The organism is Ruegeria sp. BHSA191, from assembly GCF_059613325.1.
In genome coordinates, this window is the sequence record NZ_JBXWSH010000004.1 from 1 (window position 1) to 57,671 (window position 57,671).

50 protein-coding genes and 1 tRNA gene (1 of these 51 running past the window's edge) are annotated in these 57,671 nt (G+C 60.9%); 27 read left to right on the plus strand and 24 right to left on the minus strand.

Going from position 1 to position 57,671, the window contains the following annotated elements; genetic code table 11:
- Nucleotides 1-490 precede the first annotated feature (490 nt).
- Nucleotides 491-1,492, minus strand: a complete 1,002-nt coding sequence (locus AC2FNS_RS05345) for an AraC family transcriptional regulator (RefSeq protein ID WP_209599455.1) — start codon at nt 1,490-1,492, stop codon at nt 491-493.
- Nucleotides 1,493-1,692: 200 nt separating this feature from the next.
- On the opposite strand from AC2FNS_RS05345, the gene AC2FNS_RS05350 reads away from it, so the two are divergent.
- From AC2FNS_RS05350 to AC2FNS_RS05375, 6 genes are all read left to right on the plus strand, one after another.
- Entirely contained in the window at nt 1,693-3,252 is a 1,560-nt protein-coding gene (locus AC2FNS_RS05350) for an amidohydrolase family protein (RefSeq protein WP_224891407.1), read from the plus strand.
- 41 nt (nt 3,253-3,293) lie between these two features.
- A complete protein-coding gene (locus AC2FNS_RS05355; protein ID WP_496711565.1) occupies nt 3,294-4,922 on the plus strand; it encodes an amidohydrolase family protein in 1,629 nt (542 codons plus the stop codon).
- 36 nt (nt 4,923-4,958) lie between these two features.
- A complete protein-coding gene (locus AC2FNS_RS05360; RefSeq protein WP_496803790.1) occupies nt 4,959-5,705 on the plus strand; it encodes a DUF3299 domain-containing protein in 747 nt (248 codons plus the stop codon).
- Between the two features lie 12 nt (nt 5,706-5,717).
- Entirely contained in the window at nt 5,718-7,313 is a 1,596-nt protein-coding gene (locus AC2FNS_RS05365) for a HoxN/HupN/NixA family nickel/cobalt transporter (RefSeq protein ID WP_496711564.1), read from the plus strand.
- A 342-nt stretch (nt 7,314-7,655) separates the two neighbouring features.
- A complete protein-coding gene (locus AC2FNS_RS05370; RefSeq protein ID WP_496711563.1) occupies nt 7,656-8,669 on the plus strand; it encodes a carbohydrate porin in 1,014 nt (337 codons plus the stop codon).
- 113 nt (nt 8,670-8,782) lie between these two features.
- Nucleotides 8,783-9,085: an HdeD family acid-resistance protein gene (locus AC2FNS_RS05375; RefSeq protein ID WP_496803791.1), complete on the plus strand. Its 303-nt coding sequence runs from the start codon at nt 8,783-8,785 to the stop codon at nt 9,083-9,085.
- A gap of 402 nt (nt 9,086-9,487) precedes the next feature.
- On the opposite strand, the gene AC2FNS_RS05380 is transcribed toward AC2FNS_RS05375, so the two are convergent.
- Nucleotides 9,488-10,582, minus strand: a complete 1,095-nt coding sequence (locus AC2FNS_RS05380) for an alpha/beta hydrolase (RefSeq protein ID WP_496803792.1) — start codon at nt 10,580-10,582, stop codon at nt 9,488-9,490.
- Between the two features lie 216 nt (nt 10,583-10,798).
- Entirely contained in the window at nt 10,799-11,863 is a 1,065-nt protein-coding gene (locus tag AC2FNS_RS05385; RefSeq protein WP_496803793.1) for an alpha/beta hydrolase fold domain-containing protein, read from the minus strand.
- A 385-nt stretch (nt 11,864-12,248) separates the two neighbouring features.
- Here AC2FNS_RS05385 and AC2FNS_RS05390 point away from each other — a divergent pair, with 385 nt between their 5' ends.
- The 4 genes from AC2FNS_RS05390 to AC2FNS_RS05405 all read left to right on the plus strand — a co-directional run bounded on the left by AC2FNS_RS05390 (nt 12,249) and on the right by AC2FNS_RS05405 (nt 14,490).
- Nucleotides 12,249-12,764: a DUF805 domain-containing protein gene (locus AC2FNS_RS05390; protein ID WP_496713740.1), complete on the plus strand. Its 516-nt coding sequence runs from the start codon at nt 12,249-12,251 to the stop codon at nt 12,762-12,764.
- A 73-nt stretch (nt 12,765-12,837) separates the two neighbouring features.
- Nucleotides 12,838-13,608 carry a hypothetical protein gene (locus AC2FNS_RS05395; protein ID WP_496803794.1) on the plus strand — a complete coding sequence of 257 codons (771 nt, stop codon included), beginning with the start codon at nt 12,838-12,840 and terminating at the stop codon, nt 13,606-13,608.
- Between the two features lie 28 nt (nt 13,609-13,636).
- Complete coding sequence (locus AC2FNS_RS05400; RefSeq protein WP_496713744.1) at nt 13,637-14,158, plus strand: hypothetical protein; 522 nt, start codon at nt 13,637-13,639, stop codon at nt 14,156-14,158.
- A gap of 5 nt (nt 14,159-14,163) precedes the next feature.
- Entirely contained in the window at nt 14,164-14,490 is a 327-nt protein-coding gene (locus tag AC2FNS_RS05405; protein ID WP_496713746.1) for a hypothetical protein, read from the plus strand.
- 64 nt (nt 14,491-14,554) lie between these two features.
- Here AC2FNS_RS05405 and AC2FNS_RS05410 read toward each other — a convergent pair whose 3' ends face one another.
- The 3 genes from AC2FNS_RS05410 to AC2FNS_RS05420 form a co-directional block, all read right to left on the minus strand.
- Entirely contained in the window at nt 14,555-15,016 is a 462-nt protein-coding gene (locus tag AC2FNS_RS05410) for a hypothetical protein (protein WP_496713748.1), read from the minus strand.
- 202 nt (nt 15,017-15,218) lie between these two features.
- Nucleotides 15,219-15,851 carry a tyrosine-type recombinase/integrase gene (locus tag AC2FNS_RS05415; RefSeq protein WP_496797607.1) on the minus strand — a complete coding sequence of 211 codons (633 nt, stop codon included), beginning with the start codon at nt 15,849-15,851 and terminating at the stop codon, nt 15,219-15,221.
- A 104-nt stretch (nt 15,852-15,955) separates the two neighbouring features.
- On the minus strand, nt 15,956-17,119 hold the full coding sequence (locus tag AC2FNS_RS05420) for a tyrosine-type recombinase/integrase (RefSeq protein WP_496794718.1): 1,164 nt from the start codon (nt 17,117-17,119) through the stop codon (nt 15,956-15,958).
- Nucleotides 17,120-17,674: 555 nt separating this feature from the next.
- Here AC2FNS_RS05420 and AC2FNS_RS05425 point away from each other — a divergent pair.
- A complete protein-coding gene (locus AC2FNS_RS05425; protein WP_496713632.1) occupies nt 17,675-18,523 on the plus strand; it encodes a fumarylacetoacetate hydrolase family protein in 849 nt (282 codons plus the stop codon).
- A 135-nt stretch (nt 18,524-18,658) separates the two neighbouring features.
- Here the strand turns inward: AC2FNS_RS05425 and AC2FNS_RS05430 are convergent, their stop codons facing one another.
- The 8 genes from AC2FNS_RS05430 to AC2FNS_RS05465 all read right to left on the minus strand — a co-directional run bounded on the left by AC2FNS_RS05430 (nt 18,659) and on the right by AC2FNS_RS05465 (nt 27,934).
- Entirely contained in the window at nt 18,659-19,879 is a 1,221-nt protein-coding gene (locus AC2FNS_RS05430; protein WP_496713630.1) for an aminopeptidase P family protein, read from the minus strand.
- Nucleotides 19,880-20,042: 163 nt separating this feature from the next.
- Nucleotides 20,043-21,254: an ABC transporter permease gene (locus AC2FNS_RS05435; RefSeq protein ID WP_496713628.1), complete on the minus strand. Its 1,212-nt coding sequence runs from the start codon at nt 21,252-21,254 to the stop codon at nt 20,043-20,045.
- 5 nt (nt 21,255-21,259) lie between these two features.
- Complete coding sequence (locus AC2FNS_RS05440) at nt 21,260-22,534, minus strand: ABC transporter permease (RefSeq protein WP_496713626.1); 1,275 nt, start codon at nt 22,532-22,534, stop codon at nt 21,260-21,262.
- Nucleotides 22,535-22,610: 76 nt separating this feature from the next.
- A complete protein-coding gene (locus AC2FNS_RS05445) occupies nt 22,611-23,705 on the minus strand; it encodes an extracellular solute-binding protein (RefSeq protein WP_496687336.1) in 1,095 nt (364 codons plus the stop codon).
- A gap of 100 nt (nt 23,706-23,805) precedes the next feature.
- Nucleotides 23,806-24,906, minus strand: a complete 1,101-nt coding sequence (locus AC2FNS_RS05450; protein WP_496678447.1) for an ABC transporter ATP-binding protein — start codon at nt 24,904-24,906, stop codon at nt 23,806-23,808.
- Nucleotides 24,907-25,035: 129 nt separating this feature from the next.
- On the minus strand, nt 25,036-25,752 hold the full coding sequence (locus AC2FNS_RS05455; protein ID WP_496678446.1) for a maleate cis-trans isomerase family protein: 717 nt from the start codon (nt 25,750-25,752) through the stop codon (nt 25,036-25,038).
- Nucleotides 25,749-26,894, minus strand: a complete 1,146-nt coding sequence (locus AC2FNS_RS05460) for a M24 family metallopeptidase (RefSeq protein ID WP_496712691.1) — start codon at nt 26,892-26,894, stop codon at nt 25,749-25,751. Before AC2FNS_RS05460 ends, AC2FNS_RS05455 begins: the two co-directional genes overlap by 4 nt.
- Nucleotides 26,891-27,934 carry a pyridoxal-phosphate dependent enzyme gene (locus tag AC2FNS_RS05465; protein WP_496803795.1) on the minus strand — a complete coding sequence of 348 codons (1,044 nt, stop codon included), beginning with the start codon at nt 27,932-27,934 and terminating at the stop codon, nt 26,891-26,893. Before AC2FNS_RS05465 ends, AC2FNS_RS05460 begins: the two co-directional genes overlap by 4 nt.
- A 241-nt stretch (nt 27,935-28,175) precedes the next feature.
- Here AC2FNS_RS05465 and AC2FNS_RS05470 point away from each other — a divergent pair.
- Nucleotides 28,176-28,261 (plus strand) — tRNA-Leu (locus tag AC2FNS_RS05470).
- 25 nt (nt 28,262-28,286) lie between these two features.
- Here AC2FNS_RS05470 and AC2FNS_RS05475 read toward each other — a convergent pair.
- Nucleotides 28,287-28,784 carry a hypothetical protein gene (locus AC2FNS_RS05475; protein WP_496712690.1) on the minus strand — a complete coding sequence of 166 codons (498 nt, stop codon included), beginning with the start codon at nt 28,782-28,784 and terminating at the stop codon, nt 28,287-28,289.
- Nucleotides 28,777-29,490 carry a response regulator transcription factor gene (locus tag AC2FNS_RS05480; RefSeq protein WP_496712689.1) on the minus strand — a complete coding sequence of 238 codons (714 nt, stop codon included), beginning with the start codon at nt 29,488-29,490 and terminating at the stop codon, nt 28,777-28,779. Before AC2FNS_RS05480 ends, AC2FNS_RS05475 begins: the two co-directional genes overlap by 8 nt.
- A gap of 644 nt (nt 29,491-30,134) precedes the next feature.
- On the opposite strand from AC2FNS_RS05480, the gene AC2FNS_RS05485 reads away from it, so the two are divergent.
- From AC2FNS_RS05485 to AC2FNS_RS05505, 5 genes are all read left to right on the plus strand, one after another.
- Nucleotides 30,135-32,426 carry a hypothetical protein gene (locus tag AC2FNS_RS05485; protein WP_496712688.1) on the plus strand — a complete coding sequence of 764 codons (2,292 nt, stop codon included), beginning with the start codon at nt 30,135-30,137 and terminating at the stop codon, nt 32,424-32,426.
- A 132-nt stretch (nt 32,427-32,558) separates the two neighbouring features.
- Complete coding sequence (locus AC2FNS_RS05490) at nt 32,559-34,520, plus strand: type I secretion protein (RefSeq protein WP_496803796.1); 1,962 nt, start codon at nt 32,559-32,561, stop codon at nt 34,518-34,520.
- 482 nt (nt 34,521-35,002) lie between these two features.
- Nucleotides 35,003-36,847 (plus strand): type I secretion system permease/ATPase, encoded by a 1,845-nt coding sequence (locus tag AC2FNS_RS05495; protein ID WP_496712693.1) that lies wholly within the window; start codon nt 35,003-35,005, stop codon nt 36,845-36,847.
- 13 nt (nt 36,848-36,860) lie between these two features.
- Nucleotides 36,861-38,201, plus strand: coding sequence for an HlyD family type I secretion periplasmic adaptor subunit (locus tag AC2FNS_RS05500; protein WP_496687347.1), 1,341 nt, complete (start codon nt 36,861-36,863; stop codon nt 38,199-38,201).
- Between the two features lie 93 nt (nt 38,202-38,294).
- Nucleotides 38,295-38,471, plus strand: coding sequence for a hypothetical protein (locus AC2FNS_RS05505; RefSeq protein ID WP_496712686.1), 177 nt, complete (start codon nt 38,295-38,297; stop codon nt 38,469-38,471).
- A gap of 12 nt (nt 38,472-38,483) precedes the next feature.
- Here AC2FNS_RS05505 and AC2FNS_RS05510 read toward each other — a convergent pair whose 3' ends face one another.
- Complete coding sequence (locus AC2FNS_RS05510; protein ID WP_496712685.1) at nt 38,484-39,284, minus strand: alpha/beta fold hydrolase; 801 nt, start codon at nt 39,282-39,284, stop codon at nt 38,484-38,486.
- A gap of 47 nt (nt 39,285-39,331) precedes the next feature.
- On the opposite strand from AC2FNS_RS05510, the gene AC2FNS_RS05515 reads away from it, so the two are divergent.
- A complete protein-coding gene (locus AC2FNS_RS05515) occupies nt 39,332-39,706 on the plus strand; it encodes a hypothetical protein (RefSeq protein WP_496678406.1) in 375 nt (124 codons plus the stop codon).
- Between the two features lie 66 nt (nt 39,707-39,772).
- Here AC2FNS_RS05515 and glyA read toward each other — a convergent pair whose 3' ends face one another.
- Nucleotides 39,773-41,068: a serine hydroxymethyltransferase gene (glyA, locus tag AC2FNS_RS05520; protein ID WP_496803797.1), complete on the minus strand. Its 1,296-nt coding sequence runs from the start codon at nt 41,066-41,068 to the stop codon at nt 39,773-39,775.
- Nucleotides 41,069-41,237: 169 nt separating this feature from the next.
- On the opposite strand from glyA, the gene AC2FNS_RS05525 reads away from it, so the two are divergent.
- Nucleotides 41,238-41,999, plus strand: a complete 762-nt coding sequence (locus AC2FNS_RS05525) for an NAD kinase (RefSeq protein WP_496678402.1) — start codon at nt 41,238-41,240, stop codon at nt 41,997-41,999.
- A 255-nt stretch (nt 42,000-42,254) separates the two neighbouring features.
- On the opposite strand, the gene AC2FNS_RS05530 is transcribed toward AC2FNS_RS05525, so the two are convergent.
- From AC2FNS_RS05530 to AC2FNS_RS05545, 4 genes are all read right to left on the minus strand, one after another.
- Nucleotides 42,255-43,703 carry an amidase family protein gene (locus AC2FNS_RS05530; RefSeq protein ID WP_496678400.1) on the minus strand — a complete coding sequence of 483 codons (1,449 nt, stop codon included), beginning with the start codon at nt 43,701-43,703 and terminating at the stop codon, nt 42,255-42,257.
- A 90-nt stretch (nt 43,704-43,793) separates the two neighbouring features.
- Nucleotides 43,794-45,683, minus strand: a complete 1,890-nt coding sequence (prpE, locus tag AC2FNS_RS05535) for a propionate-CoA ligase PrpE (protein ID WP_496712683.1) — start codon at nt 45,681-45,683, stop codon at nt 43,794-43,796.
- A 228-nt stretch (nt 45,684-45,911) separates the two neighbouring features.
- Nucleotides 45,912-46,301 (minus strand): GFA family protein, encoded by a 390-nt coding sequence (locus AC2FNS_RS05540; RefSeq protein ID WP_496712682.1) that lies wholly within the window; start codon nt 46,299-46,301, stop codon nt 45,912-45,914.
- Between the two features lie 46 nt (nt 46,302-46,347).
- Complete coding sequence (locus AC2FNS_RS05545; RefSeq protein WP_496678395.1) at nt 46,348-48,621, minus strand: NADP-dependent malic enzyme; 2,274 nt, start codon at nt 48,619-48,621, stop codon at nt 46,348-46,350.
- A gap of 144 nt (nt 48,622-48,765) precedes the next feature.
- On the opposite strand from AC2FNS_RS05545, the gene AC2FNS_RS05550 reads away from it, so the two are divergent.
- From AC2FNS_RS05550 to upp, 6 genes are all read left to right on the plus strand, one after another.
- Entirely contained in the window at nt 48,766-49,851 is a 1,086-nt protein-coding gene (locus tag AC2FNS_RS05550) for a cupin domain-containing protein (protein ID WP_496712681.1), read from the plus strand.
- A gap of 106 nt (nt 49,852-49,957) precedes the next feature.
- Nucleotides 49,958-50,341, plus strand: coding sequence for a cytidine deaminase (locus AC2FNS_RS05555; RefSeq protein ID WP_496687359.1), 384 nt, complete (start codon nt 49,958-49,960; stop codon nt 50,339-50,341).
- Between the two features lie 11 nt (nt 50,342-50,352).
- A complete protein-coding gene (locus AC2FNS_RS05560; RefSeq protein ID WP_496712680.1) occupies nt 50,353-51,660 on the plus strand; it encodes a thymidine phosphorylase in 1,308 nt (435 codons plus the stop codon).
- The gene (locus tag AC2FNS_RS05565) at nt 51,657-52,868 is read left to right on the plus strand and encodes a phosphopentomutase (RefSeq protein ID WP_496712679.1); all 1,212 of its coding nucleotides are present in this window, start codon (nt 51,657-51,659) and stop codon (nt 52,866-52,868) included. Before AC2FNS_RS05560 ends, AC2FNS_RS05565 begins: the two co-directional genes overlap by 4 nt.
- Nucleotides 52,865-53,851 (plus strand): adenosine deaminase, encoded by a 987-nt coding sequence (locus tag AC2FNS_RS05570; RefSeq protein ID WP_496712678.1) that lies wholly within the window; start codon nt 52,865-52,867, stop codon nt 53,849-53,851. The genes AC2FNS_RS05565 and AC2FNS_RS05570 overlap by 4 nt, the downstream gene beginning before the upstream one ends.
- On the plus strand, nt 53,848-54,480 hold the full coding sequence (gene upp, locus AC2FNS_RS05575; RefSeq protein ID WP_490361960.1) for a uracil phosphoribosyltransferase: 633 nt from the start codon (nt 53,848-53,850) through the stop codon (nt 54,478-54,480). The genes AC2FNS_RS05570 and upp overlap by 4 nt, the downstream gene beginning before the upstream one ends.
- 4 nt (nt 54,481-54,484) lie before the next feature.
- On the opposite strand, the gene AC2FNS_RS05580 is transcribed toward upp, so the two are convergent.
- A complete protein-coding gene (locus AC2FNS_RS05580; protein ID WP_496797606.1) occupies nt 54,485-55,501 on the minus strand; it encodes a hypothetical protein in 1,017 nt (338 codons plus the stop codon).
- A gap of 131 nt (nt 55,502-55,632) precedes the next feature.
- On the opposite strand from AC2FNS_RS05580, the gene AC2FNS_RS05585 reads away from it, so the two are divergent.
- Complete coding sequence (locus AC2FNS_RS05585; protein ID WP_496712676.1) at nt 55,633-56,280, plus strand: sulfotransferase family 2 domain-containing protein; 648 nt, start codon at nt 55,633-55,635, stop codon at nt 56,278-56,280.
- 177 nt (nt 56,281-56,457) lie between these two features.
- The gene (locus AC2FNS_RS05590) at nt 56,458-57,234 is read left to right on the plus strand and encodes a Hint domain-containing protein (protein WP_496796382.1); all 777 of its coding nucleotides are present in this window, start codon (nt 56,458-56,460) and stop codon (nt 57,232-57,234) included.
- A 55-nt stretch (nt 57,235-57,289) separates the two neighbouring features.
- Here the strand turns inward: AC2FNS_RS05590 and AC2FNS_RS05595 are convergent, their stop codons facing one another.
- Nucleotides 57,290-57,671: the final stretch of a 3-hydroxyacyl-CoA dehydrogenase NAD-binding domain-containing protein gene (locus AC2FNS_RS05595; protein WP_496712674.1), read on the minus strand. 1,820 nt of this gene lie beyond the right edge of the window; only the last 382 of its 2,202 coding nucleotides appear in the window; the start codon falls outside the window, past its right edge; its stop codon occupies nt 57,290-57,292.

Here is a 57,671-nt window from a genome sequence, read left to right on the forward strand (position 1 = left end):
GCCAGCGGCTCAAGCAAATGCCGCAATCAAAGGCCGGACACAGGACTGTACTGACCAGCCGCGCAATCAGAGCATTTTGTCCTTGCAAAGCAGACGCCATCCACACAGGACTTAGCAGCCTGATGCAGATGCGGCGAACTTCGCGATCGAACTCGCATCCCGTCGCGGAGAACACCTCGACGCCGTCGCCCGGGAGCTCAACGAGCGGCCGAGAATAACCTTGAATTACTTCTCACTCGCGGAGAAGTTCGAGGAGCGTGTTGCGGCCATCGGTTGAACCGGCAGCGCAAACCGGACATTCACGACCATGCATTGCTAACTCCGAAATATACAACAAAACTGCCAGTTGCAGAGATTGCATCGATTTTGGCAACCCACCAATTAATGCCGTCGGCTAATTTATTAACGTCGCACTACAACTTCTCCAAACTGATCCAACGAGGACCTCATCTTCCAAGTTTTCTTTTGGCTCAAGGGAGCAGGGAACGAGTCACTGATTTCGCCGATATTCGTTCGGTGTGACACCAGTCCACCTTTTGAACGCTCTGGAAAAACTTGTTGCACCGGAGAAACCAAGCAACTCGGCGATCTCCTCGTTCGGTGCGGATCTATCGCTGTCAATGATTTCTAGGGCCCTCTCTCTACGCCCCTTGTCGCGGATCTCTTGGAACGAGGTGCCCAATTCAGACATCGTGCGCTGTAGGCTCTTTGGATGGACGCCGAGGTTACGCGCGAGTTCCTCGAGGCCGAAGGTTCGCTCACCAATCTTTTGGAAGCAGACCTTTTCGACCCATTTCAGGATCGCATCGCGCGGGGAAGTATCGCGGAACTCTCCACGCGAGGTGGGCGGGATTTTCCAGTTCAGGGCTAGTGGCCGTTGCAGCCACTCAGAGGGAAACCCGATCTGAACACTGTTGCACTTTCGTTTCAAGAAAGAAGACTTCGGAAGCAGATCCAGCGGAATACCTGCGTTTTCCTGCGCCGTAACTGTTATGCGAGACGGATTGAAATCGTCTTCGGTCACTAACCGCAGGAGGGTCAACCACAGGCTCGCAGTGGCGGCATCTGCCTGAACGACGGGTGCTGCCGGTAAGAAAGTCCTCTCAGCTCGGATCACGGTGACATTTGCATTGATTTGGAGGGAGTATCGAACGTTGTTGATCTGCCGGTCGAGTTCGAGAATAGCCAGCGGTAGGAACTCTGCGAGGGTGTGGGATATCGCATAGCTCTCCCGGACAAAGACGGGGCCCGCCTCGACGAATGTCTCAGCTGCGCGCGCCGAGAAATACGGGTCGTTGAGCACATCGGCCATTTTCTCGACGGCCTTGTAGAGTGCATTGCCGGTGATCATCGCAGCCGGGTCGGTGAGATCGACCTGGTCAAGCCCAGCCGCCTTGAGAACAGGGCCAGCCTTGCCGCCGCGCTTCTCGAACAGATCAAGGAAGGGGCGAAGCTGCAGAGCGCGGTTGAACGCGATTCGCTCAGAGACCATTTGTCTGTCGTCCGTTGTTAGTTCTACACGAGGATGTACATGCCGTTCACTACGAATACTCCCAGAACGCACTTTCAAGGACAAGTTTCTACACTACCTGTCGCGTGAGGGCATACAGTTTTGTTTTGATTAGCGTTTAGTATCCTTTTTGCGAAAGACCACGATTCCAGAAGGTGGTCGAAGGTAAAGGTACATCGCCTATGAAACCAGAAAGAACTTTGTCCGCAATCGGCACCTTGGCGGTTTTGGTCGCGACCGCAACGACAGCGTTTGCCAACGATATCGTGATCTTAAATGGGCGCGTGATCGACCCGGAGACGGGCCTCGATGCGATCCGCAACGTTGGCGTGGAGGACGGCCGTATCTCGGCGATCAGCGAGTTCTCGCTTGAAGGTGACACGGTGATCGATGCTAAGGGGCACGTCGTCTCGCCGGGGTTCATCGACCTGCACGCTCACGGGCAGAGTATTGGTGACTATCGGATGCAGGCGATGCAGGGGGTGACAACGGCGCTAGAGCTAGAATCTGGCGTTTTGCCCATCGCCGACTGGTATGACAGTCAGGCTGCCAAGAACCTGCCAATCAATTACGGTGCGGCGGCGGGCTGGACCTATGGCCGGATCGCCACCTTCGACAACACCGACCCGCTGGCAACCGTTGAGTTCTTCCAAGCGGCCCAGGCCGAAAACGACTGGAAGATGGACATCGCCGACCAAGATCAGTCCGAGCGGATTCTGTCGCTGGTCGAACAGGGACTCAAGGAGGGGGGCCTTGGTATTGGGGTAAACGCGGGCTACGCGCCGGGATACGGGCAAAAGGAGTATTTTGCGCTGGCCGAACTGGCCAACGAATACGGCGTGGCGACCTTCACCCATGTTCGTTACGCCAGCAACATCGAGCCGCAGAGTTCATTCGAGGCGCTCAAGGAATTGATCTCGAACGCCGCCATCACCGGCGCGCACATGCACATCTGCCATATCAACAGCACGTCGATGGCTGATATCGAGGCCACACTCGCCCTTGTCGAAGAGGCGATGGACAAGGGTATCAACATCACCGTGGAAGCCTATCCCTACGGCGCGGCGAGCACCGTCGTCGGCGCGGCCATGTTTACTGGGCCCGACTGGCGGGACCGGATGCAATCGACAGCCGAGAATTTTCAGCTCGGCCAGGATCGCATGACCGAAGACCAACTCGACGACTATCAGGAGAACAAGCCGGGCACTTTCATCACCTGGCACTTCCTCGATGAGAGCAAGGCAGAAGATTTGGCTAAGCTCGACCTGTCGGTGACTCATCCTGCGACGCTGATCGCCTCGGACGCAACTTTCTGGTCGTACTTCGACGACAAGGGGAACATTCAGACTTACACCGGCGATGAATGGCCACTTCCTGACAACGTGTTCGCCCATCCGCGATCTGCCGGAACCTTTTCGAAGGTCCTGCGCAGCTATGTACGCGAGCGTGGTGTGCTTTCGATGAGCGAGGCGATCCGCAAGATGTCGCTGATGCCAGCGCAGACGCTGGAAGACTTCGTGCCGCAGATGCGCCGCAAGGGACGTCTGCAGGTGGGCATGGATGCCGACATCGTGGTGTTCGACCCTGAGACGGTCTCTGACAGGGCCAACTACGAGAACGCGAACCAGCCTGCCGTGGGCGTGCAGACCGTGCTGGTAAACGGCGGATTCGTTGTCCAGGATGGCGCGCTTGTCCTCGACGCGCCGCATGGCCAGCCGATCCGCAGGACGCAGACACAGTAAACACCGGGCCTCCAACAAAATTTGAAAGGAGCACCTTGCTCATGAAGCCGCTCTCGACCCTCGCGATAACCACGCTCGCATCTGCGTTCTTCTGTGTCGGCATCGCTCAGGCGCAGGATTACGATCTCGTCATCTCGAACGGCCGGGTCATGGATCCGGAGACGCTATACGACAGCATCGCAAATGTCGGCATTTCGGACGGCCGTATCGTGGCGATCTCCAAGGAGGCGCTGAGCGGTGCCGAGGAAATCGATGCAACAGGTCACATCGTGGCGCCTGGATTCATTGACACCCATTTCCACTGGCAACAACCGATGGGCTATGCGCTTGGCCTGCGTGACGGACTGACTTCGAGCATGGACCTCGAGGAGGGCTGCGCAGGAACATTCATCGCGCGGTGGTATGAGGAACGCGAAGGCAAGAACCAGGCGAATTTCGGGTGCGCCTCCAGCCACGAACAAGCCCGCGCCATCGTGCTCGACGGTTTCGACGACGAGGAAACCCTTCTGCTGGGGCCGGCGGCGGCGCTTACCTCCCGCAAGGGATCGGGTTGGAGTTTGGACAAGGCGGATTACGACACTGGTAACAAGATTCTGCAGATCATCGACGAAGGCCTTCAGGCTGGCGCGCTCGGTATCGGATCGACATTGGGATACATGCGCGATGGTGTCACCACGCGTGAGTTGTTCGAGGTGCAGAAGATTGGCGCGCGATATGGTCGCCAGACTGCCGTTCATACGCGTTTCACACCCGATGGCGACGTGTTGGAAAACGTCGGTGCGCAAGAAGTCATTGCCAATGCATTGGCTCTGAACGCGCCCGCAATACTGCAGCACTTCAACAATCCCGGCTGGCGACTCACGCATGAACTCATCGCGCGGCTTCAGGAGAACGGACATAATATCTGGGGAGAGATCTACCCCTATTCCGCCGGATCGACCACGGTGAACGCAGTCTTCCTCAAACCCGAAAACTGGGTTGAAAGACAGGGGCATCGCTACGAAGACACGATGCAGGATCCGATTACAGGTGATTTCTATACGCAGGAAAAATACGATCAGGTCCTGAAGGATAATCCGACCCAAGAAATTCTGTTGTTCAAGACTCCGCCAGAGGACTCAGTCAAATGGTTGACTCTCAGGGGGACAACAATGGCCAGTGACGCAATGTTCGCCGAGCCTCTGATGGCACCTTGGAATACTCCCTTCGAGGAATTGGGCAACATGCACCCGCGGGGCGCGGGTGCGCGCGCTGCCACGCTCCGCCTCGGGCGCGAGAACGACATTCCGATGATGCAGCTTTTGTCGATCCTGAGCTACAACGCGGCGCATCATTTGGGCCGTACAGGCCTGAAGGCGATGCAGGAACGTGGCCGGATCCAGGAAGACATGATCGCCGATATCGTGGTGTTTGACCCCGAAACCGTTACCGACAACGCCACCTATGATCAGGGCTCGATTCCTTCGACCGGGTTCAAGGCCGTTATTGTCAATGGCCAGGTTACTGTGCGTGACGACGAACTGCTGGAAGTGTTTGCCGGCCAGCCGATCCGCTTCGAGCCCGAAGATAGGCCGAGGTTCGAGCCCGTGTCGGAAGAAGCGTGGAACCGGGAGTTCTCGACCGGCATGCCGGACGTAGCGCCTGGCATTCCTCCGCAGGGAGGGAATTGAGCTATGCCGACTTGGGCAGCCAAGTTATGGGCTCGCATGGCTGTCGGGCTCGTCGCGGTAATGCTTGCCGTCGCAAGTGCGCTGGCGGAGCCGACCCGGATCGGTTTCCCCGACTTGCCAGACCCCGCCGCGCAGAACTTTTACGATCCGTTTCGCGATATGGGTTTCGAGATGCTCGGGGAGTTGCGAACATTCGTCCGTCTCGAGCAGCGGCTTGCGAGCGGGGAGGTTCCGGAAGACGCGCGACCACGGCTTGAGGCGCGGCTCGAGGCGGCGCGCGGCACGCTGACGCTTGCCGGCCATGACATCGAAGAGTTGCTGGCCCAGAGATGGGTCGTGGCCGAAGCGCGGAAGCATGCACTCCTTGCAACCAATCCCAAGCTCCATCGGACCGCGGTCACCATTACCGGCTTCCTTATTCCCGCGGGCATCGACGAAGACGGTCTCACCGTCGGATACCTTGTGCCGGAGGTGGGCATGTGTAGCCATACGCCCCCGCCGCCACCCAACCAGCTGATCCGCGTGACGGTAGAAGCTGGGTCTCCCGCCCGGTCGCTCTACACGCCGGTGACGGCGACAGGATTGCTTGCGCCGCAGGAAAGCAACGAAACTGTCTTCGTCCTCGACGGCGAGGTGCTGATGGCGAGCATGTGGACCCTCGATGCGACCGAAGTCACGCTGGCGGTGAACACGCCCCGATCCACGTCCCCTGACACGCTGCAAGTCGAGAGAGCCTCCTACCGCGGCCCAGCCTTGAAGCCCCAGCAATCGACAAGTGATTAAGGTTGCGGTCCGGTGATCTGGCACCCTGGACCGATCAAGACCTGCAGTCTCGGCAATGGCGCGCCGGGCGCATCGCACAGCCGCGCGGGAAAGGACGCGCGCGTTCCAAAATCGCTCTTGATCAGCATTTTCTTCGTAACCGTGATCTTTTTGCTGGCTGCGGCTGGTCCGACCGAGGCGCAAGCTCCGTCGGCCACGGTCATCACATGGCACGATCTGGCTCCGGGCCTCGAGAGCCAGAAGATCGTGGAGACGGCAGACAACGCGCACCCGGGTCAATCATCCTCGAGCGAACCTAATGCGTATCCGCCGCAGGGCGATCAGTTCGATCCGCTGGCGTCTGACGGCTTCGCGTTCGAAGACTGGGACGAAGCGGCGTTCGAGGTCGCGTCGGACCGGCTGGACACAAGGGTCTCGATCGATGGCTATGTCCTTCCATTGCGCAGGGAGAACGGGCGCGTCATCGAGTTTCTTCTCGTGCCTTGGGTAGGCGCCTGCATACACACCCCAGCGCCTCCTCCCAACCAGATCATCCATGTCAATTATCCTGACGGTTTTGAAGCCGTCAGCATGTTCACGCCGGTGCGGCTTGCGGGGCGACTGACACATTGGCCGGCAAGTCACACCCTGTTCCTCGTCGACGGTTCGCGCAGCATTCCCACGTCGTACACCATGGAGCATGCAACAATCGGTGGGACACCCGGCGAGATCGTTGCCGCGAACTTGGCAGTTGAGGATCTTTCTTGGTTGACGCGCGCGCAGGCCAGAATCACCGACATCTTCACCATGGCGATGACGGACATCGAGCAGGGCCGGTCCGCTGGCGCAGTCGGCCTCGCGTTGCTGATTGCGTTCGCCTACGGCGCGCTTCACACGCTTGGACCGGGACACGGAAAGGCCGTCGTCGTCTCCTACTTTATCGGAACCGGCGGCGGCCTGAGGCGCGGCTTCGTCATGGGGGCCCGGATCGCCATCATGCACGTGCTCTCTGCGGTAGTTGTCGTCTTCCTGCTCGATTTCGCCGTGCGACAGGCAACAGGAGCGGCCCCATCGGACTACAGGTTGATCCGGCTCGGGAGTTACACGCTGATCATGGCAATCGGTGCGGTGATGCTCTGGCATGCCCTCGCGAACATGCGGGCAAACGAGGCGGGCGGCCACGCTCACGACGATCACGATGACGCCCACGCGCACGCCGGATGCACGGCCTGCGCCGCTGCCCAGGCCAAACCGCAAGGCGGCGGCTGGGTCGCGGCTGCGGTGGGCATAGTGCCGTGCACCGGTGCGCTCATCGTCATGCTTTTCGGTCTCGCGAACGATCTGGTGATCCCAGCGGTCATGATGGTGATCGCAATTTCGACAGGTATGGCGCTCGCCATGTCAGTCGTTGGCATTGCGGCGATCCTTGGTCGCAACTGGGCCGAGGCGCGTGTTGGGAGCACCCCGCAAGGACGTCTGCGATTTGAAGCCGTTGCACGGCTCGCAGGAGCCGTCTGTGTGCTGGCGATCGGGGGAACATTATTCGCCGTGACCTTCGCTCAACCGCCAGGACAGGATCGAGTGCAGCAAACATCTGTCGTCGGGACAAGCTACGCGAGGGCGCAATAGGTGGCCTGCGAGGCGGTTCACACGTCAAGAACTGGCAGTTGGAGTTGATGAACAATGTCACGGGCGCCAAAGGAACAGAGCAAGCAAGGAGCATTTGAGCCTCCTTGCATCTGTGTCGCCCCGCCCCACTGCCTTTGGTGCCTATGGGAGCGTTATGCGCTGGCGATCATCTGCGTGCTTCTGGCCACTTTGTCTCCAGTGCAAGTTCGCTCTGAAGGTCTCACCGGCGAGGCGTTCTCTTCTCCGAGAAGCGTTCCCGGAACGTTGACGGCCACGTCCGTGCGCCAGGACGGACGGGGGTTTTGGGAGTACCGGGACTGGAAGAATGGGCTCGAGGATCGGGTGGGCCTGACATTCGGTATCGACGAGATGGTTCAGTATCTCGGCACTAACTCGGACCTCTCGCCTTCTAACGCGGCAAGCAACGTGTTTCGGTTATTCGGCACTTGGACAGCGTCCGGACGCGGCACTCCCTACGCTGGCGCTTTGGTCTTCAAGATCGAGAATCGGAGCGCCTTCGGAAGCCATCTCTCGCCCCAGGCGCTCGGGCCATCCCTAGGATATGCGGGGCTTTTTTCGTCGACCTTTAGCGATGCGGGGTGGTTGTTGACCAACCTCTACTGGCGTCAAGTGTTTGCCGATGGTCGGGGCAGCTTCGTCATCGGTCAGGTTGATGTCACCGACTACATTGACATCAACAACCTCGCCAACCCATGGACTGCCTTCACAAACCTCGCCTTTGAGCAACTACCAACTGTTCCAGCGCCCTCTCAGGGATTGGGAGCCGCGCTGCAGTGGAGACTAAGCGACAGTTGGGCGATCCTCGCTGGCTTTGCAGATGCCAACGCAGACCCGGCAGACCCGGTCGGTAGCGCCAGAACTCTTTTCGACACCGGCGAGACCTTCAAACACTTCGGCATAGGTTGGGCGCCTGATTGGGACAATCGATACGACCAGTCAGTTCAGCTGACTTTCTGGCAGATTGATCAGAGAATGCAGGCTGGTGTGCCCGGCGGTTACGGCGTTTCTTTTCTGGCGAGCGGTCGCCAGGACGCGTGGAGGCCGTTCTTCCGTGCAGGCTATGCCAAAGATGGCGGAACGCTTCTCGACCGATCGATCAGCGTTGGAACCGGGTACGACGCCCGCGACGGCAAGGATCTTGCTGGAGTCGGGGTGAACTGGGGACGGGCACCTGGTAACTCACGAAACCAGTTCACAATGGAGGCATTCTACCGGTGGGACGTGACGGATTTCTTCCAGATCACACCAAGTGTGCAGCTTGTTACCAACCCTGCGAACGACCCCACGACCGAAAACATGGTGGTTCTCGGGTTGCGCGTGCGTGCCCACTTCTGATTCGCAAAACGAGACAGGGATGCCGCGCCCAAAACGGAGGGAGCCGGATATATGGCTGTACCGATGACACTTGATGCAGCCGCAGTTCGAGGCTGTTCTTACTACAGGGCATTTTGCTCGTTCTCGCCTGCGTTCTCGCTCTCATTTACCCTCTGACGACCAACGTCGCGCTTGCGGTATTTCTCGGGTGGAAGCTGCTCTTCAGCAGCTTCGTTCAAGCCGTTACACTGATAGGTAGAAGCAAGACTCCGGATTTCTGGCTGCAACTGATTTCGGCCGCGATGTCGGCGATCGTGGGCTTTGTCCTCCTGCGCAATCCTGCTTGCCGCGATTGTCGGAAACGCTATGTCAGGACAACGCCGGAAGCCTCCTCCAATCACAGGGCCATAACTGAAGTTCGGTCCAAATTCGGGTGATGTGAGCACAAGGACGAATGGCAGTTTCGTCCGCGATCTATTGGTTCGAGTAACAAATTTCGTCGCGCTCTGATCGAATGGCCGGTTTTCTTGCCGCGTTGCGACAACCAAAGCTCAGCAACCGCAGAATAATCCGCGCTGCGTGCGCACGCAGCAGGATTTGGACACTTCTCCTATGGGCTCGACCCGGTAATTTTAGTCTTTTGCTCAGGTGACTGGTTATAAGCGTATTGCCGACGTTCAGCGCAAAATTTTCGAAACCCCGATCATGAACGACTGCTTCGCACAGGTGCGGACGGCGGCCAAAAATGCGGCTATGACCGAGTTGCGGACCAAGCTGACATTCTTATAGCCAACATTAACGACCGTTCACGGCTCATGTTCTTGTTGGCTGAAATCAGTTTATTCAAAGGCTATGGAAATGGGGATGCTGCCGATGACTTCGTCGAGGCGCGTCGCCCTTTGACTTCGGTCGAACCGGCTGTTGTCATTCAGGCCCCTGCCAATCAGCTCAACGATCTCTGGGGAACCGGCGAATTTGGAGTGGCTTCCAGAGCTTGAATTGTCCACTTTTGTCAGGTCTATCGCGATTACACCAAGTTCGGCGAGTTCGTTTATATCGGACGCGCCAACGCGCGGAACCCCTCCGGCGATCCTTCGAGAAATGTTCAAAGCACTGTCATCTCCTGAGAGCAGGACAAAGAATCGGTCGAATTTTGCATCCACCTGCTCAAGTTGACTGCGGAACAAGTCCATATCTATGTCTGGCGAAGCCAGAATGATGGTTTGAAGCCTGCCTGAGGCATTGAACCGGCCCGACTGCACAGCGTCTTTCATCGCCTCCATGGTTAGAAATGCACCCATGGAATGTGCGAAGATGTCGTATCCTTCCGCATTGGTGCGGGCCATAATCGCGCTGATCTCGGGAAACCTTGGCCGTGCGATCAGGGCACTGTTCAAATCATAGACGTAGCGTGTGAGGCTTGCGGCCGATGCCCAGTCGAATAACACGGGAACACCCTGAAATCCGCTGTCCTCAACGAACTGTGCAAGCCTTAAGACCGCATCGCTGGTCGTATTGTTATATCCATGCACGAAAAACAGAATATCCCTTTGCCCCCGTGGGATTTCGTGTAGTTCGCGGTTGACTGACGCAATGAAGGCTTCGTCCGTTGCGTAGATCGTCGGTTCGACGACCGCAAATTCGGTTCTTGGATTAGGCGGCAACCTGCTCGGGCGTTCCAGTTCTCCAACAACGTGCGTTGGAGGGATTGAAACCACGACCGAAGCCAAACCAAGTTCTGGTGCGCGTTGGTCAGAATACAAAGCACCGACAGTTTCAGTTTGCTGCCGGGTCGTCATCAGAAATACTTTGTGTTTCACGGCATCATGAACGGAAGAAACCGGCACTTTTGGGTTGTCCACTCCAATAAGTTCCGGCGGTGGCGAACAGGAGGCCAATAAAATGGCCGCCATCAGGCTAAGCAGCCAGCGCATCGTCGCAGGGGTCCTTATTCTTCGCCGGATGGGCTTTTCTGTTGAGCTAATTGGCATGGTCACGCTTTTTCATCAGCACCTAAGTTAATTTCCACTAACAGAAAGATCATTCTGTTGCTCACACCCGCAATTCTCTCAAACCTGCCAAGCTTCTATTTCGATTTAACAACGAGGTATCCACTTCAGGCAATTACCAACCCGTACCACATTTTGATCCTATCCGCCGAGCAGATACACGTTTACCCAATCATGAAATTTCGCGATAGCCGCCTTTGCCTCCTTGGTCTCTGTAAGTAGAATTGGGAAAACGTGAGGCATACCTTCGTAGATATCCAATTTTGCGACCTGGCCGGCTTGATCGATAGCTTGGTAGAGCCGGATGAAATTGCTGAGGAAAATCTCCTTTGTTCCCCCCTGAATCAAGGTTGGAGGAAATCCCTTCGAGAAGTCGCCATATACTGGTGAGACATAGGGGTTCTTATGGTCTTTCGCATCTGCATAGGCCAGGGCAGAAGGTCCAAGCGCACCCTTGTAGGTAAAAAAGACCTCTGCATCTCTAAGTGAGACATAGGTGTCGCCCGTCTCAGAAATGTCGGCCCACGGCGACCACAGAACAAGTGCCGCTGGCATTTCCATTCCCAGATCGCGCATCTTTAGCGTGGCACCAGCCGCAAGCCCACCGCCAGCAGAATCACCGTAAAGCAAGATTTCACTGCCGGTGAATCCTTGCTCGGCTAAAGCCTTGAATACGGAAACCACATCGTCAGTTGTTTGCTGCCATTTGGAATGTGGCGCCAAGGTATAGTCAATTGCAATAACCCGCAGCCCGGTATCTGATGCTATCAACATCGGACTTTCGATAACAGCTTTGACCGAGTTCAATGTATATGCGCCGCCGTGCGTGTAGACCACAATCTTATCTTTGCGAGCAAGTTTACGAGGCAAAACTTCAATCACCGGAACTCCGGCGATCTCCGACTCTCTATAGGTTGCGCCAAATTTCCTTGCCTTTTCTTCGGCTGCAGGTTCCTTTGCCTCGTCATTAGCTGCCTGTACTTTCTCCCAAGCTTCAATATCATCCGGGGCCGGGAATTGAGCTTCACGACCTTTGCCTTTCTCTGAGATGAATGTCCCCCATTCGGGAGAGATAGTATCAGGAAGATAGGCCCAAGGCGGAGTAGCTGCATCCTGAGACGACCCTGCTGATGCCATCCAAACCATGGCAAAAGCTGAAACAATAGTTCCGGTTACCAGAGCATAAGATAATGGTCGTTTCGTCATGTTGACACCTCAACCTGCCTTGGCCTCAGATCCTGATACATATGGTAACAATGTGCAAAAGCATTGATGCATATCAAAGTGTCTATGAGACGGGTTCGAACGGTCCTGAGTTAGCGATGGATCGCGCTCGTTTTTTGCCCTTAGGACACCAAGCCGTTCTTCGAGAGTTGCAGCCTGTGACCCTGGACTTTTTACGATTGCTGCGGGAAGAACCGATGACCGCTTCGGGCTCGTTCGAGCCATTCGCGGCACCTAGCACCAAGGTCAGGTGAGCGGGACGGAGCAGCCTGTTGCAGTTACAGCATCTGAATAGGTTGACCAAAGCTTGCAAGTTGTCCCCTCGTGTCTGAAAGTACCTGTAGAAGTATTCAGGGAGAACGCAGACATGGGTTTCGTCGATGCAATAAAGACATGCCTTGCAAAATACTTCGTTTTTTCCGGGCGCGCGGCGCGGCCCGAGTACTGGTGGTTCGTTTTGTTCGTGGTTGTCGTCAGCGTTGTCTTGGCAGTTATCGACGCCTCCCTGTTTGGCACGGACCCCGAAACTGGAGAGAGCAGCCAAGTCCTCACCCCGATATACCAACTTGCCGTTGTCATACCCATGCTTGCCGCTGGATGGCGTCGACTGCATGACACCGGAAGACCAGGCTGGTACTTGCTTTTGCCTGCAGCACTAAGCATCGCAACCATGTTCATGCTGTTCAGTGGCATCGCTGTATTTTCAGTCCTCGAGCAAGGGACCGACGACCCTGAAGCGTTGAGAGGCCCAGCGGCACTACTTGGCGTCACCGGCGTGATGATTGTGGGAGTCCTTCAACTGATACTCTCGGTGCTGATGATCTGGTGGCTCAGCCGACCATCACAGGAAGGTACAAATGAATATGGTCCACCCGCAGCTTGAACTTATGACGTAGATCATTAGCGCTTTCGCGGCGAAATGACGAACCACGGCCAAACTGACTAGGGGGTTATCTATGAAGAGACATCTTGTTGCCGGCACGGTCTTCACAATCATGATGTCGTCACCGGCCATGGCTGACTGGAACTTCAGTGGACCGCCCAATGCCAACGCCTTCATTCAGACGGGCAACATGACGCTGGAGTTGCAATGCGATCGGGTCCGTTTTGCGCCAGCAGGTTTTGAGGACTCGCAAGACATCGTTTCCAAGCAGGGCCTGTCCTTTCGGTTCATGAAGGATGGTTCGACCGAGGTAGGTGCGTTTCAGGCCGGATCGGTGAATGCGGATATATCGCTCGTCGACAACTATCCTGTTGAGGTCCGTTTTTTCGATCAGGGCGACTATGATTTTGTTTTGGATCAGATCGCGCAGAACGCCGTTCTGAACCTTTCGATGGCTGACCAGGATGTCTCTTATGGTATCTTCACGTTCAAAGGATCTTCCGCGGCAGTCAGATCCCTACGCGCGGCCTGCGGCTCTAACAGGTCGACATCACAGAGCATGGAGGCGCCAGAAGGCATTGTGTATTGCGGTGGCGGTGCCGTGCAGAGGGTCATCGAATACGCCATCGTGGGTCAACCCGGCGAGCAGTGGGATGCCATCGTGACCGTCAATGGTGAGACAGTTCGGGCGATGACTTCATATAGCTTCTTCGGAAACTCCGAACCACCAGCAGGCTTCCAAGTGGCGCTCCTGGGTGAAGATCGGTCAGAGTTCCTCGTCTTCAGCGATGCGGGCCGGAACTGGATCGAGTTTGGCGATTACACCTACGATCAGTGCAACTGAGGCACACGGAAGGGCTGGAGACACGAACATGGGTAGCCAACTGCTTGGAAATGGCAATCGCGCCGGCGCTGGGGTTTTGGCGGTTGCTCTCTGTGCTCTTTCCGTGGCCTTCTATACGCCCGCGGCGCACGCACAGGATTTGTCCGGGCTGCCCAAACAGCTTCTTGAAAGAGTAGAGGCCGCGCAGCAGGCATGTTCGGATATGGAGAACGGGCAGTTCGCCCTTGAATTGGGAGCCATCCACCGCGTCGATCTCGATGGAGACATCGAGCGGGACTGGGTTCTGGACGAGGCGGGTTTTGCCTGTTCCACCGCTGTGTCGCTCTATTGCGGGACAGGCGGTTGCATGTCTCACTTTCTGATCGGCGATCGTATGTTTTCGCTTCTCAATCAGGGATGGGACATGGCGAACATTGGCCCATTCCGCGTGCTTTTGTCGGATTTGCATGGCTCGCAATGTGGTGGGATCAACCCAACGCCCTGCGTCGTGGCCAGTGTTTGGGATTCAGATGAAATGGTCTGGCGCAGCACGGGTGCAGAGTGGGAGTAGAATATATGGAAAGGCGCCTCGAAAAGATCATGCGTGCCATATGTGCCTGCGCTTTGGCGCTGACTGTGACGGGATGCGTGGAAACCGCTCCAGAGGTCGCGATCAGCGAACCCGACCCGGAACTGAACTTCGTTCGCGGTTACCGAAGTGTTGCGGACGAGTGCCAGCTTGTCGGCGAAACGGCGTTTACTGTCGATTTCCTCGACGATGCGGCCGATCTTGTGGCCTGTCCGACGGGAAGTGCAGCAATGGCAAGCCTAATGGCGGAAACGGGAGCGCCCGTAATCACCCAAACCAACAGCTTCTCGTTCTTCAGCATTCGCTACCGCTGAACCACATGCTTGCCCTGGACTTTGAATGGTCCTCTCTGTCGATGAGTTCAGGACAACTGCCGGACTACTCCGTAACATCCATCGAGAAGAAATACGTCGCGCACAACGCTTGACCGGCAATGCCTGCAGGCGGTTCCATGCCAGTAAACATCGCTACGCCAAGGTAGGTGGATCCGGAGCTGTCCTCACTCCAGGCTGCCATATACGTGACTGGTTGGTCGCCACAAAGCGTGTTTCCCTGCCTTAGTGGGCCTGCATCGCCTGATACACGAAACACCTGAGCAACAGGCACGTCGCCAGACGCACCCCAATTGCCTGAACTCTTGGGGTCATAAACTTCGAGATCAAGAAACCTGCCGGTCTCGAAGACCATCCGCTTGGTAGACATGATTACTGGCCCGGTAATCGCCAATGCCGTTTCGCTGGAAGGATTGAAAGCCTTAGAATCCTCAAAGAGCGGCTGGGATGATGCTGGACCCCCCAACATCCCCATAGCCATTGACAGCATCAGGATCGATCGACGCATTTGAATCTCCATTGTGCGAAGTGGTCTGACAACCTTAAACATCCTTTTGCTTCGTCGCCGAATGCGGCCGCGAGTTCCTGTTCACTGTCTCGAATGCTGCGCAAGCGATCAAGGTCTGAGAAGGGCTCGAAGCGGAAGACCAACGGGGGATTCCGAAAGTCTGCTCGGGAGCGGCGAGCGGACGGTCCCGCCCGCCAAAGCATTAAAGATCGATACGTTCGGCAATACTAAGCGCGTCTTCAAGCTCGACGCCAAGGTAACGCACCGTACTGACCACTTTGCTGTGACCGAGCAGAAGTTGAACGACACGTAGGTTTCCGGTCTTTCTGTATATCAAAGCCGCCGTGGTGCGCCTAAGTGAATGCGTGCCGTAGCTGGACGGATCGAGACCAATCGCTGACACCCATTCCCGGACAAGCCTAGCGTATTGCCGGGTCGAAAGATGCGGCAAAGCATGCATACGACTTGGAAACAGATACCGTTGTCCATGCATGTATTGAGAAGAGACCCATTGCGACACGACTTCACGTGTATTCTCCGTCACTTCAAATTGCATCGGTTTTGCAGTTTTGCTTTGAACAACGGATACCCGATCGCGAACAGAATTGCCGACGGCGAGATCGTTAACCCTCAGGCGGACGAGATCGCACCCGCGCAACTTGCTATCGATGGCAAGATTGAACAATGCCAGGTCTCTCAGCTTGTTTGCAAGTTCGAGCCGAGCGCGAATGGCCCAGACTTGCTTTGACTGCAATGGCCGCTTCTGTCCGACTAGTCTGCCTTTGTTCCAAGGCGGACGACGCGTTGTGACAACGGGAAGTAGAGATTTGGGCATCTTAGATCTCCGTCCATTGCCTTCCGTCCCAAACATCGACACTGTGCCGACAGCTGCAGTCTAATTGCCGCTCGCGTGTCTTCAGCACAGGAAATTCTCAGGTTTCAGGAACTGCCACCGCTGATCTTCTTACCCATCACATCCGCTGCCTGCCGCAACGGGTCATCTGCGAGGTGCGCGTAGCGTTGCGTGGTAGACGGGTTCGTGTGTCCAAGTAACCGACCGACTATAGGCAGACTCAGACCGCTGGAAACGAGATGCGACGCATGCGTATGCCGATTGTCGTGGATACGGTAGTCTTGAAGACCTGCTGATGTGGTGACCGAGCTCCAAAATTTCTTCAGATCTTTGTACGGTTGGTCCGGAGAGCGTCCCGGAAACAACCAACGACTTTCAGTAGATGCCCCTGCTTTCATTGCCGCAAGCAAATCACAGGTTGCTGACGAAAGCGGCAGGTGCTCTCGTCGCTTTTGCTTTGTGTGGTGCGACGGCTTTGTCCAGACCCCGCGGTCCAAATCGAAGTCTTCCCATTTTGCCTTCAGCACTTCGCCGATCCGTGCGCCTGTCAGGAGCTGCAGGCGAATAGCGTTCGCTGCAACCTGATTTGGATGCTCTGACAGAGCCACCAAAAGTCTTTGCAGCTCACCGTCTGACAACCAGCGGTCCCGCTTTTCCTCGGGGAACTTTTCTATGCCGCGCGCCGGATTGTCAGAACGCTGACCCCAGCGCACAGACAGTTCAAACATTTTCGACATGAGCGCCAGAGTGCGATTGGCTTGATAGGGCGTATCACGCATTTGATTGTGAAGCTTCTGAACATGCTGATGCGTCACTTCAATGACTTTAAGATCCCCAAGCTTGGGGAGAATGTATCTGTCCAGCATTGACCGATCATTCCGAACGCTACCGGGACGTTTCTTCGGTTCCGCATGTTCGGTCATGTATTGCGTGGCAAGTGAGTTCACCGTTGGTGAATGCCTTAGGCTTTGAGCATCGGCGACAGGATCTGCGCCACGTACCACGTCAGCAAGAAGCGCGCGTGCTATTTCGCGGGCGGCGCCCAAAGACAAGGTCGGCCCATATCGTCCAAGTGTCTTGCGTTTCGACCGACCGGTTTGTTTGTTGCGATATTGAACTAAGAAGCTTTTGACGCCGGTCGTTTTCACGCGAAGTCCAAAACCCGGCAGACCGTCGTCCCAATATATCGTGTCCCGGTTTGTTGCTGAAAGGCGATCGACAGTTGATTTTGTTAATCTGACGTTGGGCATATTGGTCTCGGACGGCTTGGGTAAGCACAAGGTAAGCAAAGTGCGGAGAGTTGGGAAGGGTCTTATAGAAACCTCTGCACGCAAAAACTTTTGTTATTTAAGAGAATATGCTGTCCAATCGAATTGGCTATAATGCTATCGAAAAAAGGGTGATAAGATTTGTAATCAGTAGGTCCGCGGTTCGAGTCCGTGTGGGGGCACCAGGATCTTTTCTCTGAGCCCCTGTACATATTGGCAACAACCTCCTGCTTTGTTGATGCCAAGCCATTTGGGAACATCTGCACTGCCTCCGAGCCGGCTTGCAGACCGGCAGTGATCTCCTCGACACTCAAGGTATTAAGCGCGGTCTTGCCCGTCGCGTTGACAATCGGCACGCTGCAAATTGCAGCATGCGTCACTACCCGGGTCTTGCCGGAGAATAGCTCAATCCGCTTTGGAAGATCCAATCCGGACGAATGGTTGACCACCATGTTCGAGGTGTGATCTTGGTTTCGTCGCATCCCATTCGGCAATATGGCGCAGGGGAGAAAAAAACGACGGTGGAGGGTCGGGCACATGAAACTTGTACGCTACGGAGATGCCGGGGCAGAAAAACCGGCGCTGTTGGACGGCGAAGGCAGATTGAGGGATCTTTCGGCACATGTTGCGGACATCTCGGGGGAAACTCTGGATGATGCCGGCCTGGCCCGGTTGCGCCGCCTGGACCCCGAGGCCCTTCCTTTGGTCGAGGGCAACCCGCGGATCGGGCCGTGCGTCGGGAATATCGGAAAATTCCTGTGCATTGGTCTGAACTACTCGGACCATGCCGCCGAGACCGGCGCGGCCATTCCCGAACATCCCATTCTGTTCCTCAAGGCAAATTCAGCCATCGTCGGTCCCTATGACGACGTGGTGATCCCGCGCGGGTCGACGCAAACCGATTGGGAAATCGAGCTGGGCGTGGTGATCGGCAAGACGGCCAAATACGTCGGCCGTGAAAACGCGCTGGACCACGTCGCCGGATATTGCATCGTCAATGACGTGTCCGAGCGCTATTTCCAGATGCAGTTGACCGGACAATGGACCAAAGGAAAATCCTGCGACACGTTCGGACCGACCGGCCCCTGGCTGGTGACGCGTGACGAAATCGCCGACCCGCAGACCTTGGGAATGGCGCTTGAAGTCAACGGCAAGCGCATGCAAACCGGAAACACGGCGACCATGATCTTTACAGTGGCCGAGATCATCGAGCATTTGAGCCAACTGTTCACTCTGCATCCGGGCGACGTGATCTCGACGGGTACGCCGCCGGGGGTCGGGATGGGAATGAAGCCTCAGCCGGTCTACCTGAGGGATGGAGACGTGATGGAACTGAGGATCGACGGTTTGGGGCATCAGCGTCAGAGGGTGCGCAGCGACGATTGATCCGGGCATGGATCAGCGCCGTGGCACGCGGGCGGCAGGCAGGGTACGCTTGCGCGCCGCAACCGGTCTGAACAAAGGCCCCTCTCGGACTGGCTTGGCCGGCGCGCGCTTCTCACGCGCCGGCGATCTTGGCTGTCACGCTGCGATGATGTTGTGTTCCGGTCCGTAAGGAAAGCCGGTGATATTCTCGGCCCCGTCCTCTTGCACCACCAGGATGTCATGCTCGCGATAGCCGCCCGCGCCGGGCTGACCTTCGGGAATCCACAGCATCGGCTCGATGGACACGACCATGCCCGGCTCGAGCACCGTGTCGATGTCCTCGCGCAGTTCAAGACCGGCCTCGCGGCCGTAATAGTGGCTGAGGATTCCGAAGGAATGCCCATATCCGAACGAGCGGTATTGCAGCAGGCCCTGATCGGCGAAGAACCGATTGATCTCGGCGGTGATGCTGGAACAGGTGGCGCCGGGTTTGATCAGGCTCAGCCCCAGTTCGTGGGCGGCGACATTGGCCTGCCAAAGGCGCAGGCTGTCTGCGTCGGGCTCGCCCAGGAACAGGGTGCGTTCCAGCGCTGTGTAATAACCCGAGATCATCGGGAAGGTGTTGAGTGACAGAATATCGCCTTTCTGCAACGCCCGTTTTGTGACCGGGTTGTGCGCGCCGTCGGTGTTCAGCCCTGACTGGAACCAGACCCAGGTGTCGCGGTACTCGGCGTCGGGATAGGCGCGGGCGATCTCGATCTCCATCGCGTCGCGGCCCGCCATGGCAATCTCGATCTCGGTGGCACCTTCACGGATCGCGGCATGGATGGCCGCGCCGCCCACGTCCGCCGTGCGTGCACCGCTCTTGATCAACTCGATCTCTTCGGCCGATTTGACCATCCGCGCGGCCATCGTGTCGGGGGCGATGTCCACAAGCTCGGGCTGGTTCAGCATGGACAGGGCCGTATCGCGTGCGGCCAGCGTCATGTGGTCGCTTTCGATGCCGATCCGGCGGGCATTCCCGATCAGGCTGGCTACGGCGCGCCAGTAGTTGTCGCGCTTCCAGTCGGTGTAGATCACGTTGTCCTCGACCGACCGGCGCCAGGGCTGGCCCGCGTCGATATTCGCCGACACGGTGGTGCAGCTGTCCTGCGTCACCACACAGCCATAGGGCCGGCCGAAGGCACAGTACAGAAAGCCCGAGTAATAGGCGATGTTCTGCATCGAGGTCAGCAAAACGACCGGGATGTCCCGCTGCGCCATGATGGCGCGCAGTTTGGTCAGCCGGCGGTCGTACTCGGCCCGGCTGAAGGGCAGGGGCGCCTTGTCGCCGTTGTGGCAGGTGAAGAATTCGGGGCGATTTGAAAGGTCTGTCATGTGCTCTCTCGTTTCTTTGCCGGACGTGCAAAGCCCGGCCACATGTCCCGGCGTACAGGACAGGCGGTCTCGGGGTCCGAGAGCCGATCACCCCTTTGGGTGCTGCGACGCCATCGCAGCAGAGGGTGAACAGAAAAATCGTTAGATCAGCAAATGCCGCCGGTCAAGCCGGTGTCAGCCCGCGCAGACGTTCTGACCGCCGCCGCAGCAGCTCGACCGTGGTCAGCAGCGCGATCGAGATGACGACGAGGATCGTGGCCACGGCCAGGATGGTGGGGCTGATCTGCTCGCGCAGGCCGGTGAACATCTGCCAGGGCAGGGTCTTCTGGCTGGCCGATCCGACGAACAGCACCACGACCACCTCATCGAACGAGGTGATGAAGGCGAACAGCCCGCCCGAGATCACACCGGGCAGGATCAGCGGCATCTGAATCTTGAAGAAGGTCCGCACCGGACCCGCGCCCATGTTCGCGGCGGCCCGCGTCAAAGACCGGTCAAAGCCCACCAGGGTGGCGGTCACGGTGATGATGACGAAGGGAATGCCCAGAACCGCGTGGGCCAGGATCACCTTGAGGTAGCCCACGAAGGTCTTGTTCATGCCCAGAGTGCCCTCGAGGAACCGCCCGATGTCGCTGTAGAAGAAGAACATGCCCGTGGCTGAGATGATCAGCGGCACGATCATCGGCGAAATCAGGATGGCCATGATCGCCCGCCGCCCGGGCACATGCGACTGGCTCAGACCGATGGCGGCCAGCGTGCCCAGCGAGACCGAGATGATCGTGGCGATGGGCGCGATGATCAGCGAGTTCTTGAAGCTGCGCTGCCATTCGTTGTTGGTAAAGAAGTCCTGATAATGCTTCAGCGAGTAGCCCTCGGGGTCCAGTCGCAGCATTTCCGGGGTGAAGGTAAAGAAGTCCTGCGCGTTGAACGACAATGGCAGTACCACCAGGATCGGGGTGATCAGGAATACGAAGATCGCGCCGCAGATCACTCGGAACAAGTAGTGATAGAACACCTGCTGCGCCGTCAGGTAAGGCAGCAGTTTGCGGCGATACCGGCCCTCGTACAGCCAGTATGTGAACCAGACAAAGAACCAGCCGCCCAGCAGACCCAGAATACCGCCCGCGATGCCCGCGAACAGAAAGCCAGCCAAGCCGAAGCCAAGGATGTTTATCCAATAGGCCAGCCGCTCGCTCTTCAGCAGCGCGATGTAGATCCAGGCAAGCCCGGCGATCAGAATGGCGCCGCCGATCATGCCGGTCGGCACCGAACCGTTGCCCGCGCCGACAAAGATACCGGCGAAGGCTCCGGCCAGGGCGACGCTGGGCAGGACCATCGACAGGGGTTTGCGCGAAATCGGAGTCAGAGCGGCCATGTCGGTTATCCCAGCTTCACGTTGTCGATGCCCACGATCTTGTCGTAGACCCAATAGAGGATCAGAACCACCGCCAGCAGGATCGTTCCCAGCGCCGCGGCCAGCCCCCAGTTCAGCGACGACGAGATGTGGTAGGCGATCCGGTTCGAGATGAAGACGCCCTTGGTGCCGCCGACGATTTCGGGCGTGATGTAATAGCCGATGGCCAGAATGAACACGAGGATCGAGCCCGCCCCGATGCCCGGAATGGACTGCGGGAAATAGATCCGCCAGAACGTGGTCCAGTTCGTCGCGCCCATGGATTTGGCCGCGCGAGTGTAGGATGGCGGGATCGTCTGCATCACCGAATACATCGGCAGGATCATGAACGGCAGCAGGATATGCGTCATCGCGATGATCGTGCCGATCTGGTTGTTGATGATGATCAATCGCGCGTCATCGGCCACAAGGCCCAGCCAGACCAGCGTGTCATTGATCACGCCCTGTTGTTGCAACATGACCTTCCAGGCGGAAGTTCGCACCAGAAGCGATGTCCAGAACGGCAGCAGAACCAGGATCATCAGCATGTTCGACACGCGCATCGGCAGCGTCGCCAGCAGGTAACTGACTGGATAGGCCAGCAGTATGCAGGCGCCGGTGATGACCAGCGACATGAACAATGTGCGGCCGAACAGTTTTACCAGAATGCGCTTGTCTTCGGGTTGAGGCTGCGCGCCTTCGGGGGTACGTCGCATGTCAATTGCGTTCAGGAAATACCCATTGGTGATCGGCACCGCGTGGGTCTTGATCACCTGCCAAGTCTTCACGTCACCCCAGCCATCATGGATGTCGATCAGCTTATCCTTGAACGGCCCGTCGGTTTCGGGGTCCAGCTTTTTGATTTGCCTGCCCGAACGACGGAACAGCGACGACATGCCGGTCTCTTCATAGTTCAACCGCGTGCCAAGACGGGTATGTTCCTTGTTGTCGATCGCGACGATCATGTCGCGGACAAAGGCTTCGTAAACGTTTTCGTCCGGCAGTTCACCGCTTTTTTCGTCCCAGCTTTGCAAGGCCTCGACGGTCAGCGGCAGCGTGTCCTTTACGATGTTGTTTTCCACCGACCGGAACAGCATCGAGCCGATCGGGACGATAAACGAGACCAGAACGAAGATCAGCAAGGGGGCAATCAACAACAGTGCGCGCAGTTTCTGTCGCCTCAGCGAGCGCGCCAGAGACTGTTTCAGTGGCGTTCCATCCGCCGCCAGCATTGGCCCTGCGGTTTGGCTTGCGTCAGTCATTCGTGCCCCTTGGGTTAGCTTGGGTCGGGTTGGGGCGGCAGGCCGCCCCAACCGTTTTTAGTTGTGTAAGCTGCGCTTACTGCGCCAGCCACGCCTGGAATTTGGCGTCGATGTCATCGCGGTAGTCGGCCCAGAACTCGTAGTTGTACAGGAAAGTGTTCTGGGCGTTGTTCGGATCGGTCGGCATGTGCGGCGCCATGTCGATGCCCAGTTCGGCGTGTTGACCGACCAACGGGGCCGACGATTTGCGTGCCGGGCCGTACGAGATGTACTTGGCCTGATCCGCCAGACGCTGCGTGTCGGTCGCGAAGTAGATAAAGTCCAACGCGCGCTGCTTACGCTCGTCGCTGAGGCCCGCGGGAATGATCCAGCCGTCCAGATCGAACACCTGCGCATCCCACAGCATGGCGACGGGCTGCTTCTGCTCTTCGATCAGGCTGAACAGACGGCCATTGTAAGTCGAGCCCATGACGACCTCGCCATCGGCCAGCAACTGCGGAGTGTCAGCCCCGGCTGACCACCACACGACGCTGTCCTTGATGGTGTCCAGCTTCTTGAGGGCACGGTCCTGACCTTCGTCGGTTGCCAGAACGTCATAAACTTCGTCCTTTGCCACGCCGTCGCACAGCAGCGCCCATTCCATGTTGTTGATCGGGCGCTTTTCCAGCGAGCGCTTGCCCGGGTAGGCCTCGAGGTCGAACACGTCGCAGATGTCGTCCGGCGGCGTGTCGCCGACCAGATCGGTGCGATAGCCGAAGGTGGTCGAATAGACGATCTGCGGGATGAAGCAATCACTGACCAGCAGATCGCCGAAATCCTCGGATGCTGTGGTGCCATCGGGTGCCGGGGCCAGTTGGGTGTCCGGGTCGATTTCCATCGCCAGACCTTCGTCACACAGGCGAATGGCGTCCGAGGCGACCACGTCGACCACATCCCATGTGATGTTGCCCGCCTCGTTCATGGCGCGCAGCTTGGCCACGGCCTCGGCCGAGCTTTCATCCCAGACGATGTTCACGCCCGGGTTCATTTCCATGTACGGCTCGGCATAGGCTTTTTGCTGCGATGCCTGGTAGGCGCCGCCCCAGGACACGAGGGCCATGTCCTGGGCCGAAGCCGCGCCGGCCGTGATGGCTGCGGCCGCAGCCGACAGCAGGAATTTTGTTGGTTTCATGTTCAGCTCCCAGTTTTCCCCGTTGTTGTCACTGGTCGACCGACGCACGGGTTTTCGTCGGCCGATCCTTCCAAGTTGACCGTCTGGCGCGGCAGGACGCTCACGCGTCCAGCGCGCGACAGTCTCGTGCCAGCCAGCCGATCTCGATCTCCTGGCCGGGTTGCAGGCGGACCGCATCCGGGGCGTTGCGGGTCTTGACGATGAACTCGTCATTGCCGGCCACCGACATGCGGAAACGGAATACGTCGCCCATATAGATGAACTCGCGAACCACCGCCTTGAGCGTATGCGCGTCCGGGCTCAGACGATCCTTGTTGAACTCGACCCGCTCGGGCCGGATCGACACCTTGGTGCGCTCGCCGGGCTGGCGGACGTTGATCGGCACCGCGTCGATTTCCGATCCGTCGTCCAGGGTCACGATGCAAGTGTCCCCGTTGATGGACTTCACCACACCTTCCAAGGTGTTGTTTTCGCCGATGAATTGCGCGACGAAACTGTTTTCCGGTTCCTCGTACAGTCGATCGGGCGGGGCCAGCTGCTGGATGCGGCCGTCATCGAAGACTGCGACACGATCCGACATCGTCAGCGCCTCGGTCTGGTCATGGGTCACATAGACCGTGGTGATGCCCAGCTCGTGTGCCAGGCGGGTAATCTCGAACTGCATGTGTTCGCGCAGTTGCTTATCCAACGCGCCCAGCGGCTCGTCCATCAGCACCAGTTCCGGCTCAAACACGAGCGCCCGCGCCAGGGCGATGCGCTGTTGTTGGCCCCCCGACAACTGCGCCGGCCGGCGATTGCCGAATGCGCCCATCTGTACCATGTCCAGCGCCCGCTGCACCTTCTGTTCGCGCTCGGATTTGCCGATCTTGCGCACTTCAAGCGGGAACGAGAGGTTCTCGGCCACGGTCATATGCGGAAACAGAGCGTAGTTTTGGAACACCATGCCGATCCCGCGCTTGTGCGGCGGAATGTTGTTGATCGGCTTGCCGCCCAGAAGAATTTCGCCATGGGTGGCGGTTTCGAACCCGGCCAGCATCATCAGGCAAGTCGTCTTGCCCGAGCCCGACGGGCCCAGCATGGTCAGAAATTCGCCTTTCGGCATGGCAAGATTGAGATCTTTCACGACGAGCGTTTCGCCGTCATATGATTTTTGCACGCGCCGAAATTCGACAAACGCGGCGTCGCTGGTTGTTTCGGTCACAAGACCCCCTGTCGCGTCAATTCCAGATCCGGTTGGCCCGGATTCCATTGATCCTGCACCAAATTAAAACGTAGCGTCCGGCGGCTTGCAACCAATTTAATCGTCCCAGCGCAGAAACGACCGTGAGTTTCACGGGAACCGATCATCGTTTAGCCGTGCCATATGCCATGCAAGCGCCGTGTTGCTGGACAGGACCGGCTTGCGGATGAGGGCCTGAACGTGAGGGATCGCATCCAGGGTTCGCAAGTTCGTGCAACTCAGAAATACCGCATCAACCGCGCTGTCTTGCCCAAGTGCAACCGCCGCCTCGACGATCGACGAACACGAAATCCGCGCCACTTTCGACTCTTCTGCCACGCAGAAAGTGCCGAATACATCGGTCGAAAGCCCGGCGGTCGAGAAGGCTGTCCGCAACGAGTCGCTGACTTCCTCGACATAGGGGGACAACAGGGCAAACCGCGAAACGCCCAAGTCGCAAGCGCGGGCGATCGTCGCGCGCAGTGGGTCGGTTACCGAACGGGTGACGCAGGATCCGCGGACAAGAGATTCGACCTCGGCCGATCCGATCACCGAACTGGCCGACGTGCAGCCATAGCCCACAACGCCGTATTCGCGGCCCTTCGGAAACAGGTCCGCGGCCGCCGGCAGGGCCTGCTTCATTCGGCTCAGCGTCTGGGGTGTCACCTCCAGCCCGCTGGGGATGCGCGCAACATGAAGCGGTGCGGAGCTTTCCGCGAACAGACGCCTGAAGTCGCCTTCGATGGTTTCGTCGGCCTGCAGAACGATCAAGCCCATCGGTCGGTTGGCGTGGTCTTCCACGTCGAGTGCGTAGGGCAATGTGGTCATATCCGGGGCACCTCGCGCCCGGCGCGCGGGCTAAGAAACCGGGCGCCGTTCTCGGTGATCACAATGTTTTCTTCGTGAACGAGAATCCCGCCCGGGACGGCGATACCCGGTTCGAGCGTCAGCACCATCCCTGACCGCAGAACCGTTGTGTCGGTGGGAATCAGCGATGGCCATTCGGTCAGGGACATGCCCAGCCCATGCCCCAGGCGCCCGGCCTGGGTGCCGGGTCCGCCATCGGTCAGAATGTCGTTCATCGCTTGGAACAGGTCTGCGGCCGTCGCTCCGGGCCGTGCCGCGCCAAAACCTGCTTCGATCGCGTCGACCAACCGCGCATGCGCCGTGCTGACGGCCGGTTCGGGCGGGCCGACCGACCAGTTGCGGTCGAAATCGCAAAAGTAGCCGTCCCATACCAGACCGGTGTCCAGCATCAGTATGTCCCCTGGCGCCAGGGGGCTCTCGGACGCGGGCGAGATCACGTCGCCATAGCCGCCATGGCCAGCCCCACCGGCAAGGTACGGCACCCAATCGGCCCCCTCCTCGAGGCACAGCATCTGGAAGGCGCGGAAAACCTGCGCCAGCGGCACACCTGCGGATGCAATTTCGGGCACCCGGTCGAAGGCGCGTCCGGCTATAGCGCAGGCGGTCTGGATCTTGGCGATTTCGGTGGCGGATTTAACCATCCGCAGGTCGCGCAGAATACCGTGATCGCCGGTGATCCGACGTTGGCCGATTTGGTCCTGCAACCGACGGAAATCGGACAGAGGCATGCGCAGATGGGTTTCGTGCCCGTCGGGGCAGCCGATCCGGCCCTTGTCGGCCACGACTTCGCGCAGCGTGTCGGCCAACAGCGATACGCCGTCGTCGGACAGGTCGGGTGCGCTCCAGGTGCGGATGTCTTTGATCCAGGTTCGCCCCATCAGCGCGGCCCCGATCGACGGGATCACGGCGACAGGGTCGCCCTGGGCCGGGATGACCAGAAACCATGGACGCGTGGGGCTTTCCCAGAACCGGGTAAGAAACCCCGAGAAATACCGGACTTCGGGCTCCGTGGTCAGAAGTAGAGCATCGACCTCGAGTTCTGCCATCCGACGTTGTGCGCGCTGGGTGCGGGCCTGGTATTCTGTTCGGTCGAACCCCCTCATGCGGGTCGCTCGGTCAGGATGCATAGTACGCGGTCATCGGTGCCTATTTCCAGGGCCGAGCGCATTGTGTCGTCCATGACCGCAGCAAGCCCCGCGCCGCCCGAAGCCGTGGTTGCAAGCCCGGCCCGCGCCATCGCTGGAAGCTGCGCGACGACGTCCTCGTCCGTCACAGTCAGGAACACATCAGCATCCCGCGCGAGACCGTTCAGTGCGATTAACGAAGGTTCCTTGCAGTCCAGCCGCCCCATGATGCTGTCCGGGCCGTCGGCAAACACGCATTGCCCGGCGGCGATACTTGCCTGAAGGGCAGGCGCGGCGTCAGGTTCCACCACGACGATCCTGGGGACATCACCCCAAACCTTGCGGAAATAGGCCGCCGCCGCGGCAGCCATGCCGCCGACCCCGGCCTGCAACAGGATCACCGTCGGCACCTCGGGGCATTGCCCGACCGTTTCGACCGCCATCTGCAGATAGCCCTCCATCAGCAGATGAGGCAGGTCGGTGTATCCCTCCCAGGAACTGTCCGACAGCAGGGTCCAGCCATTCCGCGACGCGGCAGCGCTGGCGGCGGACATGCTGGCGGCATAGTCATTCCCCGCCCGGACGACACTGGCCCCTTGATCACGCAGGCGCTCGGCAAAGCTTTCGGGTACCGTGTCCGCGATGAAGACGACGGCCCGGGCGCCGAAGACGCGCGCACCGGCCGCCATGCTGAGCCCGTGATTGCCGGCGCTGGCGGTGACATAGGTGCGCCCATTCAGGGTGGTGCCGTCGGGTTGCCCGGACACAGCATTCGCGTGACTTGCGATCACGTAGGCTGCGCCCAAGGCCTTGAACGACCCAAGATTCATCCGCGCACGCTCGTCCTTGATCCAAAGGCTGGCCACGGGCGCCAGCGCGCTGCCGTCCACCAGAGGAGTGCGGGACGCGACCGGACACCGGGCGATCAGATTCGACACCTTTTCAGGATCGGTCGATGGGTATGGGGCCGATGGTATCAGCTTGGATCCGCCCCTATGTTCGTTCTTGGCGACTTGCATCTCGGTTTTCCAGAATGTTCCGGATGACGAGATGCGACGCGGTTCGTTCTGTCAAGGCGACTTCAGCCTTCATATGCGGGAATCCTCGATCTGGCTGGGTTCGGGTGGGGGCCAAGGTTGATGCACCCACTACGCCGAGAACCCGCCGACGGTGCCCCTTCCCTCACGGGCTTTGCAATCCCGCAAGTTAGCTGTAAGTGTTCCGCAGTTCGGCCCCGGTGCTTCGCTCCGCTGGCCGGTTGCGGGCGTGATGGAATGGTAGACATATCGGACTTAAAATCCGAAGGCCTTGGCGCCGTGTGGGTTCGAGTCCCACCGCCCGCACCACCAACCGGTTTCACTGTCCTTTGCCCTAGACAGGAAACCCTAGCCTGGAAATCAGGCTCCAGATGTCCCTGTTGGCGGCAGACAGTTGGGCCAGAACATCTTCGATGTCGGCCAACGCCTGATCGTCGACGGTGTCTTCCCGACCCAGCTTGATGTCGGTCTTGCGGTCGGCGATGCGCATCAGAATTGTTTTGGGGTTCCCGCTTTCCTGATCGAAAGAATAGATGCAGTGGTTGAACCGGTTGCGTATCGCCGACAACCGACCGAGGCGTCGGGTATGCAAAAGGACGGGGTCGCGCACGTCGGCCGGACGGCCGTCCATCTTGGCCAGACGTTCGACCAGGTCGATGCGCGCGCGGGTCGTGTTCAGAGTCAGAAAGATGATGACAGCCACATCCTTCGAAGTGCCCGACAACCCCGCGATCAGGTGTATCAGCAGGCTTTCGGTGTTCGTCCACATGTAGTTCAACCGTCCGACCAGCAGGATCAGGCGATCGAATTTTTCTTCGAACCTGTCAGTCACGGCTGGCCTTTCCGTTCGCTTGTGGCGCGGCCTCGAAATAGAAATGCGCGGCGGCGGTCCGGTTGCTGACTCCGATCTTGCCCGAAACGTTGTGGACATGCAGTTTCACCGTGTGTTCGGTGATGCCGAGTTGCGCCGCGATTGCCTTGTTGCTCTTGCCTTGCGAGACGAGATCCAAGACCTGCAATTCCCGAGGAGTCAGGGTGGAAAGCAGGTCACCGGGCGCATGTCCGGTCGAGCGCGCCGAGACCTGAGGCTTCTGCTTGTCGTCGGGATCGGAGCGGGCGGCAGGTTGTGTCATGCAGGTCGCGACAAAGCCGGGAAGGTACAGTTCCTCGTGCATCAGCAGCCTCAGGATTGCCCGCCAGGCATCTGGAGCGATGTTCATGGGAAGATAGCCGATCGGGCCATGTGTGTCGCGTAGCCAGTTGTTGAACAGGGTCAGAGCCATCTCCTCTTTGCGGTAGGCGAAAGCCAGGCACCCGGACCGCGCTGCTTCGGCATAGGCTTCGGGGCGGGTCAGCAGGTCATCAAGAAGGATCTGGTCGACCACAAGGATCTTGCCGGACCCAGAGGTCACCTTTTCTGCTTCCGACAGGTAAGCGTCCAGGGTTTCGAAGCGATGGGCCGCGACGCCGAATTCGTTCTGGACGTTTCTGAGCGTTTGGTTGGAAAAAAATATTTCTTTTCCAAGAAAGACAATCATGAAGTCTTCATTTTCAGAAATTGTGTCTGAAATCAGATTCCCGGAAGGCATTCGAAATTACCTCCTCAAACCAAGTGACCAGGCGGTTTCACAATATTTTGCGATCGGGCGCGTACGTAATTCGATTAGTCAAATTCAATGAATATCTTATACCAGAAGGTAGTGGTTTTTTCAACATTTTATGCCTGTTCAATTTAGGGTTTATAGAACTTTTGCATAGGATATTTGGTAGGGCTTGTGGCGTAAGTCGCGGGAAATAATGGGATAATTATTTACGCCTCGGTTCGGTCCTTCGTTCGTCTCGGGACCACGAGAAAACCGGGTCTGTCTTGAAAAACATCATGAAAACAGAAGCTTGATCGAAACTGTGCTTTCGGCCAGCTAGTCAGGCGCGCTCTTGTATGTAGGCTATTCGACGCCTCAATTACCGAGGCTCTGATACAGACGTGACTGCGCTGCGCAGTATTTCGCGCATCAAGGCAGTCCCGGATTCGGCTTGGCCGAGAAAGGGGGGCACGACATCCAAACACCACAGACGCGTATCCGCGCAGATTTGGCGGGACTACGCGAATTTTTGACTCAATCGCGCCGAATGCCGTTTTGTAGATGAATTGCGGTCTGGCGCTCCGAAAAAGGATATTGAAATGCGACGCAATGTTAACAATACTAACGTCACGACCGTCGACGAAATCAATGTTGAAAATCTGGACGCTCCGATCAACGCGGAAATTCCCATCGAGGAAGCTTTCATCGAGGCCGACCTGACCGCGCAGCAACAGCAGCAGGGTCAGGATGTCTCGAATGCCGCGAACAATGCGGACAATCAGGACCAGTCGCAGACCTCTGACAATGACAATTCGCAGGGTCAGGACCAGGGTCAGGGCCAGGATCAGGGCCAGGATCAGGCCCAGCAGCAACAGAACACCAACGGTGGTGACGACAGCAACTCGAACTCCAACAACAATGCGATCAACATCGACTTCGGCGGTGGCGAATGGATCCCGCGCGATGATGACCAGGTTGATCTGGATGTCGGGGACTCGGCCTCGATCGGTGATGTGATCACCGGCGGCCGCGATGTGAACTATGATCCAGGCGACGATCTGAACCTGGACATCTCGCTGAACGGTCCGGGCAATGACATGTCGTCGATCAACAACCAGCTTGCCAACCTCAGCGACGACGACACGCTGGATTCGGTTTCGCTGTCCAATGACGGCGAGTTCTATCAGAACGGCAGCGCGACCGGCGGCAACGCCCATGCCGAAGAGGGCATCGGCTCGTCTGTGGCCGGTGGCGATTCCGGCGCAGGCGGCACCAACAACGGTGGCTCGGCGGATGGCGATACCAGCGGCAGCCACGCGTTTTCGATGGGTGGTCATACCGGCAGTGCCGACAGTGATGCGGCTGGCGGAACAGGTGGCGCAACCGGTGATGCAAGCAACGGCAGCATGGGTCTTGGAATGTCCGGTGCGCATGCCGACGGTGACAGTGCCGGTGGCGATGGCGGTGCTGCCGAGAGTGCATCCAGCTCGGACAACGCAGGCACATCCAGCACCGATGGCGACTCGACCGGCGGTGACGGTGGAAGCGCCGATTCGACCTCGCACGCGGCAGGCATGGGCATGTCGGGCGCGAGCGCGTCGGGCGATGCCGATGGCGGTGACAGCGATTCGGATTCGACAGGAACCGGCGATGGCAATGCCGACAACTCGACCGATGCTTCCGGCGCCGATGGCGGTGACGGCGATGCCGCCGCCGACGGTTCGGCGTCGAACAGCAGTGATGCTGACACCGAAGCCAACGACGCGACCGCCGGCAGCAATGCCGCAGAAGGCGCGGCTGACAGCAGTTCCGACAGCTCGGCCGACGGCGATGGCGGTGACGGCACCGGTGGCGACGGCGACGGTGGAGATGGCACCGGCGGCGACGGCGACGGTGGAGATGGCACCGGTGGCGATGGTGAAGGTGGTTTCTCGGCCTTGGTCGAAGCCGCGATCATGGCGCTGCAGGAAGAGATCCTGGGTGTTGATGCCGAAGCTGGCGAAGGTGGCGACGGAACCGGCGGTGACGGCACCGGTGGTGACGGCGACGGCGGTGACGGAACCGGCGGCGCGGGCTCGGGTGGTCCGGGTACCGGCGGCAGTTCCGCGGCGGATGCCGACTCCCAAGGTGTTGGCGATCAGAGTGCCAGCGGGCCGGATATCGACCAGAGCCCGGGCGACGTGAATGGCGCGGCCAGCAACTCGCAAAACGCCAATGCCAATGGTGGTGCCGGTGGTACGAACGACGCTGACGGGTCCTCGACCGGAACCGGTACCGGGACTTCGGCTGCGGATGGCGACGGCGGAGCCGGTGGCACGACGACGCCCACGGCAAGCTCGTCCGGCAGCGGCGCAGGATCGGCGGATGCTGCGAACACCGCAGGAGCAGGCGGGGCGTCGGACGTCTTCGGCGACTCGGATGTGAACGGCGCGGCCGACAGCTTGGCCGAAGCCATCGCGGGTTACGGTGGCGCAGCCGACTCGGACAACGACGCCGACTCCGTCGGATCCGGCAGCGCCGATGGCGCAGCCGGCTCGGGCGCGGGCGGGGCCGGTGGCGCATCGGCCGCCAATGGCGGCACCAGCGGCTATGCCATGGGCCAGTCCACGGCGGGCGACACCATGGGCGGCACCGTCAACGGTGGCAGCGCAGCCGGCGCCTATTCGGGTGATGGCGGCGCGGCCGGCAACGGCGGCACCTGGGGTTCCAACAACGGCGGCGATGGCATCGTCACCGGTGAATCCTACGCATCGGCGGCTGCGGTGGTCGATACCTCGGCTTTCAACCAGTCGATCGTCATGGGTGCCAACGTGCTTGGCAACTCGGTCGACACGACGATGGTCGGCGGCTCGATGACCTCGAGCTACGCCAGCGACGACACCGAGGCATAAAGCCAACTTTGCCGAGGGCCGCTTTACCGGCCCTTGGGTTTTGACGACATTGCCGGGGCCGTTCAGGCGGCCCCGGCCCAGCACAGCCGAAACCGGAAATTTCCGCCGGTGAACGCGACAGGGAACATTCAGATGTCACTAGACAGCATTACTGAAACAATTGCCCATTTCATCGGAACCTTTGAACTGACCATTGAACAGGCCCGCCTGCGCGACCAATACGACGAATTTACCGCGCTGCGGCGGAAGGTGGACCTTGATGAACTGGAAGACCCGACGCGGATCCAGATCAAGGCCGAACTCGAACTGGCGCCCAGGGATTACGATGCGCTGCCGTTCCGCTTTCCCGCTCCTCCGGCCGACCCGCAGCTGCCGCCGGCGCCGGATGGCCCCTCGATCAAGACCGAGATCACCATCGGTACCCCGCCCGCGCCCGGTCGCATTCTGCCGGACTCGGAACTGGCGGGCAGTGGCCCGGAATACATCGTGCTGCGGCCCGAGCTGACAAGCGAAGTGATTGGCGCGGCGGTGACCTACACGTTCCAGACCATCGTCCTGAGCGACAACGACACCGTTGGTGTCGGTGATTTTCGCGATGTGGGGCTGATGACTGCTCAGGCCGAGGCCGCGCTCGACACCGCGCTGTCGCTGCATGCGATGGCCGCGCCGTCTTTTGCGATTTCCGACTATGCATCTGCGGAATATGTCCAGGACCTAGCCGCCCAGATGCAAGCGCCGCCCGGCACACATGTCGAAGGCGCCACGGTTCATCAGTTCCACGGAGACGACGCGCAGGGCGTCATCGTAAATGGGCAACACGTGGCCGAGGCACCCGTCTGGAGCGATCTTTTGCCGGCCTATCACCAGCCCGACGAGACGTCAGATGAATTGCCGCTCTCTGTGGCCGTTCCCGCCGAGTGGGACCAGTCGAAAGATCCCGAGTTCGACGACGGCCACACTGTCGTCGCCGGTGGAAACCTGGCCATCAACGAGGTCGCATTGACCGTGGGATGGGTGGATGCGCCCTTCATCGCAGTCGGAGGTCAGGCGGTCAGCCTGACGGCAATCAGCCAGGTCGCGCTTGTGTCCGACATGGATGTCGGCACGCCGGGCGGGGGCTCGGGCACGATGGTTGTCCAGTCGTCACAGATCGACACGCAGTCCAACCCGGCGCCCTGGCTGGCCGGAACCACCTCGGCCGCGGGCACCGGTAGCCAGCCGGCACAGATGACGGTCGACTGGATCCACGGCGACCTGGTGGTTGCGAACTTCTTTAAACAGGTCATCGACGCCACCGACATCGACCACATCCAGGCCGACATTTCAGCGTCTTCGACAATGTACGCCCTGGGAGCCAACCAGATGGTCAACGTGACCGATGTGGTGCAACTGGGCAGCTTCTATGACCTGATCATGATCGGTGGCGACATGGTCTCGGTCGACATGCTGTTCCAGACGCTGGCGCTGGTGGATGACGACATCGTCTCGGGCGGGCTGGCGGAAGGCGCGTCCGCAGGCGCGGACGGCAACCTGTTGATGAACCAGGCCTCGGTCACGGGGCAGGGGCAGGATACCCAGCAGGCGCTGGACGCGGGCCTGGCCAATGCGCTGGCCATGGAAAAGATGGACATGACAGCGCTCGAGGACGCACTGCTGAACGATCCGATGTTCGCCGGCATGGAACAGATGCGCGTGCTGAAGATCGACGGCGACCTGATGCAATTGAATATCGTCCAGCAGGTCACGATGCTGGCCGATCAAGACGATGTTTTCCTGTCCGGGCCGCATGCGGCCAGCACCGAAGTCATTGCCGGGTCGAATGCCATGTTGAACGCGGCCAATATCAACAAGCTGGGCGTCGACTCGACCGTCATGGCCGCTGGCGGCGCCTATTCCGATCTGTTGCTGCATCAGGCCAGCCTGATCGACACGCCCGACGACCAGATCAGCCCGGCCCTGGCCAACGAGGCGATCGCCATTCTGATGGATGACGCGATGACGGCGGCAGCGGGCGCTGGCGCCGTGACCGGGCCGGACCTGACGCCGACGGAGGTACTGAATTCTCATGATGGCCTGCAGACCATGCTGGCCTGATTTGCCTTTTTTGTAGCGAGTGACCGGAAGTTCAGTTCATGTCGATTGTATTTTCATCGTGCCGTCCCCGATATGCCAGCCCGCTCGACAGGTCAGGAGGTGGTCGGCCCCTGACCCTCAAACCGGCTGACAGAGTGCCCGACAAAAGCCGCAAGGAACCCGCTCCGATGTCCTGTCTGAGATTGGGAAAAGAAATGCGTGTCACAGGCGACCTGGCACCTGGGAGCGGCGGCGTCTCCGACGGTGTTGCGGCCGCGAAAAAAAAGCCCCGAGCGGCCAGCAAGTCCGGTGGGGAAACCACCCGGAAAACCGATCAGGCGACCCGGACCGATGCCGGCAGGGTTGCGCAAGACAAACACCGCGCCGGTTCTTCCCCTCGGCGCAACCTGTCGTCTCCTGCGGCTGTAACCGCCGGAGATGACGCTGGGGTGGCCGATGCCGACGGCCCCGATCCGCACCGTGTCCAGGCACCGACTGCGCGAATGACCCCCTCGACCCAGTCTGGTGAAACGGAGCGCATGGGCACCACGATCGAAGGCGAAGCCAACAAGCCGCTGCTGCGCACCGGAACCGGCGGCGGCGACGGCAAAGGCAAAGGGCCACCCCAGACCTTCCACAAACGGACACCGCCGCAGGATTTTCAGCGCACGTTGCAGACGTCGATGCGCGCCATCTGGCGCAACCTTGCCTTCGTGTTGGTCCTGACCTGCGCGACAAACATCCTGATCCTGGCGATCCCGATCTATCTGTTCCAGATCAGCGACCGGGTCCTGACCAGCCGGTCGCTGGACACGTTGATCATGCTGACGGCGATCGTTGCCGGCGCGGTCATCTTCCAATCGGCCTTCGACGCCGTGCGCCGGTTCATGCTGATGCGCACGGGGGTCGAGGTCGCGGCCCGTCTGGGGGCACCGATTCTGAGTGCGGCGGCTCATGCTTCGCTGCACGGGACCGGGCGCGAATACCAGACCCTTGGTGATCTTCAGCAGTTGCGGGGCTTTCTGGTATCGGGAACCTTGATCTCGTTTCTGGACGTGCCGTTCGCGCCGCTGTTCATTCTGATGATCTTTCTTGTCCACCCCGAACTGGGAATGATCGTGGTGGTCACGGCGCTGATCCTGATGACGATCGCGCTGATTAACCAGAGAATGACGGCAAAACCCTTCGCCGAAGCCAATAAGGCGCAGTCCATGGCGAACCAGCACCTGGACTCGATGGCCCGGAACAGCCAGATCATCAACGCCTTGGCCATGATCCCCGAAGCGGTGCGCATCTGGGGCCGCGACACGGCGTCGTCGCTGACATGGCAGGTGCGCGCGCAGGATCGCAACGTGATCTTTGCCGCCATTTCGCGCACCGTACGCCTGTTGACCCAGATCGGGATACTGGGCTGGGGTGCCTTTCTGGCGCTGCAGGGCGAAATCACCGGGGGCATGGTCATCGCCGCATCGATCATCGCGGGGCGGGCATTTGCCCCGATCGAAGGCTCAATCGAAGGCTGGAACACCTTCCTGTTGACCCGAGGCGCCTATGGCCGGATCCGAAACCTTTTGGCCAATTCGGCACTGCAGTTCGAAAAACTGCGCCTGCCGCGCCCCGAGGGCCGCCTGGATGTGGAAAGGCTTTTGTATGTGCCCGGCGGAACCAAGCGGGTGGTACTGAACGGGATCAACTTTTCGCTCAACCCCGGCGAGACGCTGGCGATCATAGGCAATTCGGGCGCGGGCAAGACGACGCTGGGCAAGACGCTGGTGGGGTCGATTCTTCCGACCTCGGGCAGCGTGCGCCTGGACCTGATGGACATCCGAAACTGGGATCCGCGCCAGTTCGGCGAAAGCATCGGGTACCTGCCTCAGGACGTTCAGCTGTTTCCGGGAACGATCAAGGACAATATCGGCCGCATGCGTGCGGATGCCACCGATGAACAGATCCACGACGCCGCGGTTCTGGCCGATGTGCACAACATGATCGCAACGCTGCCTCAGGGCTATGAGACTGTGGTCGCGGCCGATGGCTCGCCGCTGTCGGGCGGGCAGAAACAACGCATCGCCCTGGCGCGTGCGTTCTTCGGCAACCCCAGGCTGGTGGTTCTGGACGAGCCGAACTCGAACCTAGACGTGGCGGGCGACAAGGCGCTGGCGCGGGCCATCGAACAGGCCCGGTCCAACAAGATCACCGTTGTCGTGATCACGCAAAAACCTGCGCTGTTGAACGTGGTGGACAAGATCATGCTGCTGACCGACGGACGCGTGGCGCTGTTCGGGCAGCGCGAACAGGTGTTGCAGCAATTGGCCGGGTCGCGAAAGCAGCCCGAGTTGAAAGGCTGACAAGGGGGCAACGATGAACGAAATCGCGAAGATCGATGATCCGACACTTTGGTATGCCGAGGTTCCCAGATCCATCAGCCGACTGATCGTATTGGGAATGATCCTTCTGGTCACCTGTTTCGGCGGGTTTGGCGTCTGGGCGTTCAGCGCGCCACTGGCGGCGGCGGTCATCGCCCAGGGCAGTTTTGTGGCGACCGGGCGTAACAAGATCGTTCAGCACCTGGAAGGAGGAATTATCGAGGACATACTTGTGTCCGAAGGTCAGACAGTGAAGGCCGGTCAGGTGTTGATGACCCTTGACCAGACCTCGGCCGAGGCAAATCAGCGCGAGCTCTATGTGCGCAAGATGCGCCTGCAAGCGATGGTCGACCGTCTGCTGGCCGAATATGGAGAGCGCGAGAAGCTGGTATTCTCGCACGAGCTGATCGAAGCGTCGGACGATGTCGAGGTGATGACGATCCTCGACAACCAGCGCCTCAGCTTCGAGGTGTCGCGCAAGACCTTACTGAACGACATCGCACTGCTTGAACGCAACATCGAGGCGCTGAAGATCCGGGTCAGCGGGTTCCGTGCGCAACTTGAAAGCATGGAACGCCGCCGCGACATCCTGCAGGAAGAATACGAGACCAAGAAGTCGCTGTATGAAAAGGGCCTGGTCCGAAAAGGTGAACTGAACACGATCCGGCGCGTTCAAGCCGAGGCGGATGGCCAGTTGGCCCGGCTGCAGTCCGAGGCGTCGGAAATCGACCAGATGCTGCTGAAATACACCGAACAGATCGCCCGGACCCGGTCGGCCTATCGCGAGGCTGCCCTGGACGAGCTCAGCGTTGTCGAGGCCGACCTTGAAAGCGTGCGCGAAAAATCCCGGCAGGCCAGCAGCGTCCTTGCGCGCGCGGTTGTACGGGCGCCGGTGGACGGTACGGTCGTGCGTCTGCACTATCACACGCCGGGCGGCGTGATCGAAACCGGTGAGCCGATCGCCGAAATCCTGCCCGCGGATGCGCCCCTGATCATCGAGGCCCAGATTCCCCGCACCGACATCGACAGCGTTACGACGGGCCAAACCGCGACCGTGCGGCTTGTCGCGTTGAACCAGCGCACCACGCCCGTTCTGACCGGCGAGGTCTTCTATGTTTCGGCGGATGCGGTTCTGGAAGAGGCCGGCGGCATTCCCAAGGAAGTCTATCTGGCGCGGGTCTCGTTGCCGCCCGAGGAGTTGGATCGGATCCGTGGGTTTGTCCCGACACCGGGCATGCCGGCCGAGATCATGATCCAGACCGAGGAACGCACCTTTGCCTCCTACATTGCCAAGCCGGTGGTCGACAGCATGTCACGCGCCTTCCGCGAACAATGATGGGCCGCGCTTTTGGGATCTTGTTCCAGATCACGGTTTCCGTTTTCTGAATGTGTCATGATCGGCCTGATCGTTCACAAAGGGTGGTGACACATGTTGCGGCTTGCGTTCCTGCTGTATTCGCTGATTGCCACCGCGCTGGCGGGGTCGGCGGTCATTGCGGTTCTGGTGGCCGGTTTCGTCTCGGTTCAGACGATTCTTGCCGGTGCCGCCATCGGCGCGGTGGCGGCTGCGCCCGCGTCGTGGCCCGTGGCCAGGAAGCTGTATTGACCTACGCGGTTGTCAGGCGTTGAGAAACGTCCTGACGGCGGCTTCGAACTCTCTGGGTTTCTCGGCGTGCAACCAGTGTCCCGCACCGGGTATCTTGGCGAAACGGGTGTTGGGGAACAGCGACCTGATCGTGTTGCGGTGTTCCGGCCGGACATAGTCCGACTCGGCGCCCGACAGGAACAGCGCCGGGCCATCCCAAACTGCGTCAATATCCGGAAAGCCCATGATTCTGGGCATTTCTTTTGCCAGCACGTCCAAGTTCAGCCGCCAGCGTTTCCCGGCTACGTCTAGTGACTGCGTGAAAAAACTTTGCAGGGCCTTTTCGACGCCCTGTTCGGCCAACAGCCGTTCGGCATCGGCCCGCCGATGAACCTGCGCCATGTCCACGGCGCGCATCGCTTCGATATAGGGCATCTGGCTGTGGCCGTAGGTCACCGGCGCGATGTCGGCCACCACCAGCTTGTTGACCCGTGCGCCATGGGTCAGGGCCAAGGTCATGGCCGCCTTGCCCCCCATCGAGTGCCCCAGCACGTCTGCCCGCCCGCCCAGGTTGTCGATGACCTCGGCCAGATCGTCGGCCAGGGCCTGATAGTCGTGCCGGTCATCCCATTTGCTGTAGGCGTGGTTGCGCATGTCCACGGCCACGACCTGCCGTTCGTCGGCCAGTCTTCGGGCAATAACCCCCCAGTTCCGGGCCGATCCGTACAGGCCGTGGGCAATCAGCAGGGGCGGGAGCGATGTCGGGTCGCCATGTATGATCGTGTTCAACATGGCGTACTGATACCGCCAGCCAAACCCGACAGCCAGCCCCATTGTCGCGCCGCATCGGCAAGGCTAGATTGTCGGCTCAGGAGGCGCGGATGTCGCAGGAAACCGAAATTCAAACCCTGATCGCCCAGACCATCGCCCTGCTGCGGAAAAAGCTGGGCACCCGGGGCAAGACGCTGGCCGAGTCGGTGCGGCGCGCAAAACGGCGACTGCCGCGTCGCGTCTACAAACAGGCGATGGAACTGGCCCGCGCCGAACCGATGGCCGCGCACCCCCGGTTGCGCCTGATCCTGGACACGCCTCGGCTGGAAAAAGCCGCGCACGAAGTCCAGGCACATCTGCGCTCGATCAGCCTGGCCGATCGCCGCTGGGGCTGGTTTCTGGACACCCTTGGGGCGTTGTCGTTCAACCTTTTGGCACTTGCCGTTCTGGTGCTGGTCTTTCTGCTGTGGCGCGGCCTGATCTAACGCGGACATCGCCAAGAAAAATGGCGCCCAGCGGGGCGCCATTTCAGGTCAGGGTCGCTGACGAACTCAGAGGTTGGGATAGATCGGGAACCGGGCGCACAGCTCGGCCACCTGGGCCTTGACTTTGGCCTCGACCGCATCGTTGCCATCCTCGCCGTTGGCGGCTAGCCCGTCGACAACTTCGATGATCCAGTCGGCGATCTGACGAAACTCCGGCTCGCCAAAACCGCGTGTTGTGCCGGCAGGTGAACCCAGTCGGATCCCGCTGGTCACGGTCGGTTTTTCGGGGTCGAACGGCACGCCGTTCTTGTTGCAGGTGATGTGCGCGCGGCCCAATGCCTTTTCGGTCGCGTTGCCCTTGACGCCCTTGGGGCGCAGGTCGACCAGCACCACATGGGTGTCGGTGCCGTGGGTCACCGTGTCCAGACCGCCCTTGATCAGCTGATCCGACAGCGCCTGCGCGTTGGTGATCACCTGCTTGATGTAGTCTTTGAATTCCGGACGCAGCGCTTCGCCAAAGGCGACGGCCTTGGCCGCGATCACATGCATCAACGGGCCGCCCTGAATGCCGGGGAAGATGGCCGAATTCACCTTCTTGGCGATCGTTTCGTCATTGGTCAGGATCATGCCGCCGCGGGGGCCGCGCAGGGTTTTGTGCGTGGTGGTCGTGGCCACATGCGCGTGCGGGAAGGGCGACGGGTGTTCGCCTGCTGCCACCAAGCCCGCGAAATGCGCCATATCCACATGCAGGTAGGCGCCGACCATGTCGGCAATCTGACGCATGCGGGCAAAGTCGATCTGGCGCGGAATGGCGGAGCCGCCGGCGATGATCAGCTTGGGCTGGTGTTCTTTCGCAAGCGCCTCGACTTGGTCATAGTCCAGCATGTTGTCCTGCTTGCGCACGCCGTATTGCACCGCGTTGAACCACTTGCCCGACTGGTTGGGCTTGGCACCATGGGTCAGGTGGCCGCCGGCATCCAGGCTCATGCCCAGGATGGTGTCGCCAGGTTGCAGCAGCGCCTGGAAGACGCCCTGATTGGCCTGCGACCCCGAATTCGGTTGAACATTGGCGAATTCGCAGCCGAACAATTGCTTGGCCCGGTCGATGGCCAGGTTCTCGGCGATGTCGACGAACTGGCAGCCGCCATAGTAGCGACGGCCGGGATAGCCTTCGGCATATTTGTTGGTCATCACCGAGCCCTGCGCCTCCATCACGGCTGCCGAGACGATGTTTTCCGAGGCGATCAGTTCGATCTCGTCGCGCTGACGGCCCAATTCAGACCGGATCGCGCCGTACAGTTCGGGGTCGCGCTCGACGAGAGGCTGGGTGAAGAAACCGTTATCACGAAGGTTAGCGTTCATGGGCGCTCCGCATGGCTGAGGTTGGTTTGGCGGATTTCCTATAGGAAACCGCGCAAATGAAAAAGACTTTAAAGCGACGAATTGGCCTTCTGCGGCGTCAAGTCTGGCCTAAGGGGGAAAGGTATGTTTGTTTCGGAACCAAATGCGCAGCACCGGAAACCAACAGAACATGACAAAGAGAATCGCTTTTCTCGCCAGCGACGCGGATGTCGCACAAACTGCGCGCAGCACGCTGGTGGACCGTTACGGCAACGCCGCGCCACGGGACGCGGATGTCATCGTGGCGCTGGGCGGGGACGGGTTCATGCTGCGCACGCTGCACAATACGCAGCATCTGGACGTGCCGGTCTATGGCATGAACCGCGGAACCATCGGTTTCTTGATGAATGAATATGACGACGCCAATCTGCTGGACCGTCTTGCCGCCGCCGAGGAAGAGGTGATCAATCCTCTGGCCATGCGCGCGATGGACCAGTCCGGCAAGCTGCACGAGGCCCTTGCGATCAACGAAGTATCACTGCTGCGGGCCGGACCGCAGGCCGCACGCCTGCGGATCAGCGTCGATGGGCGTCTGCGCCTGGCCGAACTGGTGTGCGATGGAGCGCTGCTGTCTACGCCCGCCGGGTCCACCGCCTACAACTATTCGGCGCATGGGCCGATCCTGCCGATCGGTTCGGACGTTCTGGCCCTGACAGCGATCGCAGCCTTCCGGCCGCGCCGGTGGCGGGGGGCGCTGCTGCCGAAAACGGCGCATGTCCGGTTCGACGTGCTCGAGGCCGACAAGCGCCCGGTCATGGCCGATGCCGATTCGATCTCGTTCCCGGATATCGACTGGGTCGAGATCCGCTCCGAGCCCAAGGTGCGGCATCGCATTCTGTTCGATCCGGGCCACGGGCTGGAGGAACGCCTGATTTCCGAGCAATTCACCTGAAGGCATGGGAAAACAGAGATTTGGCCCGCTTGTGTGATGCAGTTCACAGGACGCGGAAGATCAATGTGATACTCTCAATTTGCCCGGAGAACGCGCCAAGGTGGAAGTGAGTGGCCGCCTGAAAATGGTGTTTTCGAATGAATGCGCAGATTATGCGCTGGCGAGAGTGGGTGGTGCTACGCTCGTCATCAAAAATCCGGGCTTATTTAAGTAGGCGGGCCCCGGGCACAATACCCCGGGGTCTATTTTTTGGTGTCAGCCGGCCTGTTCGGCCGGGTCCATGCGGCCCCATAGCGTTTCGCACATCCGGCCCACGCGTGCCTCGATCGCGGCGGCGGCGTCAACGGCCAGATCCTCGCGCCAGCGGCGGGCTGCGATTTGAACATTGATGGGTTGCGGGCCGCTCGGCAATTCGGCCAGCCGTGCCGGCACGCTGGCGGCCGGAAGGCCCAGAAAGTTCATCGCATAGGAATAGACCGCGCAGCCCAGCACTTCGTGCACGCCTTCCGAGCCTTCCGTATCACGGTCGGGTCTGAAAAAGGGTTGCGGTAGGAAGGGCGACAGCACCAGCGGATAGTCCTCCATGAACAGCGCCCATTCCCGCGCATGGTGGCTGCGCTGCGCCAGTGCCCGGATCAGGTCCGGGCCCGTGATCGGGGGAAATTCCTGGAAGTAGGTGGCAAAGATGCGTTGGATGGTCTCGGATCCGGCCGCCTCGACATCGGCTTTCATCAGGGTCAGAACCTCGCCCATCAAGGCGCGATACCCGAGCCGTCCGCATTCGAAAACGTTCGGAGGGTCGATCTCATCAACGGTGTACCCAGCATCAACCAGTGCATCGCGGGCCGTGTTCAGCGCCTTGTCGACCTCGGGGTGGAGATCGTAACCAAAAGTGTTCTTGGTGAAAGCCACCCTCGGCTGCTGGTCAGGCTCGGCTATGCGCCATGGCAGCGGAACGTGAAACGGATCGCGCGGATCCGAAGCGATCAGGCTGGGCATTGCCAGGTGCAGGTCAGCTGTGCTGCGGGTGATCAGTCCTTGCACCGACATCAGTTGCGCCAGCAGACCGCGTTCGGCGGTTTGGCTTGGGTTCCATGCTGGGACGCGGCCAAGGCCCGGCTTGACCGTCACCGCGCCAACGGCCGAGGCCGGGAACCGCAGGCTGCCGCCGATATCGTTGCCATGCGCCAGGGCACCCATGCCGGTCATCACAGCCACGCCTGCCCCGCCCGAGGAGCCGCCGGCCGAGATATGTCGGCCCCAGGGGTTGTGCGTGCGCCCATACAGCGGGTTGTCGGTATCGGCGCGGAATGAAAACTCGGGCGTGTTGGTCCGGCCGATCACCACCGCCCCGGCCTTCAGCAGGTTCGACACGACGGGCGCATCGTCGGGGGCAATCACATCTTTCAGAGCGGCCACACCATTGGTCGTGGCATGGCCTTTTTGGTCGATATTGACTTTGATCGTGACGGGAACGCCGTGCAGAGGGCCGATCGGTTCGCCGCGCGCCCGCGCGGCGTCCAGCGTCCGGGCGCGCTCCTGCGCCTCGGCGCTAAGGTCTTCGACGACGGCATTCAACGCCGGGTTCAGCGCGTGCATCCGGTCGATCGCACTTTGTACAGCCTCAGTTGCGCTCAGGTCCCCGGAACGGGTGCGGTCTGCCAGTTCGGTGGCGCTCAGGCGCCAGATGTCGTCATTTGCCATATGCCCTCCGTCAAGGGCACAGTAGGCGGTCTGCCAAAGGTTGCAAGCCCGCAGGGCAGGGCGGGCGGCCCAAGGCCGCCCGATGCCCGGTTACTGGGCGTAACCGATTGATTTCAGGGCTTCGGTGATTTCGTCCAGAATGGCCGGGTCGTCGATTGTGGCAGGCATTTTGTAGTCCTTGCCATCGGCGATCGCCACCATCGTTCCGCGTAGGATCTTGCCCGAGCGGGTCTTGGGCAGGCGGTCCACCACAACGGCTTTCTTGAAGGCGGCGACGGGGCCGATTTTGTCGCGCACCATCTGCACGACCTCATTCGCGATCTCGGCATTGTCACGCTTGCATCCGGCGTTCAGGCACAGGAAGCCGACCGGGGCCTGCCCCTTCAAATCATCCGATACGCCGATGACCGCGCATTCAGCCACGTCGGGATGGGCGGCCAGAACCTCCTCCATCGCGCCGGTGGACAGGCGGTGGCCTGCCACGTTGATCACGTCATCGGTGCGTGCCATGATATAAAGGTACCCGTCCTCGTCGATCATCCCGGCATCGCCGGTTTCGTAGTAACCCGGGAAGTGCTCAAGATAGGATTTCCTGAACCGCTCCTCGGCATTCCACAGGGTTGGCAGCGTCCCCGGGGGCAGCGGCAGCTTGACCGCGATCGCGCCCAGCTCGCCCGGTTTCATCGGGTGGCCGCCTTCGTCCAGGATCTGCACGTCATAGCCGGGCATCGGCTTGGCGGGCGAGCCCAGCTTGATCGGCAGTTCCTCGATCCCCAGCGGGTTGCCGGCGATGGTCCAGCCGGTTTCGGTCTGCCACCAATGGTCGACGACCGGAACCTTCAAGGCGTCCTGCGCCCAGGTGATCGTATCGGGGTCGGCGCGTTCACCGGCCAGGAACAGGGCCTTGAGGCAGGACAGGTCGTATTTCGCCAGCATTTCGCCCTTGGGGTCCTCGCGCTTGACCGCGCGGATCGCCGTTGGGGCGGTGAAAAAGCTTTTGACCTTGTGCTCGGAAATCACCCGCCAGAAGGTGCCCGCGTCGGGGGTGCCGACGGGCTTGCCCTCGAACACGATGGTGGTGTTGCCGTGGATCAGAGGGCCATAGCAGATGTAGGAATGCCCCACGACCCAGCCCACGTCCGAGGCCGCCCAGAACACATCGCCGGGATCGACGTTGTAGATGTTCTTCATCGTCCAGTTCAGCGCCACAAGGTGCCCGGCCGTGGGTCGTACGACGCCCTTGGGCGCGCCGGTGGTGCCCGAGGTGTATAGGATGTAGGCCGGATCATTGCCTTCAACCGGGACACATTCGGCCGGCTCAACGCCGTACTGGAAGCCGTGCCAGTTGAAGTCGCGCCCCTCGACCAGCTTGGCCACTTCCTGTTCGCGCTGGAAGATCACACAGAACTCGGGCTTGTGGCTGGCCATCTCAATGGCGCCGTCCAGCAGCGGCTTGTATTGCACCACGCGACCGGGTTCCAGCCCGCACGACGCCGCGATGATCGCCTTGGGTTTGGCGTCGTCGATCCGCACCGCCAGTTCGTTGCTGGCAAACCCGCCAAAGACCACCGAATGCACCGCTCCCAGCCGCGCACACGCCAGCATCGCCTCGAGCGCCTCGGGGATCATCGGCATGTAGATGATGACGCGGTCGCCCTTTTCGACACCCTTGGCGCGCAGCGCGCCGGCGAGGGTCGCCACGCGATTGCGCAGCTCCATGTAGGAGATCTCGCGCTTGGTGTGGGTGATCGGGCTGTCATAGATGATGGCGGTCTGCTCGCCCCGACCGTTTTCCACGTGGCGGTCCACGGCGTTCCAGCAGGTATTCACCTTGGCATCGCAGAACCATTCATACAGCGGCGCGTTGTCGTCAAACAGGGCCTTGCTGGGTTTCTCGATCCAGTCGATGCCTTCGGCCGCCTGCATCCAGAAGGCTTCGGGATCTTTTTTCCAGCTCTCGTATACGTCCTGATACGCCATTTGTCCTCCTCCAGACAGTCTTGGGGAATGTGTTAGGCGCCTGTGTCCAGCCGAGCAAGCGGCGCGCATGACGGCGCGTCAGTTTATCGCGAAATCTTTGCAGAAGCGTGCCAAAAGGTCTGCAAATTTTTGCAAATATACGGAATTTTAACCCCTTGAGTGGGGCTTTTTTCTGTTGTTGCAAATCAGCAAACCCCTGGGTGCAAACGCGAGTCCGTCAGATTCGGATCAGGTCGCCTTTCCGGCATATCGGGGCAGGCTGTCCTCGATGTTCAGCCAGTGCAGATGCTCGGCGTGAAAAACGTGAAAGCGGGGTGCGGCATCTTCGGGGTTTTCCAAGGTGGCGGTATAGAGGTGAATGTTCGCCCGGTCTCGGGCATTGCGATATGCCATCGGTGTGCCGCAGGTGCCGCAGAACAGGCGTTCGACATCCTTAGACGAGTTGTACACGCACGGCGCATCCCCCGACCACGTCACCGAACCGTGGGGCAACCCGATGAACGCCGTAACCGGGGCAGCGCAGTTACGGCGACAATCCGCGCAATGACAGTAGCAGCCCCACGCGATCTCGGCATCGCTGGCCCATCGCACGGCGCCACAGTGGCAGTGACCTTTCATGATGACCTCCCTCGGCGGGGCGGCCAGACCGGTCGGGCCGCCGTGTTCAACCGTAATGCGCGACGGGTGTTCCGGCAATTGCCGCCATGTTCAGCAGCCCGCGTGCGGTGATCGAGGGTGTTACGATATGCGCCTTGTTGCCCATGCCCATCAGGATGGGGCCGACCTCGATGCCGTCGGCCTTCATCTTCAGAATATTGCGCACACCGCTGGCCGCGTCCGCATGGGCAAAGATCAGAACGTTGGCAGCCCCCTCCAGGCGCGAGTTGGGGAAAATACGCTCGCGCAACTCGGGGTCCAGGGCCACGTCCAAGTTCATTTCGCCTTCATAGATGAAATCCCGGGGCTTGCTGTCCAATATCGCGATCGCTTCGCGCAGGCGTTTTCCCGAGCCCTCGGCCTGATTGCCGAATTGCGATTGCGAGCAGAACGCGATCTTGGGTTCAACCCCAAAGCGCCGCGCATGCCGCGCCGCGCCGATCGAGATCTCGGCCAATTCCGCCGGGGAAGGCAGTTGATGCACATGGGTATCGGCGATGAATAGAGGCCCGTCTTCGAGGATCATCAGCGACAGCGCGCCATGCGGGCGCAGATCGCCATCGCCCAGAACCTGTCCGACATAGTTCAGGTGCCAGCGATACTCGCCGAAGGTGCCGCAGATCAGGCTGTCTGCCTCGCCGCGATGCACCATGATGGCGCCGATGGCGGTGGTGTTGGTGCGCATGATGGCCTTGGCCAGGTCGGGCGTTACGCCGCGGCGCTGCATGATCTGGTGATAAGAGTTCCAGTAGTCATAGTACCGCGGGTCGTTTTCCGGGTTCACGATCTGACAATCCTGACCGGGGCGTATGGACAGCCCCAGCTTTTCGCAGCGGGCCTCGATCACCTCGGGGCGACCGATCAGAATGGGCGTTTCGGTGGTTTCCTCCAGAATGGCCTGGGCGGCGCGCAGCACGCGCTCGTCCTCGCCCTCGGCAAAGACGATGCGGCGCGAGGCGGCCTTGGCGGCCTCGAACACCGGCCGCATCAGCAGGGCCGATTTGAACACGGTCTGGTTCAGGCGCTCCTTGTAGGCTTCGAGGTCTGCGATCGGGCGCCTGGCCACGCCGCTTTCCATCGCGGCGCGGGCCACAGCCGAGGACACCACGCCCACCAGCCGCGGATCGAATGGCTTGGGGATCAAGTAGTCGGGGCCAAAGGTCAACTGCTCGCCCTTGTAGGCGGCTGCGGCCTCGGCGCTGGTGGTGGCGCGTGCCATTTCGGCGATGCCTTCTACGCAGGCGATCTGCATGGCATCGTTGATCTCGGTCGCGCCCACGTCCAGCGCGCCGCGGAAGATGAACGGGAAACACAGGACGTTGTTCACCTGGTTCGGGAAATCGCTGCGCCCGGTCGCGATGATGGCGTCGGGGGCCACTTCGCGCGCGGCATCGGGCAGGATCTCCGGGGTCGGGTTCGCCAGCGCAAAGATGATCGGCTGTTTGGCCATGCGCGCGACCATCTGTGGCTTCAGCACGTTCGGCCCGCTGAGGCCCAGAAACAGGTCGGCGCCGTCGATCACCTGATCCAGCGTGCGCAGGTCGGTCTTTTGGGCGAATTGGTCCTTGTGCGGGTTCATGTCCTCGTCCCGGCCTTCATAGACCAGCCCGTGAATGTCGCACAACCAGATGTTCTCGCGCTTGACCCCCAGCTTGACCAGCATGTTCAGGCAAGCGATCCCCGCCGCGCCGCCGCCGGTGGAAACCACCTTGATATCCTCGAACCGCTTGCCGGCTACGTGCAGCGCGTTGCGCGCAGCGGCCCCCACCACGATGGCGGTGCCGTGCTGGTCGTCGTGGAAGACAGGAATGTTCATCCGCTCGCGGCACAGTTTCTCGACGATAAAGCAGTCGGGCGCCTTGATGTCTTCGAGGTTGATAGCGCCGAAGGTAGGCTCCAGCGCGCAGACGATATCGGCCAGCTTCTCGGGATCGGGTTCGTTCAACTCGATGTCGAAACAGTCGATGCCGGCGAATTTCTTGAACAGGACGGCCTTGCCCTCCATCACTGGCTTGGAGGCCAGCGCGCCGATATTGCCCAGCCCCAGCACCGCGGTGCCGTTCGAGACGACGGCCACAAGATTGCCGCGCGCGGTGTACATCTCGGCTGTCGTCGGGTCGTTTTTGATCTCGAGGCTGGCCTCGGCCACCCCGGGTGAGTAGGCGCGCGCGAGGTCGCGGCCGTTGGCCATGGGTTTGGTCGCCTTGACCTCCAGTTTCCCAGGCTTCGGATGCGCGTGGTAATCAAGTGCGGCCTGGCGCAGGCTGGGTTTGTCGGACATGTCAAAACTTCCCGTTTTGGAATTTAGTTTAGTGTTAAACTATTTCTTACGCAGGGGAAACCACGAATTCGCGTGTCGGCCGGTTCGACCCTGGCTTGCAAATTTCCGAAACGCCCCCCACTGTCCCGCGCAGAGGAGACCAGCATGACCGACACCGTAGCCGAATTCCGCATTCCGACCCAAGAGTTGCGAGACGACATTCCGTTCTACACCAAGGTTTTGGGCATGCGGATGGACATGATCTATCCGGCGGATGACCCTCGGGTTGCGGTGTTTTCCGGGCATGGACTGCGCCTGCGTGTGGAAAAGGACGCGCCCGAGGCGCCGGGCACCTTGCGTATCCTCACCGAAGACCCGGACGGGTTCGCCGGCGGTCAGCGCAGCCTGGTCGCCCCCAACGGCACCCGCATCGAGATCGAGGAGCGCAACCCGCCCCTGGTGATGCCCGAGACGGTTCATTCCTTCGTCGTCCGCAGGCTCAAGGATCAGGCGCCCTGGATCATCGGGCGCGCGGGCATGCATTACCGCGATCTGGTGCCCGACCGGCTGGGCGGGTCGATCATTGCCAGCCACATCCGCATTCCCGACGGCGGCCCGGTCCCGGACATGGTCCATTTCCACAAGGTCGGGTTCCAGCTGATATTCTGCATCCACGGCTGGGTCGATGTCGTCTACGAAGATCAGGGCGACAAGATGCGCCTGACCGCCGGTGATTGTTTCATCCAGCCGCCCGAGATCCGGCACCGCGTACTCGAAGCGTCGGACAACGTGCAGGTAATCGAAATCGGCGTTCCGGCCGAGCATGTCACCGAGATCGACCACGAAATGCAACTGCCCACGCCGCATTACCGCCCCGAGCGGGAATGGCAGGGGCAGCGGTTCGTCTACAACCGGGCCGAAGGGGCAGAGTGGCAGCCATTCCGCCTGCCGGGCTATCAATGCCGCGACACGACGATTGCCAAAAACACCAAGGGCGTGGCAGGCGTTCAGGTGGTGCGCCGGGGGCAGGGCGACCCGGTCTGGGCTAGCCATGATGCCGATATCCACTTTACCTTCGTGATGAATGGGGCCGTCACCTTGGAAGGTGAAGGCCGCGAACCCTATCGCCTGGAGCAGGGCGACGCCTTTGTCATCCCACCCGGAATGCGCACGCGGCTGGCCGATCCGAGCGACGATGTCGAACTGCTTGAAGTGACGCTGCCGGGGTATTTCAAGACCGATCTGGGCTGACGCGCGGGCGCGCCGACTTTCCGTGCAGATGGGGCTTCAATTCCCCGGCGGATTTCCAGTAGGGTATGGCATTCTGACCAGTTGATCAAAAAATCGGGGAATCGCCATGTCGTTGAAAGAAGCAGCCCTCAAGGTGCGTGAAAACGCCTATGCGCCCTACTCTAATTTCAAAGTGGGCGCCGCGGTCCGCACCCCGTCGGGCGCGGTGTTCGCGGGCTGCAACGTGGAAAACGTGGCCTATCCTGAAGGCACCTGCGCCGAGGCCGGGGCGATCGCCGCGATGGTCGCCGCCGGAGAAAACAAGCTGGCCGAGGTCTATGTCGTGGCCTCGAGCCCGCAACCGGTGCCGCCCTGCGGCGGGTGCCGGCAGAAACTGGCCGAGTTCGGGGACAAGGACGTGGTGGTCACCATGGCGACGGTGGACGGGGTTGAGACCCGCACGACCATCGGCGAGCTGCTGCCCGGCGCTTTCGACGCTTCGTTCATGTAAGGGCCGCGCCCATGGACGCCCGCTCGATCATCGCGAAACTACGCCGCCGCGAGGTGCCGGATGCCGGCGAGCTGGCGTGGTTTGCCCAAGGTCTGGCCGATGGAAGCGTCAGCGACGCCCAGGCCGGAGCCTTTGCTATGGCCGTCTGCATGGGCGGGCTGGGTCCCGAGGGCCGCGCCGCGCTGACGCTGGCCATGCGGGACAGCGGTGAAGTTCTGACCTGGGATCTGGACGGTCCGGTGATCGACAAGCATTCGACCGGCGGTGTGGGGGATTGCGTCAGCCTCGTGCTGGCCCCGGCGCTGGCGGAATGCGGGGCCTATGTGCCGATGATCTCGGGCCGCGGTCTGGGCCATACCGGCGGGACGCTCGACAAGCTCGAGGCGATCCCCGGCGTGTCGACCCAGATCGGCCAGGACCGGTTGGCCCATATTTTGGCCGAGACCGGTGCCGCCATCGTCGGCGCGACGGCGCAGATCGCCCCGGCGGACAAGCGGCTCTATGCCATCCGCGACGTTACCGCCACGGTCGAAAGCCTCGATCTGATCACGGCCTCGATCCTGTCCAAGAAACTAGCGGCCAGCCCCGATGCGCTGGTGCTGGACGTCAAGGTTGGCAGCGGGGCCTTCATGAAAACGCTGGACGAGGCGCGCATGCTGGCGCAGGCCTTGACCGAAACGGCCAATGCGGCCGGGTGCCGGACCTCGGCCCTAATCACTGACATGAATCAGCCGCTGGCGCCCGCGCTGGGCAACGCCTTGGAAATCGCCGAAGTGATGAAGGTGCTGACCGGTGGGCAGCCCTCGCCCCTGGCCGAGATTTCGGTCGAGCTGGGCGGTGTTCTGTTGTCTGACGCTGGTATGGTCGGCGACGTGCAGACGGGGCGGGACATGATCGCCGAGGTAATCCGCGATGGCCGCGCAGCCGAGCGGTTCGGCCGGATGATGGCCGCGGTGGGCGGACCGCTGGGCCTGGTCGAGGACTGGACGCGCTATCTGCCCGAGGCCAGCGTGATCCTCGAGGTGACGGCGCAGGACGAAGGCTATGTCACCGCGATGGATGGCGAGGCGCTGGGCCTTGCGGTCGTGGCGTTGGGCGGTGGCCGGCAGGTGGAAAGCGACGTGATCGACCCGGCGGTGGGCCTGTCGGCTCTGGTGCGGCTGGGCGACAAGGTCTCGGCCGGAATGCCGCTGGCCGTGGTCCATGCCGCGCGCGAGGATGCCGCACAGCGGGCCGCGCAAACCGTGCGCGCCGCAATCACCATCGGCCCGGCGGCCGTTCCGGTGCCGGAGCTCGTACAGGAAAGGATCCTTGCATGAGGCGCGCGTTCCTTGTGGTGATGGACTCGGTGGGCATCGGCGGCGCGCCGGATGCCGACCGGTTCTTCAATGGCGACGTGCCGGACACGGGCGCCAATACGGTGGCCCATATCGCGCAGGCCTGCGCCGAAGGACGGGCCGAGGATGGCCGGTCCGGGCCGTTGCGCCTGCCCAACCTCGATGCGCTGGGGCTTGGGGCGGCGGTGCGACTGGCTTCGGGCGCGGATGCGCCGGGGTTGGAGGCCGACCCGACCGGCCTGTGGGGCTGCGCGCGCGAGCATTCGCCGGGCAAGGACACACCTTCGGGCCATTGGGAACTGGCCGGGCTGCCGGTGCCGTGGGACTGGCACTATTTCCCCGACACGGTTCCCGCGTTCCCTAAGGATCTGACCCGCGCCGCCGCACAGGCCGCCGGAACCGAGGGCATTCTGGGCAATTGCCATGCCTCGGGCACCACGATCATCGCCGAACTGGGCGCGGAACACATGCGCACCGGCTGGCCGATCTGCTATACCTCGGCCGACAGTGTGTTCCAGATTGCTGCGCATGAGGAGACTTTCGGGTTGGAGCGCCTGTACCAGATGTGCCGGACCCTCGCCCCCATTCTGCACAAGATGAAGGTGGGCCGGGTGATCGCCCGCCCCTTCGTGGGATCGCCCGAACAGGGGTTTGTCCGCACCACCAACCGCAAGGATTTTGCCATCACGCCGCCCGCACCGGTGCTGACCAACTGGGCGCAGGATGCCGGGCGCAATGTGCATGGCGTGGGCAAGATCGGTGACATCTTCTCGATGCAGGGGATCGACACGCTGGACAAGGGCTCGGACGCCGATCTGATGGGTCACCTGTCGCGCCTCGTGGACAGCGCCGGGGACGGCAGCCTGACATTCGCAAATTTCGTCGAGTTTGACAGCCAGTACGGCCACCGGCGCGACATCTCGGGCTATGCCCGCGCGCTGGAATGGTTCGACGCCGAGATCGGGCGTATCCTGCCCCGGCTGCGCCCGGGCGACCTGTTTCTTCTGACTGCCGATCACGGCAACGACCCCAGTTGGATCGGCACCGACCACACCCGCGAACAGGTGCCGGTGCTGATCGCCGGCCTGGGGGCCGGACAGATCGGGCAGGTCAATTTCGCCGACGTGGCCGCCAGCATCGCACATCACCTGAGCATTCCGGCGCAAGGGCCGGGAAGGACCTTTCTATGACCGTCGCAGACCTGCCCAAGATCGAACTGCACCTGCATCACGAAGGCGCGGCTCCGCCCGGCTTCATCCGCCAGCTGGCGCAGGAAAAGAAGGTTGACCTGAGCGGCATCTTCAAGCCCGACGGCAGCTATGACTTCCGCGATTTCGCGCATTTCCTCAGCGTCTACGAGGCCGCCTGCGAGGTCTTGAAAACCCCCGAGGATTTCCGTCGCCTGACGCTGGCAATCCTTGAAGAAAGCGCGGCGAACGGGGTGGTCTATTCCGAAACCTTCCTCAGCCCCGATTTCTGCGGCGGGGGCGATCTGCATGCCTGGCGCGACTATCTGGCCGCCATTCAGGACGCCGCTGACGAGGCCGAGCGCAAGTTCGACATCACTCTGCGCGGTGTGGTGACTTGCGTGCGCCATTTCGGGCCCGACAAGGCCAAGCGCAGCGCGCTGTGCGCCGCCGAAACCGTGGGCGACTGGATCACCGGGTTCGGCATGGGCGGGAACGAGGCCATGGGCCAGCAGGCCGATTTCAAATGGGCCTTCGACTGCGCGCGCGAGGCCGGATTGCGCCTGACCACCCATGCCGGCGAATTCGGCGGCCCCGAAAGCGTGCGCGATGCCGTACGCGCGCTGGGGGTCGAACGGGTGGGCCACGGCGTGCGAGCTATCGAAGACCCCGATCTGGTGCATGAACTGGCCGACCGGGGCGTTACGCTCGAGGTCTGCCCGGGCTCGAACGTGGTGCTGGGCTTGTACCCGGATTTCGCGACCCATCCGATCGCGCGGCTGCGCGAGGCGGGCGTGAAGGTCACGGTTTCCACCGATGACCCGCCGTTTTTTCATACCACCCTGCGCCGCGAATATGAGATGCTGGCCCAGGCCTTCGGCTGGGACGCCGAGGATTTCGCCGCGCTGAACGACACCGCCCTGAACGCCGCATTCTGCGATGAAGAGACCCGCGCAAGGGTCAGGAAAAGACTGGAGAACACATGAGCGAACATCTGACCGTCGTCGACCACCCACTGGTTCAGCACAAACTGACGCTCATGCGGGACAAGGGCACCTCGACCGCCTCGTTCCGGCAACTGCTGCGCGAGATCACGCTGCTGCTGGCCTATGAGGTGACCCGCGATCTGCCGCTGACCACGCGCAACATCGAGACCCCGATGGAGGAGATGGACGCGCCGATTCTGGCGGGCAAGAAGCTGGCGCTGGTGTCGATCCTGCGTGCGGGCAACGGGATGCTGGATGGTGTTCTGGAATTGGTGCCCTCGGCCCGGGTCGGTTTCGTCGGCCTGTATCGCGACGAAGAAACGCTGCAACCGGTGCAGTACTATTTCAAGGTTCCCGAGGGGCTGAAAGACCGGCTGGTGATCGCGGTTGACCCGATGCTGGCCACGGGTAACAGCTCGGCCGCGGCGGTTGACCTGCTGAAGCAGGCCGGCGCCACCGACATCCGGTTCCTGTGCCTGTTGGCCGCCCCCGAAGGTGTGGCGCGCATGAAAGAGGCACATCCCGATGTCAAAATCGTGACCGCCGCGCTGGACCGCGAGCTGAATTCCAAGGGCTACATCATGCCCGGCCTCGGCGATGCCGGCGACCGGATGTTCGGCACGAAATAGGCGCCTAGTCGCTGCAGATGTTCTGCAGCCGCACCCAGTCGCGGTCGGGCAGGACCTGGTCTAGAGGCTCAGTTGCCATCGGGTCGGCCTCGATCAGGGGCAGAACCGTTTCGCCGGTGATGTCGCGCGCATAGGCATAAGGCGTCGAAGGCAGTCGGGCCTGGGCAAAGCTCTGCAGCAGGGTCTCATCCGCGATTTCCGGGCGCGGGTCCGACAGGACCTGCTCGGTATAGGCGTCGATCTGCCCGGTCGTCAGCCCGCCTGTGGTCAACAGGTGAAACGCGGCGGCGCTGCCCGTCCGGTCCAGCAGTTCGTCCAGAGGGTCCTGCTGTGCGGCTCGGGCGCGCTCGGCGATTATGTATCCCGCGGCGACGGCCGGGTCCTCGTAGTCTTCGACAAGCGCCCGGTTCAGCAGAACGATGCCACCGGGCAGGCCTAGGCTGTCTTGCACGCCCGCGGGCAAGATCACGACCCGGCGCACCCCGGTCCGCTGCGCAAGCGCCCGCAGCGACGCCTGTGCGTCGCGTGCGTTGCAGGCCCGGCCCGAAACGCGTTCGATCCGGCGCAGGACCATCTCGCCGATTTCCTGGCGCTTGATATGCGGCAGAACGCTCACGACATGGGATTGCAGCGCGCCCGGTAACCAGAAAACAAGCAGCGCCACCACCGCGGCCGCGACGCCGCCGACGCTGGCCCAGCGCAGGCGTCCGGGGTGGGGACGGGCACGTTCGATGGCACGCTGCAGCTTGTCGATGGCCTCGATCATGGTCGTTTCCGACTGGTCGAGCTCCAGCGTCTCGCCCGGGTCGCCGTCGGGGTTGTAGATGGCCGGAAAGACGCCGGGGTTCTGGCGCTCCAATGCGGCCAGAGACCAATGGGTCAGCGGTCGGTCGTTGAAGTCGGAAATCGTCAGTGTCGCTTCGCCGATCGACACCACGACCTCGCGCCGTTGTTCGTCCGGCGACGGGCGCCACAGACCGGTGGCTTCGATCCGTTGGTATTGTTTGAATGCCGTCTTCACGGTGGGCTGCTCGTTATGGTTTGGCCAAGTCCTATCACGTTCGGACCGAACGGCGCAAACCTGTTGCACAACCGGTGCCGGGCATGTTCCACTGAACCACTTGAAAGTACCAGAATACCAAAGGGGCCAGGGTGATCCTATCGACGGGGCGGTCTTTCATTTTCATTCATATCCCGAAAACCGGGGGAACGTCGCTGGCGCTTGCGCTCGAGGCGCGTGCGATGAAGGACGACATTCTGGTGGGAGACACGCCCAAGGCGCAACGGCGACGGCGGCGTCAGCAGTCGCTTGTGACCGCGGGCCGCCTGTGGAAACACGCGAGTCTGTCCGATATCGAGGGGCTTGTACCGCCCGACCTAATGCCCGCCATGTTCGTCTTTACGCTGGTGCGCAACCCCTGGGACCGGATGGTCAGCTACTATCACTGGCTGCGCACACAGACGTTTTCGCACCCGGCGGTCGGCTTGGCCCGGACGCTGGATTTCGCTGGTTTCGTACAGCACCCGGACATCCGCCGATCGTTCCGGCAGAACCCGGCGCGTAGCTACGTCACCACCGCCAAGGGGCAGGATCTGTGCAAGGCTTATGTTCGGCTCGAGCATTTCCACGAAGATGCCTGCCCCTTGTTCGATCATCTTGGGTTTGAATTCTGTCTGCCGCATGCAAACCCGTCGAACCGATCGGCAGACTATCGGGACTATTATTGCGCCCAGACCCGCGATGCCGTGGCCGAGGCCTGTTCAGAAGATATCGAGAGATTCGGGTATCACTTCGAATAAAGTAACTGTTGCCCATTTACGTTCAACGGCGGGGCTAGTGGTGGAACTGTTCCCGAAACCTGGCCTGGCACTCGGTGTGATGGCATAAAGCCGGCGGAAAAAAGGCATAAATGAGGCGTCGCTTGGCCTGACGTGCTACACCTGTTTCAGTTGACAGGTGCCAGAAGGGGGCGGCGCATGTTTGAAGTAGTGAGTGTTTCAGCGGACGAGATGTCCTTTGAAAAAGGGGTTGCAACAACGACGCGCAAGGCTGTTTCGGTGCGGCGCGGAGGGTTGGTGCATGGAACGCGGGTTCTGACCTATGGCGGGTGGGTGCCCGTCGAGGCGCTGACACCCGGAGATCCGGTACGCACGGCGGACAACGGGTTCCAGCCCGTGCGGCGGGTGTCACAAGACCTGATTTCGGTGCCGGCTGATGAAACCCGTCCGGACTTCCTGCCGGTCCGGGTGCCGGCCGGCGCGGCTTACAACAAGCGGCCGGTCTGGCTCATGCCCGAGCAGGGGATTGCCGTCGCCGCGGCTTGGCTGGATGCGCCGCCGACGGACAGCGCCATCGTCGCCGCGCGGTTGCTCAGCGGGGCATTTGCCTTTGGCTCGGCGATGCCGGCCACCCGTTTCCCGGTGACCACATTGTTTTTCGATCAGGACGAGATCATTTGCATCGAAGGGGGTCTGCGGGCCTATTTCCCGGCCTGCCGCATCGGGGGCAGAGGGCGTGTAGCGGGGCAAAGCGGTTATCCGGTTCTGGATGCAGAGAGTGGCGCGGCACTGGTGGCGTCCGTCGCGGCGGCGCGCGATCTGTCAGCGCTGGCCTGCCCGGTGTCGGCTTCGGCTGTTGCGGTTCCCGGGGCGCCGGTGGTTCCGGTCAGACCCCTCCGGGGCGAGCGGCGCCCCGGACGCCCGGGGCGGCCCAGACAGCCGGTCCTGCTGTTGCGCGCCGACTGGCAGAGCTGACCCGGTCGAGCCAGCGGGCGGCTGGCGCGTTCAACCACGCGCCAGCACCTGTACGTCAGGCCGCTTTGGCCTCGGGGGCGAAGCGGCCATAGAAGGTCTGACCCTTCTCGGCCATCTCGCGCAGCAGCGGCGGGCAAGCGAAGCGGTCGCCATATTTCTCGGTCAACTGGTCGCAACGCTCGGCGGCGTAGGGCGCGCCGATCATGTCGAGCCAGCTGAACGGACCACCCGACCACGGCGCAAAGCCCCAGGCCAGGATGGCGCCAACATCGCCTTCGCGGATGTCTTCCAGAACGCCTTCCTCCAACGCGCGCACGGCTTCCAGAACCTGTGCGAACATCAGGCGGTCCTGCACTTCCTGCAGCGAGGCCTGCTGTTCGGCTAGCCGATATTTCTCGTGAAGACCGTGCCAGTAGCCGATGCGCTTGCCGTTCTCG

What these genes read in the sequence shown, in the direction of transcription:
- AC2FNS_RS05345 (WP_209599455.1), bottom strand. Translation starts at nt 1,492, where the DNA reads ATGGTCTCTGAGCGAATCGCGTTCAACCGCGCTCTGCAGCTTCGCCCC.
- AC2FNS_RS05350 (WP_224891407.1), top strand. Translation starts at nt 1,693, where the DNA reads ATGAAACCAGAAAGAACTTTGTCCGCAATCGGCACCTTGGCGGTTTTG.
- AC2FNS_RS05355 (WP_496711565.1), top strand. Translation starts at nt 3,294, where the DNA reads ATGAAGCCGCTCTCGACCCTCGCGATAACCACGCTCGCATCTGCGTTC.
- AC2FNS_RS05360 (WP_496803790.1), top strand. Translation starts at nt 4,959, where the DNA reads ATGGCTGTCGGGCTCGTCGCGGTAATGCTTGCCGTCGCAAGTGCGCTG.
- AC2FNS_RS05380 (WP_496803792.1), bottom strand. Translation starts at nt 10,582, where the DNA reads ATGCGCTGGCTGCTTAGCCTGATGGCGGCCATTTTATTGGCCTCCTGT.
- AC2FNS_RS05385 (WP_496803793.1), bottom strand. Translation starts at nt 11,863, where the DNA reads ATGACGAAACGACCATTATCTTATGCTCTGGTAACCGGAACTATTGTT.
- AC2FNS_RS05390 (WP_496713740.1), top strand. Translation starts at nt 12,249, where the DNA reads ATGGGTTTCGTCGATGCAATAAAGACATGCCTTGCAAAATACTTCGTT.
- AC2FNS_RS05395 (WP_496803794.1), top strand. Translation starts at nt 12,838, where the DNA reads ATGAAGAGACATCTTGTTGCCGGCACGGTCTTCACAATCATGATGTCG.
- AC2FNS_RS05400 (WP_496713744.1), top strand. Translation starts at nt 13,637, where the DNA reads ATGGGTAGCCAACTGCTTGGAAATGGCAATCGCGCCGGCGCTGGGGTT.
- AC2FNS_RS05405 (WP_496713746.1), top strand. Translation starts at nt 14,164, where the DNA reads ATGGAAAGGCGCCTCGAAAAGATCATGCGTGCCATATGTGCCTGCGCT.
- AC2FNS_RS05410 (WP_496713748.1), bottom strand. Translation starts at nt 15,016, where the DNA reads ATGCGTCGATCGATCCTGATGCTGTCAATGGCTATGGGGATGTTGGGG.
- AC2FNS_RS05415 (WP_496797607.1), bottom strand. Translation starts at nt 15,851, where the DNA reads ATGCCCAAATCTCTACTTCCCGTTGTCACAACGCGTCGTCCGCCTTGG.
- AC2FNS_RS05420 (WP_496794718.1), bottom strand. Translation starts at nt 17,119, where the DNA reads ATGCCCAACGTCAGATTAACAAAATCAACTGTCGATCGCCTTTCAGCA.
- AC2FNS_RS05425 (WP_496713632.1), top strand. Translation starts at nt 17,675, where the DNA reads ATGAAACTTGTACGCTACGGAGATGCCGGGGCAGAAAAACCGGCGCTG.
- AC2FNS_RS05430 (WP_496713630.1), bottom strand. Translation starts at nt 19,879, where the DNA reads ATGACAGACCTTTCAAATCGCCCCGAATTCTTCACCTGCCACAACGGC.
- AC2FNS_RS05435 (WP_496713628.1), bottom strand. Translation starts at nt 21,254, where the DNA reads ATGGCCGCTCTGACTCCGATTTCGCGCAAACCCCTGTCGATGGTCCTG.
- AC2FNS_RS05440 (WP_496713626.1), bottom strand. Translation starts at nt 22,534, where the DNA reads ATGACTGACGCAAGCCAAACCGCAGGGCCAATGCTGGCGGCGGATGGA.
- AC2FNS_RS05445 (WP_496687336.1), bottom strand. Translation starts at nt 23,705, where the DNA reads ATGAAACCAACAAAATTCCTGCTGTCGGCTGCGGCCGCAGCCATCACG.
- AC2FNS_RS05455 (WP_496678446.1), bottom strand. Translation starts at nt 25,752, where the DNA reads ATGACCACATTGCCCTACGCACTCGACGTGGAAGACCACGCCAACCGA.
- AC2FNS_RS05460 (WP_496712691.1), bottom strand. Translation starts at nt 26,894, where the DNA reads ATGAGGGGGTTCGACCGAACAGAATACCAGGCCCGCACCCAGCGCGCA.
- AC2FNS_RS05465 (WP_496803795.1), bottom strand. Translation starts at nt 27,934, where the DNA reads ATGCAAGTCGCCAAGAACGAACATAGGGGCGGATCCAAGCTGATACCA.
- AC2FNS_RS05480 (WP_496712689.1), bottom strand. Translation starts at nt 29,490, where the DNA reads ATGATTGTCTTTCTTGGAAAAGAAATATTTTTTTCCAACCAAACGCTC.
- AC2FNS_RS05485 (WP_496712688.1), top strand. Translation starts at nt 30,135, where the DNA reads ATGCGACGCAATGTTAACAATACTAACGTCACGACCGTCGACGAAATC.
- AC2FNS_RS05490 (WP_496803796.1), top strand. Translation starts at nt 32,559, where the DNA reads ATGTCACTAGACAGCATTACTGAAACAATTGCCCATTTCATCGGAACC.
- AC2FNS_RS05495 (WP_496712693.1), top strand. Translation starts at nt 35,003, where the DNA reads ATGACCCCCTCGACCCAGTCTGGTGAAACGGAGCGCATGGGCACCACG.
- AC2FNS_RS05500 (WP_496687347.1), top strand. Translation starts at nt 36,861, where the DNA reads ATGAACGAAATCGCGAAGATCGATGATCCGACACTTTGGTATGCCGAG.
- AC2FNS_RS05505 (WP_496712686.1), top strand. Translation starts at nt 38,295, where the DNA reads ATGTTGCGGCTTGCGTTCCTGCTGTATTCGCTGATTGCCACCGCGCTG.
- AC2FNS_RS05510 (WP_496712685.1), bottom strand. Translation starts at nt 39,284, where the DNA reads ATGGGGCTGGCTGTCGGGTTTGGCTGGCGGTATCAGTACGCCATGTTG.
- AC2FNS_RS05515 (WP_496678406.1), top strand. Translation starts at nt 39,332, where the DNA reads ATGTCGCAGGAAACCGAAATTCAAACCCTGATCGCCCAGACCATCGCC.
- glyA (WP_496803797.1), bottom strand. Translation starts at nt 41,068, where the DNA reads ATGAACGCTAACCTTCGTGATAACGGTTTCTTCACCCAGCCTCTCGTC.
- AC2FNS_RS05525 (WP_496678402.1), top strand. Translation starts at nt 41,238, where the DNA reads ATGACAAAGAGAATCGCTTTTCTCGCCAGCGACGCGGATGTCGCACAA.
- AC2FNS_RS05530 (WP_496678400.1), bottom strand. Translation starts at nt 43,703, where the DNA reads ATGGCAAATGACGACATCTGGCGCCTGAGCGCCACCGAACTGGCAGAC.
- prpE (WP_496712683.1), bottom strand. Translation starts at nt 45,683, where the DNA reads ATGGCGTATCAGGACGTATACGAGAGCTGGAAAAAAGATCCCGAAGCC.
- AC2FNS_RS05540 (WP_496712682.1), bottom strand. Translation starts at nt 46,301, where the DNA reads ATGAAAGGTCACTGCCACTGTGGCGCCGTGCGATGGGCCAGCGATGCC.
- AC2FNS_RS05545 (WP_496678395.1), bottom strand. Translation starts at nt 48,621, where the DNA reads ATGTCCGACAAACCCAGCCTGCGCCAGGCCGCACTTGATTACCACGCG.
- AC2FNS_RS05550 (WP_496712681.1), top strand. Translation starts at nt 48,766, where the DNA reads ATGACCGACACCGTAGCCGAATTCCGCATTCCGACCCAAGAGTTGCGA.
- AC2FNS_RS05555 (WP_496687359.1), top strand. Translation starts at nt 49,958, where the DNA reads ATGTCGTTGAAAGAAGCAGCCCTCAAGGTGCGTGAAAACGCCTATGCG.
- AC2FNS_RS05560 (WP_496712680.1), top strand. Translation starts at nt 50,353, where the DNA reads ATGGACGCCCGCTCGATCATCGCGAAACTACGCCGCCGCGAGGTGCCG.
- AC2FNS_RS05565 (WP_496712679.1), top strand. Translation starts at nt 51,657, where the DNA reads ATGAGGCGCGCGTTCCTTGTGGTGATGGACTCGGTGGGCATCGGCGGC.
- AC2FNS_RS05570 (WP_496712678.1), top strand. Translation starts at nt 52,865, where the DNA reads ATGACCGTCGCAGACCTGCCCAAGATCGAACTGCACCTGCATCACGAA.
- upp (WP_490361960.1), top strand. Translation starts at nt 53,848, where the DNA reads ATGAGCGAACATCTGACCGTCGTCGACCACCCACTGGTTCAGCACAAA.
- AC2FNS_RS05590 (WP_496796382.1), top strand. Translation starts at nt 56,458, where the DNA reads ATGTTTGAAGTAGTGAGTGTTTCAGCGGACGAGATGTCCTTTGAAAAA.